50 protein-coding genes (1 of these 50 running past the window's edge) are annotated in these 57,671 nt (G+C 73.2%); 33 read left to right on the top strand and 17 right to left on the bottom strand.

The window, feature by feature from the left end; all coding sequences use genetic code 11:
- Window positions 1–270: hypothetical protein (locus ACFYON_RS24905; RefSeq protein WP_387321104.1), on the top strand; the 270-nt coding region annotated here is incomplete at its 5' end.
- Window positions 271–455: 185 nt separating this feature from the next.
- Here the strand turns inward: ACFYON_RS24905 and ACFYON_RS24910 are convergent.
- From ACFYON_RS24910 to ACFYON_RS24925, 4 genes are all read right to left on the bottom strand, one after another.
- The gene (locus ACFYON_RS24910; protein WP_354867045.1) at window positions 456–1,517 is read right to left on the bottom strand and encodes an ABC transporter permease; all 1,062 of its coding nucleotides are present in this window, start codon (window positions 1,515–1,517) and stop codon (window positions 456–458) included.
- The gene (locus ACFYON_RS24915; protein ID WP_354867043.1) at window positions 1,514–2,407 is read right to left on the bottom strand and encodes an ATP-binding cassette domain-containing protein; all 894 of its coding nucleotides are present in this window, start codon (window positions 2,405–2,407) and stop codon (window positions 1,514–1,516) included. Before ACFYON_RS24915 ends, ACFYON_RS24910 begins: the two co-directional genes overlap by 4 nt.
- An 82-nt stretch (window positions 2,408–2,489) precedes the next feature.
- Window positions 2,490–3,167, bottom strand: a complete 678-nt coding sequence (locus ACFYON_RS24920) for a response regulator transcription factor (RefSeq protein ID WP_357706857.1) — start codon at window positions 3,165–3,167, stop codon at window positions 2,490–2,492.
- Window positions 3,164–4,453 (bottom strand): sensor histidine kinase, encoded by a 1,290-nt coding sequence (locus ACFYON_RS24925; RefSeq protein WP_355097309.1) that lies wholly within the window; start codon window positions 4,451–4,453, stop codon window positions 3,164–3,166. Before ACFYON_RS24925 ends, ACFYON_RS24920 begins: the two co-directional genes overlap by 4 nt.
- An 87-nt stretch (window positions 4,454–4,540) precedes the next feature.
- Between ACFYON_RS24925 and ACFYON_RS24930 the strand changes: the two genes are divergently transcribed.
- Window positions 4,541–5,098: a GNAT family N-acetyltransferase gene (locus tag ACFYON_RS24930; protein WP_387189130.1), complete on the top strand. Its 558-nt coding sequence runs from the start codon at window positions 4,541–4,543 to the stop codon at window positions 5,096–5,098.
- 51 nt (window positions 5,099–5,149) lie between these two features.
- Here the strand turns inward: ACFYON_RS24930 and ACFYON_RS24935 are convergent, their stop codons facing one another.
- A complete protein-coding gene (locus ACFYON_RS24935; protein WP_357706854.1) occupies window positions 5,150–5,746 on the bottom strand; it encodes a hypothetical protein in 597 nt (198 codons plus the stop codon).
- Window positions 5,747–5,864: 118 nt separating this feature from the next.
- Between ACFYON_RS24935 and ACFYON_RS24940 the strand changes: the two genes are divergently transcribed.
- Complete coding sequence (locus tag ACFYON_RS24940; protein ID WP_355097421.1) at window positions 5,865–7,214, top strand: protein kinase; 1,350 nt, start codon at window positions 5,865–5,867, stop codon at window positions 7,212–7,214.
- Window positions 7,215–7,223: 9 nt separating this feature from the next.
- Here the strand turns inward: ACFYON_RS24940 and ACFYON_RS24945 are convergent, their stop codons facing one another.
- The 4 genes from ACFYON_RS24945 to ACFYON_RS24960 all read right to left on the bottom strand — a co-directional run bounded on the left by ACFYON_RS24945 (window position 7,224) and on the right by ACFYON_RS24960 (window position 9,742).
- The gene (locus ACFYON_RS24945; RefSeq protein WP_357706852.1) at window positions 7,224–7,787 is read right to left on the bottom strand and encodes a hypothetical protein; all 564 of its coding nucleotides are present in this window, start codon (window positions 7,785–7,787) and stop codon (window positions 7,224–7,226) included.
- Entirely contained in the window at window positions 7,780–8,319 is a 540-nt protein-coding gene (locus ACFYON_RS24950; protein ID WP_357706850.1) for an RNA polymerase sigma factor, read from the bottom strand. The genes ACFYON_RS24945 and ACFYON_RS24950 overlap by 8 nt, the downstream gene beginning before the upstream one ends.
- A 140-nt stretch (window positions 8,320–8,459) precedes the next feature.
- The gene (locus ACFYON_RS24955) at window positions 8,460–9,404 is read right to left on the bottom strand and encodes a permease prefix domain 1-containing protein (protein WP_355095327.1); all 945 of its coding nucleotides are present in this window, start codon (window positions 9,402–9,404) and stop codon (window positions 8,460–8,462) included.
- On the bottom strand, window positions 9,401–9,742 hold the full coding sequence (locus ACFYON_RS24960) for a PadR family transcriptional regulator (RefSeq protein ID WP_355095329.1): 342 nt from the start codon (window positions 9,740–9,742) through the stop codon (window positions 9,401–9,403). The genes ACFYON_RS24955 and ACFYON_RS24960 overlap by 4 nt, the downstream gene beginning before the upstream one ends.
- Window positions 9,743–9,926: 184 nt before the next feature.
- On the opposite strand from ACFYON_RS24960, the gene dnaE reads away from it, so the two are divergent.
- The gene (gene dnaE, locus ACFYON_RS24965) at window positions 9,927–13,460 is read left to right on the top strand and encodes a DNA polymerase III subunit alpha (protein ID WP_354867023.1); all 3,534 of its coding nucleotides are present in this window, start codon (window positions 9,927–9,929) and stop codon (window positions 13,458–13,460) included.
- Between the two features lie 46 nt (window positions 13,461–13,506).
- Here the strand turns inward: dnaE and ACFYON_RS24970 are convergent, their stop codons facing one another.
- Window positions 13,507–14,457, bottom strand: a complete 951-nt coding sequence (locus tag ACFYON_RS24970) for an N-acetylmuramoyl-L-alanine amidase (RefSeq protein ID WP_387187916.1) — start codon at window positions 14,455–14,457, stop codon at window positions 13,507–13,509.
- Between the two features lie 880 nt (window positions 14,458–15,337).
- Here ACFYON_RS24970 and ACFYON_RS24975 point away from each other — a divergent pair.
- Both ACFYON_RS24975 and ACFYON_RS24980 read left to right on the top strand, forming a co-directional pair.
- Window positions 15,338–16,216, top strand: a complete 879-nt coding sequence (locus ACFYON_RS24975) for a DUF2268 domain-containing putative Zn-dependent protease (RefSeq protein ID WP_354867019.1) — start codon at window positions 15,338–15,340, stop codon at window positions 16,214–16,216.
- Window positions 16,217–16,292: 76 nt separating this feature from the next.
- Window positions 16,293–17,330, top strand: coding sequence for an aminotransferase class V-fold PLP-dependent enzyme (locus tag ACFYON_RS24980; RefSeq protein ID WP_354867017.1), 1,038 nt, complete (start codon window positions 16,293–16,295; stop codon window positions 17,328–17,330).
- 4 nt (window positions 17,331–17,334) lie between these two features.
- On the opposite strand, the gene ACFYON_RS24985 is transcribed toward ACFYON_RS24980, so the two are convergent.
- Entirely contained in the window at window positions 17,335–18,507 is a 1,173-nt protein-coding gene (locus tag ACFYON_RS24985) for an acyl-CoA dehydrogenase family protein (RefSeq protein WP_354867015.1), read from the bottom strand.
- A gap of 87 nt (window positions 18,508–18,594) precedes the next feature.
- On the opposite strand from ACFYON_RS24985, the gene ACFYON_RS24990 reads away from it, so the two are divergent.
- The 6 genes from ACFYON_RS24990 (at window position 18,595) to ACFYON_RS25015 (ending at window position 24,832) form a co-directional block, all read left to right on the top strand.
- The gene (locus ACFYON_RS24990; RefSeq protein WP_354867014.1) at window positions 18,595–19,248 is read left to right on the top strand and encodes a TetR/AcrR family transcriptional regulator C-terminal domain-containing protein; all 654 of its coding nucleotides are present in this window, start codon (window positions 18,595–18,597) and stop codon (window positions 19,246–19,248) included.
- A gap of 46 nt (window positions 19,249–19,294) precedes the next feature.
- Window positions 19,295–20,737, top strand: a complete 1,443-nt coding sequence (locus ACFYON_RS24995; protein ID WP_354867012.1) for an aldehyde dehydrogenase family protein — start codon at window positions 19,295–19,297, stop codon at window positions 20,735–20,737.
- Complete coding sequence (locus ACFYON_RS25000; protein ID WP_354867010.1) at window positions 20,734–21,810, top strand: alcohol dehydrogenase catalytic domain-containing protein; 1,077 nt, start codon at window positions 20,734–20,736, stop codon at window positions 21,808–21,810. The genes ACFYON_RS24995 and ACFYON_RS25000 overlap by 4 nt, the downstream gene beginning before the upstream one ends.
- Window positions 21,811–21,891: 81 nt before the next feature.
- On the top strand, window positions 21,892–22,530 hold the full coding sequence (locus tag ACFYON_RS25005; protein WP_354867008.1) for a transcriptional regulator: 639 nt from the start codon (window positions 21,892–21,894) through the stop codon (window positions 22,528–22,530).
- Between the two features lie 119 nt (window positions 22,531–22,649).
- Window positions 22,650–24,215, top strand: a complete 1,566-nt coding sequence (locus tag ACFYON_RS25010) for an MFS transporter (protein ID WP_354867006.1) — start codon at window positions 22,650–22,652, stop codon at window positions 24,213–24,215.
- Between the two features lie 11 nt (window positions 24,216–24,226).
- On the top strand, window positions 24,227–24,832 hold the full coding sequence (locus tag ACFYON_RS25015) for a TetR/AcrR family transcriptional regulator (protein WP_354867004.1): 606 nt from the start codon (window positions 24,227–24,229) through the stop codon (window positions 24,830–24,832).
- Window positions 24,833–24,854: 22 nt separating this feature from the next.
- Here the strand turns inward: ACFYON_RS25015 and ACFYON_RS25020 are convergent, their stop codons facing one another.
- Both ACFYON_RS25020 and ACFYON_RS25025 read right to left on the bottom strand, forming a co-directional pair.
- Complete coding sequence (locus ACFYON_RS25020) at window positions 24,855–26,774, bottom strand: helix-turn-helix domain-containing protein (RefSeq protein WP_354867610.1); 1,920 nt, start codon at window positions 26,772–26,774, stop codon at window positions 24,855–24,857.
- Window positions 26,775–26,788: 14 nt separating this feature from the next.
- Window positions 26,789–27,571 (bottom strand): 3-hydroxybutyrate dehydrogenase, encoded by a 783-nt coding sequence (locus ACFYON_RS25025; RefSeq protein ID WP_354867002.1) that lies wholly within the window; start codon window positions 27,569–27,571, stop codon window positions 26,789–26,791.
- A gap of 334 nt (window positions 27,572–27,905) precedes the next feature.
- On the opposite strand from ACFYON_RS25025, the gene ruvC reads away from it, so the two are divergent.
- From ruvC to ACFYON_RS25065, 8 genes are all read left to right on the top strand, one after another.
- Entirely contained in the window at window positions 27,906–28,433 is a 528-nt protein-coding gene (gene ruvC, locus ACFYON_RS25030) for a crossover junction endodeoxyribonuclease RuvC (RefSeq protein WP_354867000.1), read from the top strand.
- Window positions 28,430–29,032, top strand: a complete 603-nt coding sequence (ruvA, locus tag ACFYON_RS25035; RefSeq protein ID WP_354866998.1) for a Holliday junction branch migration protein RuvA — start codon at window positions 28,430–28,432, stop codon at window positions 29,030–29,032. The genes ruvC and ruvA overlap by 4 nt, the downstream gene beginning before the upstream one ends.
- Window positions 29,033–29,063: 31 nt before the next feature.
- Window positions 29,064–30,128: a Holliday junction branch migration DNA helicase RuvB gene (gene ruvB / locus ACFYON_RS25040; RefSeq protein ID WP_354866996.1), complete on the top strand. Its 1,065-nt coding sequence runs from the start codon at window positions 29,064–29,066 to the stop codon at window positions 30,126–30,128.
- 139 nt (window positions 30,129–30,267) lie between these two features.
- The gene (gene yajC, locus ACFYON_RS25045) at window positions 30,268–30,612 is read left to right on the top strand and encodes a preprotein translocase subunit YajC (protein ID WP_354866994.1); all 345 of its coding nucleotides are present in this window, start codon (window positions 30,268–30,270) and stop codon (window positions 30,610–30,612) included.
- A gap of 224 nt (window positions 30,613–30,836) precedes the next feature.
- A complete protein-coding gene (secD, locus tag ACFYON_RS25050; protein WP_354866992.1) occupies window positions 30,837–32,726 on the top strand; it encodes a protein translocase subunit SecD in 1,890 nt (629 codons plus the stop codon).
- Window position 32,727: 1 nt separating this feature from the next.
- Window positions 32,728–33,915, top strand: a complete 1,188-nt coding sequence (gene secF, locus ACFYON_RS25055; protein ID WP_354866990.1) for a protein translocase subunit SecF — start codon at window positions 32,728–32,730, stop codon at window positions 33,913–33,915.
- Between the two features lie 96 nt (window positions 33,916–34,011).
- The gene (locus ACFYON_RS25060) at window positions 34,012–34,578 is read left to right on the top strand and encodes an adenine phosphoribosyltransferase (RefSeq protein ID WP_354866988.1); all 567 of its coding nucleotides are present in this window, start codon (window positions 34,012–34,014) and stop codon (window positions 34,576–34,578) included.
- A 250-nt stretch (window positions 34,579–34,828) separates the two neighbouring features.
- Complete coding sequence (locus tag ACFYON_RS25065; RefSeq protein ID WP_355096401.1) at window positions 34,829–37,276, top strand: bifunctional (p)ppGpp synthetase/guanosine-3',5'-bis(diphosphate) 3'-pyrophosphohydrolase; 2,448 nt, start codon at window positions 34,829–34,831, stop codon at window positions 37,274–37,276.
- 76 nt (window positions 37,277–37,352) lie between these two features.
- Here the strand turns inward: ACFYON_RS25065 and ACFYON_RS25070 are convergent, their stop codons facing one another.
- Complete coding sequence (locus ACFYON_RS25070) at window positions 37,353–38,198, bottom strand: peptidylprolyl isomerase (RefSeq protein ID WP_355096399.1); 846 nt, start codon at window positions 38,196–38,198, stop codon at window positions 37,353–37,355.
- Between the two features lie 87 nt (window positions 38,199–38,285).
- A complete protein-coding gene (locus ACFYON_RS25075) occupies window positions 38,286–39,155 on the bottom strand; it encodes a peptidylprolyl isomerase (RefSeq protein WP_387189131.1) in 870 nt (289 codons plus the stop codon).
- Window positions 39,156–39,391: 236 nt separating this feature from the next.
- On the opposite strand from ACFYON_RS25075, the gene ACFYON_RS25080 reads away from it, so the two are divergent.
- The 4 genes from ACFYON_RS25080 to ACFYON_RS25095 all read left to right on the top strand — a co-directional run bounded on the left by ACFYON_RS25080 (window position 39,392) and on the right by ACFYON_RS25095 (window position 44,794).
- Window positions 39,392–40,111 carry an MBL fold metallo-hydrolase gene (locus tag ACFYON_RS25080; protein ID WP_357386529.1) on the top strand — a complete coding sequence of 240 codons (720 nt, stop codon included), beginning with the start codon at window positions 39,392–39,394 and terminating at the stop codon, window positions 40,109–40,111.
- A 40-nt stretch (window positions 40,112–40,151) separates the two neighbouring features.
- On the top strand, window positions 40,152–41,492 hold the full coding sequence (gene hisS / locus ACFYON_RS25085; RefSeq protein ID WP_357477714.1) for a histidine--tRNA ligase: 1,341 nt from the start codon (window positions 40,152–40,154) through the stop codon (window positions 41,490–41,492).
- A 51-nt stretch (window positions 41,493–41,543) separates the two neighbouring features.
- On the top strand, window positions 41,544–42,476 hold the full coding sequence (locus tag ACFYON_RS25090) for an acyl-ACP desaturase (RefSeq protein WP_357477717.1): 933 nt from the start codon (window positions 41,544–41,546) through the stop codon (window positions 42,474–42,476).
- Window positions 42,477–43,747: 1,271 nt separating this feature from the next.
- Complete coding sequence (locus ACFYON_RS25095) at window positions 43,748–44,794, top strand: alpha-lytic protease prodomain-containing protein (RefSeq protein ID WP_357477720.1); 1,047 nt, start codon at window positions 43,748–43,750, stop codon at window positions 44,792–44,794.
- A 59-nt stretch (window positions 44,795–44,853) separates the two neighbouring features.
- Here the strand turns inward: ACFYON_RS25095 and ACFYON_RS25100 are convergent, their stop codons facing one another.
- Complete coding sequence (locus ACFYON_RS25100; RefSeq protein WP_387189132.1) at window positions 44,854–45,552, bottom strand: DUF998 domain-containing protein; 699 nt, start codon at window positions 45,550–45,552, stop codon at window positions 44,854–44,856.
- A 151-nt stretch (window positions 45,553–45,703) separates the two neighbouring features.
- On the opposite strand from ACFYON_RS25100, the gene aspS reads away from it, so the two are divergent.
- The 3 genes from aspS to ACFYON_RS25115 all read left to right on the top strand — a co-directional run bounded on the left by aspS (window position 45,704) and on the right by ACFYON_RS25115 (window position 49,731).
- Window positions 45,704–47,527, top strand: coding sequence for an aspartate--tRNA ligase (aspS, locus tag ACFYON_RS25105; protein ID WP_387189142.1), 1,824 nt, complete (start codon window positions 45,704–45,706; stop codon window positions 47,525–47,527).
- A 234-nt stretch (window positions 47,528–47,761) separates the two neighbouring features.
- On the top strand, window positions 47,762–48,376 hold the full coding sequence (locus ACFYON_RS25110) for a winged helix-turn-helix domain-containing protein (RefSeq protein WP_387189133.1): 615 nt from the start codon (window positions 47,762–47,764) through the stop codon (window positions 48,374–48,376).
- Entirely contained in the window at window positions 48,373–49,731 is a 1,359-nt protein-coding gene (locus ACFYON_RS25115) for an MFS transporter (RefSeq protein ID WP_387189134.1), read from the top strand. The genes ACFYON_RS25110 and ACFYON_RS25115 overlap by 4 nt, the downstream gene beginning before the upstream one ends.
- 153 nt (window positions 49,732–49,884) lie before the next feature.
- On the opposite strand, the gene ACFYON_RS25120 is transcribed toward ACFYON_RS25115, so the two are convergent.
- The gene (locus tag ACFYON_RS25120; RefSeq protein WP_357477732.1) at window positions 49,885–50,019 is read right to left on the bottom strand and encodes a hypothetical protein; all 135 of its coding nucleotides are present in this window, start codon (window positions 50,017–50,019) and stop codon (window positions 49,885–49,887) included.
- Window positions 50,020–50,246: 227 nt separating this feature from the next.
- On the opposite strand from ACFYON_RS25120, the gene ACFYON_RS25125 reads away from it, so the two are divergent.
- The 6 genes from ACFYON_RS25125 to alaS form a co-directional block, all read left to right on the top strand.
- On the top strand, window positions 50,247–50,459 hold the full coding sequence (locus ACFYON_RS25125) for a hypothetical protein (RefSeq protein ID WP_018785054.1): 213 nt from the start codon (window positions 50,247–50,249) through the stop codon (window positions 50,457–50,459).
- A 74-nt stretch (window positions 50,460–50,533) separates the two neighbouring features.
- Entirely contained in the window at window positions 50,534–52,024 is a 1,491-nt protein-coding gene (locus ACFYON_RS25130; protein WP_387189135.1) for a replication-associated recombination protein A, read from the top strand.
- 2,441 nt (window positions 52,025–54,465) lie between these two features.
- On the top strand, window positions 54,466–55,083 hold the full coding sequence (locus ACFYON_RS25135) for a hypothetical protein (RefSeq protein WP_355096002.1): 618 nt from the start codon (window positions 54,466–54,468) through the stop codon (window positions 55,081–55,083).
- Between the two features lie 146 nt (window positions 55,084–55,229).
- Complete coding sequence (locus ACFYON_RS25140) at window positions 55,230–55,691, top strand: DUF948 domain-containing protein (protein WP_354866965.1); 462 nt, start codon at window positions 55,230–55,232, stop codon at window positions 55,689–55,691.
- Between the two features lie 32 nt (window positions 55,692–55,723).
- Window positions 55,724–56,029, top strand: coding sequence for a DUF6167 family protein (locus ACFYON_RS25145; protein ID WP_354866963.1), 306 nt, complete (start codon window positions 55,724–55,726; stop codon window positions 56,027–56,029).
- Window positions 56,026–57,671, top strand: the 5' portion of a protein-coding gene (gene alaS, locus ACFYON_RS25150; RefSeq protein ID WP_355095998.1) for an alanine--tRNA ligase. 1,036 nt of this gene lie beyond the right edge of the window; 1,646 of the gene's 2,682 nt are visible here — the first part of the coding sequence; the start codon lies at window positions 56,026–56,028; its stop codon lies off the right edge, out of view. The genes ACFYON_RS25145 and alaS overlap by 4 nt, the downstream gene beginning before the upstream one ends.

Consider the following 57,671-nt stretch of genomic DNA (forward strand, 5'->3'; position numbering starts at 1 on the left):
CATCGGGGTACTTCTTCGGTGCTGCCACGGACGACTTCCTCCCCCACGGCCATCAGACCATGGTCAAGAAGCTCCATGAAAGCGGGGGTGGCTCACAGGTTAGATGATCGTTTCCTGATTGTCGCTGCTAAGGCATACACCAAGAAGCATGGTTCAGTTGAGGCGGCTCTTGAAGCTCTGGACGTACAGAAGCAGCGCAAGTATGAGCGTTACGAGTCCTACCTTGACGCCAGGGCTAAGTATCGGGAAGAGCGAGAAGCAGCAAAGTAACCGAACAACCTTGAGGCCCCTGCCGTTCTGGTAGGGGCCTCAGCTATTTCAGGAGAGAATGACTATGAGAGAGCTTAAGCCTCACGGCACGCGGTCTAGATATAGGAGCGGTCGGCTGACCCCGGCCCGACGCGCGAAGCGCCGGCCACCCACTCGGGTGGCCGGCGCTCGGCGTATCGCGCGGGTCAGGCGATCGGCTCGCGCTGCCGCCACGCGGCCCGCACCGAGGTCCGCCCGTTGGTGCGTAGCAGCGAGCCCTCGTAGACCCGGGCTCCGGCGAGCAGGAACCCGGCCGCCGCGAGCAGCAGCAGCGCCAGCGACACGAACGGCTCCCACGTCGCCGCGTCGCCGGTGAACAGCCGTACCGGCATCGCGGTCGGCGACGAGAACGGCAGGTACGACATGATCCGCATGGCCGTGGCGTTGTCGTGGAGGAACACCACCGCGAAGAACGGTGCCATCACCGCGAGCTGCACCGGGGTGGACGCCCCGGCGATGTCCTCCTGCCGGTTCACCAGCGCCCCGGCGGCCGCCCACATGGCCGCCAGCAGCAGGAAGCCGCACAGGAAGAACGGCACGAACCAGCCGACGGCCGGCGCGATCAGGCCCAGCAGGTCACCGCCGCCGGTCAGGCGCATCCCGATCAGCGCGGCGGCCGCGATCACTGTGATCTGCCCCAGCGCCAGCGCGCCGGCGGCGAGGATCTTGCCGGCCAGCAGCGCCCGGGCCGGCACGGCGGCCACCAGGATCTCCACGATCCGGGTCTGCTTCTCCTCGGTGACGCTCTGCGCGATCTGCAACCCGAACGTCTGGGACAGGAAGAAGAAGACGAACGCGAAGGCGAACGGCACCAGGTACGCGAGGAGCGGGTCCACCGCGTCCGGGTCCAGCAGCCGTACCTGCGGGGCCGCGCTGAGCGCGGAGACCACGTCGTCCGGGGCCCGCTCGTCGGCGACCACGACCGGACCGGTGACCACCGCGGCGTCCGCGTCGCCGTCGCGTACCGCCTGCTCGGCGGCGCCGTCGTCGGCGACCACGAGGACGTCCAGCCCGGCGGCGCGCAGCGGCTCGGCGCCGGCGGCGGTCACCGCCACGGTGGACGGACCGCTGTTCAGCATCGCCGGCACCACGGTGGCGACGACGGCGAGCAGCAGGAAGATCAGCGTGCTGTAGAGGAACGTCTTGTCGCGGATCTTGACCTTGATCTCGCGGGCCGCGATCAGCCGGGTGGCCTGGATCGTGTTCACTGGTTGACCTCTCGGAAGATCTCGGCGAGGGACGGGGTGACCGGGCCGAACGCGCGCACCGGGCCGCGGGCCAGCGCGGCGCGCAGCACCGCCTGGTCGTCGGCGGGCGGGTCCACCTCGACCACCGCGCGGGCGCCGTCGAGGTCGACCAGCCGCACACCGGGCTGGTCCCGCAGCCAGCCGGCGTCGCCGTCGACCACGAGCGAGAACCGGGGCAGGGTGTACGCGGCGCGCAACTCCTCGCGCGGGCCCGCGGCCCGGATGGTGCCGCCCGCGATGAGCACCAGGTCGTCGCAGAGCCGTTCCACCACGTCGAGCTGGTGGCTGGAGAAGAGCACCGGCGCTCCGGCGGCGGCGCGTTCCCGCAGCACCGCCACCACCATGTCGACGGCGAGGGGGTCGAGCCCGGAGAACGGCTCGTCCAGGATCAGCACCTCCGGGTCGTGCACCAGCGCGGCGGCGATCTGCGCGCGCTGCTGGTTGCCCAGCGACAGCGTCTCCAGCAGGTCGCCGGCCCGCTCACCGAGACCGACCCGCTCCAGCAGCGCGTCGGTGCGGCGGCGGGCCCCGGCGGCGTCCAGCCCGTGCAGGCGGCCGAGGTGGATGACCTGCTCGCGGGGCGTCATCTTGGGATAGAGGCCGCGTTCCTCGGGCATGTAGCCGAACCGGGCCCGGGCCTCGCGGGTGAGCGGCTGCCCCCGCCACGTCACCTGCCCGGCGTCCGGGGCGAGCACGCCGAGGACGATCCGCATGGTGGTGGTCTTGCCGGCGCCGTTGCCGCCGACGAATCCGGTCATGCGCCCGGCGGTCACGTCGAAGGAGACGTCCTTGAGCACCTGACGGCCGCCGAAGCTGCGGTCGACGCCGTCGAGGCGGAGCACGCTGGTCATGATCCCGACGCTACGGCCGGCCGTCCCTCCCGTCGTCCCACCGTAGGGCGATCACGAGGTCCGTCGCGCGGGGGACGGGGCATCATCCCCCGGGGCGCACCACGCCGTGCTCGTACGCGAACACCACCGCCTGCACCCGGTCGCGCAGCCCGAGCTTGGCCAGCACGCGGCTGACGTGCGTCTTCACCGTCGCCTCCCCGACGCGCAGGACGTCCGCGATCTCGGCGTTGCTGGCCCCGCGCGCGACCAGCTCCAGCACCTCCCGCTCGCGCGGGGTCAGGTCCGCCGTCGCCGCGTCGTGCCGGGGATCCGGCGGCGCCGCGCCGGGCCGGGCGAACGTGGAGATCACCCGCCGGGTGAGCGCCGGCGCGATGAGCCCTTCGCCGCGCGCCACCACCCGCACCGCCTCGACCAGGTCCTCCGGCGTGCCGTTCTTCAGCAGGAAGCCGCTCGCCCCGGCCCGCAACGCGGCGAACAGGTAGTCGTCCCTGTCGAACGTGGTGAGGATCAGCACCGCCGGGCCGCCCGGCGTCGCGTCGGCGGTGATCCGGCGGGTGGCCTCCAGCCCGTCGAGAACGGGCATCTCCACGTCCATCAGCACCACGTCCGGCCGCAGCGCGGACGCCATCGACACCCCGCGCTGCCCGTCGGCGGCCTCACCGACCACCTCGATGTCGTCCTCCACCTCGAGGATCACCCGGAAGCCGGTCCGGACCAGGTGCTGGTCGTCGACGAGCAGCACCCGTACCGGCGCGCTCACGCCGCCCGCCCGGCGGCCTCGACCGGCAGCGGCATGCGGGCCCGGACCCGGAACCCGCCGCCGGGGCGTGGCCCGGTCTCCACCTCACCGCCGTGGGCGGCGACCCGCTCCCGCATGCCGATCAGGCCGAGCCCGGTCCCGGCAGCCGGCGCGCCGCCGTGTCCGTCGTCGCTCACGTCGATCTCCAGTTCCCTCGCCAGATAGCGGACGCGCACGTCGAGCGTGGTCGCGTGGGCGTGCTTGACCACGTTCGTCACCGCCTCCTGCACGGTCCGGTACGCTGCCTGCGACACCGAGCGCGGCAACGGCACCGGTTCCCCGTACACCCCGAGTTCGGCCCGCAGCCCGGCCTCCCGGGCCCGGTCCACCAGCGCGCGGACCTCGTCGAGGCCGGCGGTGTCCTCCAGCGCGGTGGCCGCGCCGGCCGCGGCGTCCGGGTCGCGCAGCACGCCGAGCATCCGGCGCAGCTCGTCGACCGAGGTGCGGGCCGTCTCCTCGATGGCGGCCAGCGCGGTACGCGCCTTGTCCCGGTCGCGGTCGAACACACGCCGGCACGCGGCCGCCTGCACGCCCATCACCGACACGTGGTGGGCGACCACGTCGTGCAGCTCCCGGGCGATGCGGACCCGCTCGCCCATCACCGCGCGCTCGCGCGCCTCCGCCTGCGACCGGCGCAACTGCTCGGCCTGCTCCCGCAGTTCGTGCCGGCGGTGGGCGGCCACCCAGGCGGTCTGTCCGGAGTAGTAGGCGAACCCGAAGAACAGCAGGTTGTAGAACACCCCGTTCACCACCGCCGCGAGCACCGGCGGCACCGGGCCGGCGGCGTCGGCGAAGGAAGCCGCCGAGATCTGGTCCGCCCGCAGCGCGAGGGACAGCGCGAGCCAGCCGAACATCGCCACGATGATGGCGGCGCGCAGCCGCCCGGCCAGCCGCCGGTCGGCGCCCCACGCGCCGAGCGTGTAAAGGGCGGCGAACAACGCGCCCGACGGGAGCTGGGCGAGCGGTACCGCCCGTGCCTGCCCCGCGATGAACGCGATCGAGACGAGCACCGCGACGGTGGCGGGCCACCGCCGCCGTACGGCGAGCGGGGCGGTCACCGCCACTGTCCACCCGACCTGCTCGCCGAGGCTCGGCGGCGGCCCGAGCAGGAAGGCCCCGGTGCTGTGCGCCAGCGTCAGCTCGAACAGGGCCAGCACGGTGACCGCGAGTCCGACCCAGAGGTCGGCGCGCAGCTGCGCGGCGGTGGGAACCGGCCGGCGCCAGGCGGTGGTGGGTGCGGTGCTCACCGTACGACCATGCCACCGACACGGCCGGCGCGGTGCGCGGGGCGTAATCGGGTGGGCCGGACGACAGCCGCGACGTAGCCTGCCGGGGTGTTCGTGCCCGATCTGCCGATACGCACCGAGCGCCTGCTGCTGCGCGCCTTCACCGCCGACGACCTGGCGGTGGTCCGGGACTACCGGGGCCGCCCGGAGGTGACCCGCTACCTCTACCACCAGCCGTACGACGACGACGCCGCCCGCGCCGCCATCGAGCGGCTGGTCCGGCGGACCGCGCTGCGCGCCCCCGGTGACGTGCTCAACCTCGCCCTGACGGTGGCGGACACCGGCGAGTTCGCCGGGGACGTGCTGCTGAGCTGGGCCAGCGGCGAGCACCGGCAGGGCGAGATCGGGTACGTGGCGCATCCCGCGCACACCGGCCGGGGGTACGTCACCGAGGCGGCGCGGGAGCTGCTGCGGATCGGCTTCGACGGGCTGGGCCTGCACCGGATCGTCGGCCGGCTGGACGCCCGCAACACCGCCTCGGCCCGGGTGCTGGAGCGGCTGGGCATGCGCCGGGAGGCGCACCTGCGGGAGAACGAGTTCGTCAAGGGGGAGTGGACCGACGAGGTGGTCTACGCGTTGCTGGCCCGGGAGTGGCGGGCGGCCTGAGCGCGGGCCCGGCGCGACGGCCGCGCCCGCGCTCAGGCGGTTCCCGGTGGCTCAGCAGCAGCAGCCCTGCCGGAACCCCCGCTCGACGTACGACGCCAGACCGGCCTCGTAGTAGCCGACCCCGGGCCGGATCGGGTGGTCGCTGAACAGTTCGACCCGCGACCCGAACCGGACCAGGTACGCCTCGGCGTCATCCGCGTCGTTGCGGATCATGCTGCCGCGCGGCCCGTAGATGCGCTCCAGTTCGGCGAAGGACATCCCGACCGAACCGCCGGCCGGGGAGCGCGGCGGCGCGGTGGCCGTACCCACCGACACGAGCCGGGCGTCCCGGAAGGTCAGCAGGATCGCCCCGGCCCAGGAGCCGGTGACACCGGCGTGCACCACTCCGGGGCAGCCGGGCGCCGTCCAGTCGATCAGCCCGGCAGCGACGAGCCGGTCCAGCCGGGCGCCGATCCGGAACGGGCCGGCGCCCCGGACGCTGAGCACCGCGTTCTCCGCGACAGCCGACCGGACGCGCACCGGCGTGCCGTCACCGCCGCCGGCGGCCGCCGTGCGCACCGGTGGGCCGGCGGCCACCGGTGCGGCGCCCGGCACGGCGCCGGCGAGCGCCAGCAGACAGGCGAGGACGGTGGACGGGATACGGTTCATGGTCGATCTCCTTCCGTCGGGTTCTCCTGTCCTGTTGGTCTCCGACCGCGGCGGTTCGGTTCGGCGGATCGTCTACCGTCGAAGTGGTGGCCCCGGTGGCGGTCCCGGAGGTGGTGCGATGATCACGCCGGCGTGGATCGGGGCGTACCGGGTGGAGCGCCTGCTCGGCACGGGCTCCTTCGCCACGGTCTGGCTCGCGTACGACCCGGCCCTCGCCGGCCGGGTCGCGGTCAAGGTGCTGGCCGAGAACTGGAGCCACGACCTGCGGGTGCGGGAACGGTTCCTCGACGAGGCCCGGCTGCTGCGGCGGCTGGACCACGACCGCCTGGTCCGGGTGCACGCCGTGGGGGAGTTGCCCGACGGCCGTCCGTACGCCGTGCTGGCCTGGGCGGACGGCGGCAGCCTACGGGACCGGCTGGCGCGCGGCCCACTGCCGGTGGCGGAGGCCCTGGCGGTGCTCGACGGGATCGCGGCCGGGGTGGCGGTGCTGCACCGGCACCGGGTGGTGCACCGGGACCTGACACCGAGCAATGTCCTGTTCCACTCCGGTCCGGACGGTGAGCGGGTGCTCATCGCCGACCTGGGGCTGGCCAAGGCGCTCGCCGTCGCCTCCGGGCTGACCGCCCGGGCCGGCACGCCCGGCTACATGGCGCCGGAGCAGGACGACCCGCTGGCGGTGGTCGACACCCGCGCCGACGTCTTCGGACTGGGCCGCCTGGGACTGCGGCTGCTCGGCCGGGCGGGCCCACCGGGCGGGCCGGCCGGTTCACGCCTGCGTCCCGGGGTGCCGGCGGCTGTGGACGGTGTGCTGCGGACCGCCACCGCCGTACGCCCGGCCGACCGCCACCCGGACGCGGACGCGTTCCGGCGGGCGTTGCGGCGCGCGGTGGCGGGCGGGCCGGCTCTGTCCCCGGCCCGGCGGGCGCCGCGCCCACTGCCGGCCGTCGCCGCGGTCGCGGTGACGATCGCCGTCGCCGCCACGAGCGCGGGGGACGCGATCCACCCCGTCCCGGCCGGTGCGGTGGGCCGCAGTGGACCGCTGACCGTGATCCTGCCGGCGGGCTGGCGGGCCGAGGGCGCCGGCTGGGCCGGACAGTACGGCGACGACGGCCGTCTCGAACCGGCGCTGGTGATCTCCCCGGATCCGGGAAACTGGGTGGCCGACCCCACGCTGCCCGGCGCGTTCGTCGGCCTCTCCACCGGTGCGGCGCGCCGGACCGGTCCGGCGGCCTTCCTCGCCGGACGGCCGCACTCCGACTGCGTCGCATCACCGCCGCGGCGTTCCCGGCAGGGCGGCGTCGAGTGGACCGTGGTCACGTACACCTGCCCCACCGCCCGCCCGGTGATCGTCGAGGCGGCCGGCCCGGCCACCGGCCGGTCCGGTCTGCTCTACGTCCAGCTCGTCCCGCCGCCGGACGCGGGCGCGGACTTCGTCGACGGGGTGCTCGCCGGGGTGCGGGCCGGGTAGGCGGCGCGGTCAGACCACCACCATGGTGATCGGGTACGCGCGCCCGTCCTGCGGGATGGTGACGACCACGGTGCCGACGCGTACGAACCGGATGTCCACCACCCCGGCCTCGTAGCTCTGCGAGACCAGGTCCTCCCGGTCCACTGTCACCTCACCCGGGCCGATGCCCTGGATCCGCAGGATTCCACCGGCGGCGAAGCAGAGTGACCTCACCAGCGCCAGTTCGGTCTCGGCAAGGATCAGGTCGTGGCGGACCGGCCCGAAGCACGCGGCCGGGGCGGTGGTGCGTACCGGTCGGGCGGGCCGGGTGCTCCGGGGCGCGGCCGGTGGTCGTGGCCGCGTACGTGGGACCGCCGGTCTGCTCGACGGGGCCGGCACCGGCGTGCTCGCCTGCGGCGCCGGGGTGGGCCGGGGTGGGATCGCGGCGGTGGGCGGCGCGGTGGCGACGGCGCTGGTCACCGCCGGCCGTGCCGGAAGTGGCGAGACCGGGCGGTCGGCGCAGGCGGGCGTCCCGGCGAGGGCGGCGAGCGCGACGAGCGCGACGCCGCCCCGGCGGCGGGCCGGCTCACGCATCGGACAGCCGCAGCCGCAGTTGCCGCCGGGCCTCGTGGATGCGGGACTTGACGGTGCCCTCCGGCACGCCGAGCAGGCCGGCGATCTCCCGGTAGCTCAGCCCGAGCACGTCGCGCAGAGTCACCGCCTCGGCGAGGTCCGGGGGGATCGCGTCGAGCGCGTCCAGCAGGTCGAGCCGGGTGCCGGCGACCACGCTGGTCCGGCGGGGGTCGGGCGGGTCCGGCAGCGGAACCCCGCCGGCCTCCCGCTGCCACCGTCGCCGCAACGTGCGGTAGGTGGAGCGGGCCCGGTTGGCGGTGATCCGGTACAGCCAGGTGTCGAACGACGACCGCCCCTCGAACCCGGCGATCCCCTGGGCGAGCGCGAGCAGGGCGTCCTGGCAGGCCTCCTCGGCGTCCTGCCGGTGGGGCAGCAGGCGAGCGCACTGGCGCAGCACGTCCGGCCGGACGGCGGCCAGCAGCGCGTCGAGTGCCTGCCGGTCGCCGCGTGCGGCCGAGCGGGCCAGCTCGTCCGTGCCGTCGGGGAGGGGCATCAGGGTGTCCAGTGCTCGCCGGTGGTGCGGGAGATCAGGCTATGCCCGGGGTGGCCGCGCCGCCGCCGCTGAGTCGGGCAGCCGACGGCCGGCCGTCCCGGCGCCGACGGTGCCGGGACGGCCGGAGGATCGGCCCGACTTCAGCGGGTGGCGCGGCCGGCCTTGACCGCGCTTTCGATCACGTCCCAGATCGCGACCAGCACGACCACCGCGCTCGCCACCCGGGCGAACTCGACGGTCCCGCCGTCCCGCAGCCAGGCGAACCGCTCGACCAGCTCCGGGTTGAGCAGCCGGTCGGTGGCGAGCAGCCAGAGCACCGGGGCGGCGAAGGCCACGTTGAGCACCGCGTTGACCGCCACCAGCGGCCAGGTCCACCGCCCGGACCGGTACTTGGCGATCTCCAGGCCGACGGTGGCCAGCAGCACCACGATCAGGACCGGCAGCCAGAAGCTCCAGAGCGCCGGGTCGAGCGCCGGCAGCCGGGTGCCGTTGTCGGTGGTCCAGCGCTGGAAGTGCTGGCCGACCAGGAGGCCGATGGTGGCGAGCAGGAACACCACGGAGGCGATGCTGTCGGAGTGGCTGATCTGCCGTTCCCGGGTCTCCTCGGGGAGCTGGTCGACGGTCCACTCGGGCAGCCCGAGCGGGGTCCGGGTGCGTTCCAGCACGGCGAACACCAGCGTGACCCAGAACGCGATCTGCACCGCGGTCTGCACCGCGGCGACGACGGCCGCCCCGATCGCCGCGCCCGGCTCGCCGTCGAGCAGCGCCTTGGCCAAGCCGGTGAGCACGCCGACGATCGCCGGGATCCAGGTGAGCAGCAGCCGCAGCAGCCGCCACCAGGCCAGGTAGTAGCGCGGGCCGATGAGTTGCAGGGTGCGGTCGCTGTAGCGGGCCGCGAGCTTCTCGGGGTGGCCCAGCTCGGTGAGCACCTCGCGCTCGGCCGAGGCGTGGTCCTGCCCGCCCGAGGTCCGGTCGTCGATCATGTCGGCGATGGAGCCGCGCAGCTCCTCGGCGATCTCCAGGCGGCGTTGCGCGGGCACGGCCCGCATGGTGGCGGCGACGTAACGGTCGGTCAGGGAACTCATCGTTCCGCTCCTTCGATCAGTACGGTGACGGACGCCCGCGTCGCGGTCATGTCGTCGAGCAGCCGGTTCAGCACGGCGTCGCCGTCGGCGCTGGTCCGGTAGAACTTGCGCGGCCGACTCTCCTCGGTGTTCCACTCGCTGGTCAGCAGGCCCTGGTCCTCCAACCGGCGCAGCAGCGGGTAGAGCGTGTTGGCGTCGACCGCGAAGCCGTGCGCGGCCAGTCGTTGCAGCAGGGCGTAGCCGTAGTCGGGGCGGCGCAGGGCGACCAGGGCGGCCACCACGACAGTGCCGCGCCGTAGCTCCTGAAGGTGGGTCCGGAGGACCTCTTCGCTGACCATGTCCGACACCATAGTGTGTGCCACACACTATTGCAATGGAGAAGGACATCGCGTGTCGCACACCGGCCGGTCGGAGAGACCCGGACCACCCTCGGCGCGGACGGTGGAGCCCGCACGATCACCTCGGTAGGGTGGGTCGGTCGACTCCGACGCAGCTTGATCCACAACCCGGGGGGCGCCACGCATGGGCGATTCGTTCGCGCATCTGCACGTACACACCGAGTACTCGATGCTCGACGGGGCGGCCCGGCTCAAGGACCTCTTCGCCGAGGCGGCGCGGCTCGGCATGCCGGCGGTGGCGATCACCGACCACGGCAACATGCACGGCGCGAACGACTTCTACAAGCAGGCCATGGACGCCGGGGTCAAACCCATCCTCGGCGTCGAGGCGTACGTCGCGCCGGAGTCGCGCTTCCACAAGGCCCGGGTCAAGTGGGGCCGCCCCGAGCAGAAGAGCGACGACGTCTCCGGCAACGGCGCGATCACCCACATGACCATGTGGGCGAAGAACCGCGACGGCCTGCAGAACCTGTTCAAGCTCAACTCGCGCGCCTCCATGGAGGGCCACTACGTGAAGTGGCCCCGGATGGACATGGAGCTGATCGCCGAGCACGCCGAGGGCATCATGGCCACCACCGGCTGCCCGTCCGGCGCGGTGCAGACCCGGCTGCGGCTCGGCCAGTTCGACGAGGCGCTCAAGGTCGCCGCCGCATACCAGGACATCTTCGGCAAGGACAACTACTTCCTGGAGATCATGGACCACGGCCTCGACATCGAGCGCCGGGTCCGCGAGGGGCTCACCGAGATCGCCCGCAAGCTCGACATCCCGCCGGTGGTCACCAACGACTCGCACTACACCCACGAGGCGCAGGCCGAGGCGCACGACGTGCTGCTCTGCGTACAGACCGGCAGCAACGTGGCCGACCCGAACCGGTTCCGCTTCGAGGGCGGCGGCTACTTCGTCAAGTCCGCCGACCAGATGCGCGCCGTCGACTCCTCCGAGCTGTGGCAGCAGGGCTGCCGCAACACGCTGCTGGTGGCCGAGAAGGTCGATCCGGCGGGCATGTTCACGTTCCACAACCTGATGCCGCGGTTCCCCATCCCCGAGGGCGAGACCGAGGAGTCCTGGTTCCGCAAGGAGACGTTCGCCGGCCTGGCGCGCCGCTTCCCGAACGGCATCCCGGAGGGCCACGTCGTCCAGGCCGAGTACGAGCTGGGCGTCATCATCCAGATGGGCTTCCCGTCGTACTTCCTCGTGGTCGCCGACTTCATCCAGTGGGCCAAGAGCCAGGGCATCGCGGTCGGACCGGGGCGTGGCTCGGCGGCCGGCTCGCTCGTGGCGTACGCGCTGGGCATCACCGACCTCGACCCGATCCCGCACGGCCTGATCTTCGAGCGGTTCCTCAATCCCGAGCGCGTCTCCATGCCGGATGTCGACATCGACTTCGACGAGCGCCGGCGCGGCGAGGTCATCAAGTACGTGACCGACAAGTGGGGCGAGGACAAGGTCGCGCAGATCGCCACGTTCGGCACGATCAAGGCGAAGGCCGCGATCAAGGACTCGGCCCGGGTGCTCGGCTTCCCGTACGCGGTCGGCGACCGGATCACCAAGGCCATGCCCCCGGCGGTGATGGGCAAGGACATCCCGCTGTCCGGCATCTTCGATCCGAAGCACCCCCGCTACGCCGAGGCGGGCGAGATCCGCGGCCTCTACGAGTCCGACCCGGACGTCAAGAAGGTCATCGAGACGGCCAAGGGCATCGAGGGCCTGATCCGCCAGACCGGTGTGCACGCGGCCGGCGTCATCATGTCCGCCGAGCCGATCATCGAGCACATCCCGCTGATGCGGCGCGACTCCGACGGCGTCATCATCACGCAGTTCGACTACCCGACCTGCGAGTCGCTCGGGCTGCTGAAGATGGACTTCCTCGGCCTGCGCAACCTGACGATCATCGACGACGCGGTGAAGAACATCCAGCTCAACCACGGCCGGGAGCTGGACCTGCTCGGTCTGCCGCTGGATGACAAGGCGGCGTACGAGTTGCTGGCCCGCGGTGACACGCTCGGCGTGTTCCAGCTCGACGGCGGGCCCATGCGCTCGCTGCTGCGGCTGATGAAGCCGGACAACTTCGAGGACATCTCCGCCGTCCTGGCGCTCTACCGGCCCGGCCCGATGGGCGTGGACTCGCACACCAACTACGCGCTGCGCAAGAACGGGCTCCAGGAGATCACCCCGATCCACCCGGAGCTGGAGGAGCCGCTGCGCGAGATCCTCGCGCCCACGCACGGCCTGATCGTCTACCAGGAGCAGGTGCAGCGCGCCGCGCAGATCCTCGCCGGCTACACGCTCGGCCAGGCCGACCTGCTGCGCCGGGCGATGGGTAAGAAGAAGAAGGAGATCCTGGACAAGGAGTTCATCCCGTTCCGGGACGGCTGCCGCGAGCGCGGCTACTCCGACGAGGCCGTCCAGGCCGTGTGGGACGTGCTGGTCCCGTTCGCCGGCTACGCGTTCAACAAGGCGCACTCCGCCGCGTACGGCCTGGTCTCCTACTGGACCGCCTACCTCAAGGCGCACTACCCGGCCGAGTACATGGCCGCCCTGCTCACCTCCGTCGGTGACGACAAGGACAAGATGGCGCTCTACCTCTCCGAGTGCCGCCGGATGCGCATCCAGGTGCTGCCGCCGGACGTGAACACCTCCGCCGGGCCGTTCACCCCGGTCGGCAAGGAGATCCGCTTCGGTCTCGGCGCGGTGCGCAACGTCGGCGCGAACGTGGTCGCCTCGATCATGCGGTGCCGCGAGGAGAAGGGCGACTACGCCGACTTCTACGACTTCCTGTCCAAGGTCGACGCCGTGGTCTGCAACAAGAAGACCATCGAATCGCTGATCAAGGCCGGGGCGTTCGACTCCCTCAAGCACCCGCGTAAGGGCCTGCTCGCGGTGCACGCCGACGCCATCGACGCGTACGCCGACGTCAAGCGCAAGGAGGCGGTCGGCCAGTACGACCTGTTCGGCGCCGGCTTCGGCGAGGCGGAGACCGGCGGCACCACCACGGTCATGCCGATCATCGGCGAGGGGGAGTGGGACAAGCGCGACAAGCTCGCGTTCGAGCGCGAGATGCTCGGCCTGTACGTCTCCGACCACCCGCTGTTCGGCCTGGAACACGTGCTCGGCGCGGCCGCCGACACCACCATCGCCGCGCTGTCCGAGGAGGGCACGGTGCCCGACGGCGCGGTGGTCACCCTGGCGGGCATCCTGTCCGGTGTGCAGCGCCGGGTCACCAAGCAGGGCCGGGCCTGGGCGTCGGCCACCCTGGAGGACCTGGCCGGCGGCGTGGAGACGTTGTTCTTCCCGAACACGTACGAGGTGATCGGGCAGTACATCGCCGAGGACGCCATCGTGGTGGTCAAGGGCCGGGTGGACCGGCGCGACGACACCCCGCGGATCATGGCGATGGACATGTCCATGCCGGACGTCACCAGCAACCCGGCGAACAAGCCGGTCACGCTGACCATCCCGGTGCACCGCTGCACGCCGCCGCTCGTGGAACGGCTCAAGGAGACGCTCGTGCTGCACCCCGGCGACACCGAGGTGCACGTCAAGCTGCTCAACGGCGGCAAGGTCACCACGCTGCGCCTCGGCCCGTTCCGGGTCGCGCCCACCACCGCGCTGATGGGTGACCTGAAGAGCGTGCTCGGCCCGGCCAACGTGAGCTGACCGGGCCGAGCGCCCCCGGCACGACGCCGGGCCGGGGGGCGTACCGCTAGACGCGGGTGATGCGGATGGCGTCGGCGATCACGTACCCGGTGCTGCCGGACCACCGGCTGACACCCACCTTGTTGGCGTCCCCGGCGGCCAGCGTGAAGGTGCCCAGCGAACGCCACGAACCGCCGTTCGCCGTCTGGTTCACCGCGACCGTCTGGTTGCCACTGGTGGTCGCCACGATGTACGGCGTGGAGGTGTTGTAGCCCGCGACGGCCGGGTACCAGACCTCCACCCGGTAGGTGGCCGTCGCCGGGATGTTCACCTTGTACCAGGCGGTGTCGCTGGCCGCGACCGGGTTGGCGTACCGGTAGTCGGCGCCGTAGCGCTGCGCCGAGTACGTCGAGGTGCTCCAGTTGGCGCTCGCGGTGAAGCGGCCGGCGGTGGTGTTGTCCACGATCGTCGACCAGGCGGTCGGCGGGGGCGTGGTGTCGCCGGTGACGAGCTGCATGTAGTAGGTCCAGTTCCAGTTCGGACCCGGGTCGGTGTGCGTGGCGCCCGGCACCTGGTTGTGCCCGATGATGTTGGTGCGGGTCTTCGGGATGCCGTACTTGTCGCACAGGAACCGGGTCAGCGCCGCCGACGACCGGTACATCGCGTCGGTGTACCAGGAGGCGTTGTCGACGTACCCCTCGTGCTCGATGCCGATCGACTGGGTGTTGTAGGTCCAGTTGCCCGCGTGCCAGGCGATGTCCTTGTCCCGCACCATCTGGGTCACCGCGCCGTCGGAGGAGCGGAGCAGGTAGTGCGCGCTGGCGCTGGCGGCGGCGTTCTGGAACCAGCTGATCGATCCGGAGTAGCTGCCCTGCATGGTGTGGATGACGATGTAGTTGATCGGGTACGCCGACTCGCGGCTGGAGGCCGTGTAGTTGGCCGAGTTGGCCGGCACCCAGGCCGCCGGGCCGTAGTCGGTGCTCAGGGTGCCGAAGTCGCCGGTGCCCAGCGGCGCCACGTCGGTGTACCGGCCCCGCTGGGGTGCGACCGGGCGGCCGTCCACACTGACCTCGCCGGTGGCGGTGGTCGCGATGAAGCCCCTGGCGAGCAGGTCGTACACGGCGTCGGCGTACAGCCGGGCGGTGGCCGGGTCTGTCGCTCCCCCGTACCGGGCGATCGGGCCGTACCACTGGTTGACGTCGTCTCGCTGCGCCGCGGTGAGGCCGGCCTCGTCGGCGTACGACCGCAGGACCGCCGCCGCGCCGGCCACGTTCGCGGCGTCCCGGGTACGCAGTTCGGCGCGGTCCAGCCGGGTCCGGCGCGCGGCCTCGTCGAGGGTCCGCACCTTCGGGTTGCTGGTCAGGTGCATCACGCCGTATCCGCCGGAGGCGCTGGGCGCGCCGCGGTGGCCGTCCAGGCGGGTTTCGGCGTACCCGAGCGCGGCGAGCAGGTCGCGCGGCACGTCGGAGCCGGCTGCGGCCCGGTCGAAGGCGGCGGCGAGCGGCTGCGCGCCGTGCTGCGGCGCTGCCTGGGCCGGCTGGCCGGTTAGGGCGATCGTGAAGATCATGGCGCCGCCGAGCAGGGTGCTCACCCGACGCGAGGGTCTCCGAATTGTCACGTCACTCCTCGTCGACTACATGGGGCGACTGTGATCACGTCGCCGGTTCGCCGCACCTTATAGCGTGACGCTCGTCGATGTCGATACCTTGCATTAGCTGAATCTTTGATGAAGAGTTCCTTCATGCGGGAGTCGCCTCCGGCGGTCGCGGGCCGCTGCGTCCCGACCCGTTCCGGGCCGCGGCGATCACCGACCCGCCTCCTCGGCCCGGCCGGCGTGAGCCGACCCCGTACCGTCGCGGTCTTGCCCCGGCGTGCCAGGGGCGGGCAGCATCGTGCGGATGCCGCCCACCGACCTGCTGCGCGTCCGTGAACTGGTGCCCGACTTCCTGGCCTGCGCCGAGCGGCGCCCGTCGCCGGAACTGTGGAGCTCCCGATACCTGGCCGGACACCCGGACGTGGTCCGGGCGCTGCGCCGCGACGGCGGCTGGTCCGACGCCGCCGGCGTGGCCGCCGCCCTGGACGGGCTCCGCGACCGAGCCGCCGGCCTCGCGGCACGCGCCGAGACGGTACGCGCCTCGCTGCCCGACGGCGTCGCGGCGGTGGCCGGCGCGCTGGGCTGGTCCGGCGACGGCGGGCCGGTCGAGTGCGTGGTGCTGGTCGGGCTGAACCGGGCGAACGGCTGGGCCGGCGAGCTGAACGGCAGGTACGCGCTGTTCCTCGCCGTGGAACAGCTCGGGCCACCGGAAGACCTCGACCTGCTGGTCCGGCACGAGGCCGCGCACGTGGTGCACGACCGCAGCGCCGCGATCCGCGACTGGCCGGAGTACGGGGTGGCGAACTCGCTGTTCACCGAGGGACTGGCCACCCAGGTCACCGCGGAACTCGACGCCGGCCGGCCGGACGAGGCGTACCTGTGGTTCGGCCGGCCCGGGTACCGGCCCTGGCTCGACGAGTGCCGCCGCCGGTGGCCGGAGATTCTGCGCCGGGTCCGCGCCGACCTCGACGCCACCGACGTCGAGCACCACGCCCCGTACTTCCTGATGCGGGACTCGCCACTGGCCGGCGACCTGCCCAAGCGCTGCGGCTACCTGGTCGGCCTGACCGCGGTACGACACCTGCGCCGACACCACACGCTGCGCGACCTGGCCACCTGGCCCCTGCCGAGGGTCCGAACCGAGATCGCCGCGGCCCTGACCGACCTCCCCCCACCAGCCTGACCCCCCCCCGGGGCGGGGGCCACGGGGGAGGGATTGGCGGTGCCGGGGGCGGGGTGGGGGTGGTTAGCGTCGGGGCATGGAGCTGGAACAGGCACGGAAGTTGTGGCAGCCGGAGCCCGGCTGGTTGAACACCGCCACCTACGGGCTGCCGCCCGAGCCGGTGTGGGACGCCATGGAGCGGGTGCTCGCCGACTGGCGGACCGGGCGGGTGTCGTTCGAGGCGTGGGACGAGTCGGTCGGGCGGTCCCGGGCCGCGTTCGCCCGTCTGACCGGTGTGGACGTCGCCGACGTGAGCATCGGCTCCGCCGTGTCGCAGATGGTCGCGCCGATCGCGGCGAGCCTGCCGGCCGGCGCCTCGGTGGTGGTGCCCGAGAACGAGTTCACCTCGATCCTGTTCCCCTGGCTGGTCCAGCAGGAGCGGGGCGTGCGCGTCCGCACCGTGCCGCTGGCCGGACTTGTCGACGCGATCGACGCGGGCACCGACCTGGTGGCGTTCAGCGTGGTGCAGTCCGCCGACGGCGTCGTGGCCCCGTACGACGAGATCGTCGCGGCGGCCCGGGCGCACGGCGCGTTCGTGGTGGTCGACGCCACCCAGGCGTGCGGATGGCTGCCGTTCGCGGCGGACCGCGCGGACGCGGTGGTGGTGGGGGCATACAAGTGGTTGATGTCGCCGCGCGGCTCGGCTTTCGCCTATCTGGCCCCGGCGTTGCGCGAGCGGATCCGCCCGGACGCGGCCGGGTGGTACGCCGGGAAGGACCCGCACGCCTCCTACTACGGGACGCCGCTGCGGCTGGCCGACGACGCCCGGCGCTTCGACATCTCCCCGTCCTGGCTGTGCTACGTCGGGGCCGCGCCGGCGCTGGAACTGCTCGCCGACCTCGATCCGGAGGAGGTGCGCGCGTACGACGTGGCGCTGGCCAACCGGTTCCTCGCCGGGCTGGGCCGCCCGCCGGGCGACAGCGCGATCGTCAGCGTGGACGTGCCGGACGCACAGGAGCGGCTGGCCCGCGCCGGGGTGCGCGCGGCGGTACGGGCCGGCCGGGTCCGCGCCTCGTTCCACCTCTACACGACCGAGGCGGACGTGGACCGGGCGATCGAGGCGCTGACCGGCTGACGGCTCAGGCCAGGTGGCCGCCGATCTTCGTGTATCCGCGCAGCAGGTCCCGGGAGATGATCAGCCGCTGCATCTCGTCGGTGCCCTCGAAGATCCGGTACAGCCGGACCTGCCGGTACCAGCGCTCGATCGGCAGCTCCCGGGTGTAGCCCATGCCGCCGTGGATCTGCAGCACCCGGTCCACCACCCGGTTGACCATGCCGGCGCCGTAGAGCTTGCCCATCGAGGAGGCGTGCCGGGGGTCGAGGCCCTGGTCGACCGTCCAGGCCGAGCGCAGGATCAGCCAGCGGGCCGCCTCCAGCTCGGTCTCCGAGTCGGCGATCATCCACTGGATGGCCTGGTTGGTGGCGATCGGCACGCCGAACGTCTCCCGCGTGTTGGCGTGGTCGATGGCCATCTGCAGGGCCCGCTCGGCGATGCCGATCGCGTGCGACGGGATGGTGTAGCGGCCCTTGCCGATCCACTCCATGCCGAGCGTGAAGCCCTGCCCGATCTCGCCGAGGATGTTGCGGTGCGGCACCCGTACGCCGTCGAAGATCAGCGAGGCCGGGCCACCCTCGCCCATGGTCTGGATGAACTCCGAGCGCCAGCCCATCGTGCGGTCCACCAGGAACGCTGTCGCGCCGCCGCGGCGGGCGCCCTTCTCCGGGTCGGTCACCGCGACCACGATGGCGAAGTCGGCGTCGTTGCCGTTGGTGATGAACGTCTTCTCGCCGTCGAGGACCCAGTCGTCACCGTCACGGCGGGCACGCAGCTTGATGTTCGCCGCGTCGGAGCCCGCGCCGGGCTCGGTGATGGCGAAGCAGGAGATCCGTTCCCCCTCGATGGTGGGGATCAGGAACTCCCGCTTCTGCTCCTCGGTGGCGTGGAACAGGATGTTGTCGGCCTCGCCGCCGAAGCGGAACGGCACGAAGCTGCGGCCCAGCTCGGTCCAGATCAGGGACTGCATGACCGCAGGCAGGGCCATCCCGCCGTACTCCTCCGGCGTGGCCAGCCCCCAGAAGCCGAACTTCTTCGCCTTGAGCTGGAGTTCGCGCAGCTCGGAGCGGTCCAGGCCGGGCTGGTGGGCGCGCTCGCGGCGCAGCACCTCCGCCTCCAGCGGCATCACCTCACGGGTGACGAACGTGCGAACGGTGTCCCGGATCGCGCGTTCCTCGTCGGACAGTGCGAAGTCCACGGTGCCCCCTCAGGTCGACTGGCTCTAAACTATCGCTGGAAGTTTTCCCGCGTCCAGACCCGATGTCGAAGGGTGGATGATGACCAGGTGCCCAGACCCCGGCAGGCCCTGCTCACCCGCGATCGGATCGTCGAGACCGCGCTGGCGCTGATCGACGCCGACGGGCTGGACGCGCTCTCGACCCGTCGGCTCGCCGCCGCGCTCGGCGTGCGCGGCCCCTCGCTCTACAACCACTTCGCCACCAAGGAGGAGATCCTCGACGCGGTGGCCGACGGCGTCGCGGCGACAGTCGACACCGGCGTCTTCGACGAGCACGACTGGCTCGACGCGCTCGGCCGGTGGGCGCACTCGTACCGGGCCGCGCTGGCCGCGCACCCGAACATCGTGCCGTACCTGGCGCAGGGGCCGGGCCGCCGTCCGGCCGCGCTCGCCATGGCCGACGCGGTCTACGGCGCGCTGGTCCGGGCCGGCTGGCCGCCCGCACGCGCCACCCACATCGGCGCCGCGATGCGCTACTTCGTGGCCGGGTCCGCGCTCGGCTCGTTCGCCCGCGGCTTCGTCGAGGACCCCTCGCTCTACGCCGCGCACCCGCACCTCAACCAGGCTCACCGGCTCGCCGGCCACCAGCGCAGCGTCGACGAGGGCGCGTTCGCGCTCGGCCTGGACGCGCTACTGCACGGGCTCGCCGCCGAGTACGCGGCCACCGTCGCCCCGCTGGAACGGGTCGGCGGTCCGGAGTAGCGTCGAAACTCCCACCGCTAGTTTCCGCCGCCCCCCGAAGGACGCCATGGATCTCGCCGCCGCCCCGCCCGCACTGCTGACGCGCCGCCACCTGCACATCGCCGGTGACTGGGTCGACCCGACCTCGGGCGACACCATCCCGGTGGAGAACCCGGCCACCGCGAGCACAGTCGGCGAGGTGCCCGCCGGCGCACCGGCCGACGTGGACCGCGCCGTCGCCGCCGCCCGCGCCGCGTTCCCCGGCTGGGCCGCCACCGCGCCCGCGCAGCGGGCCGCGCACCTCGACCGGCTGCACACCACGCTCGCCGCCCGCGCCGACGAGATCGCCCGCACGGTGGCGACCGAGCTGGGCACCCCGCTCAAGCTCGCCACCCGCGTCCAGGCGGGCCTGCCGCTGACGGTGCTGCGGAGCATGGTCGACCTGGCCGCCCGCCCGGCCGCCGAACACTCGGTCGGCAACTCGCTCGTGGTCCGGGAGCCGGTCGGCGTGGTCGGCGCGATCACCCCGTGGAACTACCCGCTGCACCAGGTGGTCGCGAAGGTCGCGCCCGCGCTCGCCGCCGGGTGCACAGTGGTGCTCAAGCCCAGCGAGCTGACGCCGCTCACCGCGTACCTGCTCTTCGACGCGATCACCGACGCCGGCCTGCCGCCGGGCGTGGTGAACCTGGTGCCGGGCACCGGCCCGGTCGTCGGCGAGGCGCTCGCCGCGCACCCCGACGTCGACCTCGTCTCGTTCACCGGCTCCACCGCCACCGGCCGGCGCATCGCCCACCTGGCAGCCGAGCGGCTCGCCCGGGTGTCGCTGGAACTCGGCGGCAAGTCGGCGAACGTCATCCTCGCCGACGCCGACCTGCCCACCGCGGTCAAGGTCGGCGTCGGCAACGCGCTGCTGAACTCCGGGCAGACCTGCACCGCGTGGACCCGGATGCTCGTGCACCGCGACCGCTACGCCGAGGCGCTGGACCTGGTCGCGGCGGCGGTGGCCGGCTACCGGCTCGGCGACCCCTTCGACCCGGCGACCCGGCTCGGCCCGCTGGCCTCCGCCGCGCAGGCCCAGCGGGTACGCGACCACGTGGACCGGGCGCTCGCCGACGGCGCCCGGCTCGTCGCCGGTGGCCCGGACGCGCCGCTGCCGCCGCAGGGGCACTTCGTCGCGCCCACCGTCTTCGCCGACGTGCACCCGGACAGCGCGCTGGCCCAGGAGGAGGTCTTCGGGCCGGTGCTCGCGGTGATCCCGTTCGCCGACACCGACGAGGCGGTCGCCATCGCCAACAACTCCCGGTACGGGCTGGCCGGCGCGGTCTGGTCCGCCGACTCCGACGCGGCGCTGGCGGTGGCCCGGCGGATGCGTACCGGCCAGGTGGACGTCAACGGCGGCGCGTTCAACCCGCTCGCCCCGTTCGGCGGCTACAAGCAGTCCGGCCTCGGCCGGGAACTCGGCGCGTACGGCGTGGAGGAGTTCACCGAGCTGAAGGCGATCCAGCGGTGAAGGCGCTCGTGGTACGCGGCCGGGGCGCCACCCCGGCGGTCGAGGAGGTACGCCTGCCCGCGCCCGGCCCCGGCGAGCTGCGGGTACGCATCCGCGCCGCCGGCATCTGCCACTCCGACCTGGCCATGGTGGACGGCACGCTGGCGCCCGCGTACCCGCTGGTGCTGGGGCACGAGGCGACGGGCGTGGTGGCCGAGGCCGGGCCGGGCACGACACTGGCGGTCGGCACGCCGGTGGTGCTCAACTGGGCGCCCGCCTGCCGGGAGTGCTGGCACTGCCGGCACGGCGAACCGTGGCTCTGCGCGGCCAACCCCAACCCGTCCACGCCCCGCGGCGAGACGGCCGCCGGTGAGCCCCTTCAGGTCACGCTCGGGCTCGGCGCGCTCGCCGAGGAGGTGGTGGTGCCGCAGCGCGCCGCCGTACCGGTGCCGGCCGGGCTGCCGCCGGAGCAGGCCGCGGTGCTGGGCTGCGCGGTGCTCACCGGCGTCGGCGCGGTCCGCAACACCGCACGGGTCGCGGCCGGCGAGTCGGTGGCGGTGATCGGGCTCGGCGGGGTGGGGCTGGCCGTGCTGACCGCCGCGCGGCGGGCCGGCGCGGCGCCGATCCTCGCCGTGGACGTCGTCGAGGCCAAGCGGGAGCTGGCGCTCGCCGCCGGGGCCACCGACTTCCTGCGCTCGGACGACCGGCTGGGCAAGGAGATCCGGGCCCGCACCGACGGGCGCGGCGTGGACCACGCGTTCGAGTGCGTCGGCCGGTCCGCCACCATCCGCGCCGCCTGGCGGGCGACGCGGCGCGGGGGAGCGGTCACAGTGGTCGGCATGGGCGGCAAGGACGACCTGCTCAGCCTCTCCGCGCTGGACATCTTCCACTCCGCGCGCACGCTGCGCTCCTCGGTGTACGGCTCGACCGACCCGGACCGGGAGGTGCCGGAGCTGGCCGCCGCGCTCGCCGCCGGTGACCTGGACCTGGCGCCGCTGGTGAGCGGCACGGTGCCGCTGTCCGAGGCGCCCGCGGCGCTGGACCGGCTGGCCCGCGGCGAGGGCGCCCGCTGGGTGGTCACCTTCCCGGACTGACCCGGCTCCGGCCGGATTCGCGGCCCGCGCATCCGGATCGGGCGGTGCGAGCGAACCCCTGGGCAGGAGAGCGACCCGGGGGTGCGTCCGTTGCTGACCGAGAACATGCCGGCCGGGGCCGCCGAGACGGCCCGCAAACGGCTGACCGCCGCCGCCGAGGACCTGGACGACAACCGGGTCGCCGGGCTGGTGCTCGACCTGGCCGCGCAGGCCGGGGTGGTGCCGGCCTGGGAGCAGGTCTGCGTGCCGCTGCTGGGCACGCTGCGCGGCGACAGCGCCGCCGAGATCGCCGTCGAGCACGCGCTGTCCGAGGGGGTACGCGTCGGTCTGGACGTGTTCGGCAGTGACCCGTCCCGGCCGCTGCCCGCCCCGGGCGTGTTGATGGCCGGCGCCGAGCACGAGACGCACTGCCTCGGACTGCACGCGCTCGCCGCGTCGCTGCGCGAGCGTGGCCGGGGCGCGTTGCACCTCGGTTCGGCGCTGCCCTGGTCCGCGTTGGCCGGCGCCGTGGCCCGGGTCCGCCCGCGGGCGGTGGTGGTCTGGTCGCAGACGCCGCTGACCGGCCGCGCGTACCGCCTCGTCCGCCTGCGCCGGGACCTGCCCGGGGTGCGCGTGCTCGCCGCAGGTCCGGGGTGGATAGAGCCGTTCCCGCCCTCCTCGGGCGTCCCGCGGCGCCTCACCACGCTCGGCGAGGCGACGTCGGCCTGCCTGACCGCGTGACCCGCGTCACATCCAATACGAACCGGTTCCGTATCGAAATCCGCTCACCTACGCTCGGCGTCATTACGAGTCTGACCCGTATCGTATTCCGGCGCGGGAAAACCGGGGGGAGAACGGCAGTGGAACCGCACGAGAACACCGGACACCCGAGGAGGTGGGCGATCCTCGGGGTGCTGGTGATCAGCCTCCTCGTGGTCGTCCTCGACAGCACCATCCTCAACGTCGCGCTGCGCACCCTGGCCGACCCGGTGCGCGGCCTCGGCGCCACGCAGGGCGAGCTGGAGTGGGCGATCAACTCCTACACGCTGGTCTTCGCCGGCCTGCTGTTCACCTTCGGCGTGCTCGGTGACCGGTTCGGCCGCCGCCGCTTCCTGATCATCGGGCTGGTGCTGTTCGGCCTGTCCTCGCTGCTGTCCGCGTACGCGCAGGACCCGGGGCAGCTCATCGCGGCCCGCGCGCTGATGGGCGTCGGCGGCGCCGCCATCATGCCGGTGACCCTCTCGATCATCTCCAACGTCTTCGACCCGCGCGAGCGCGCCAAGGCGATCGGCGTCTGGGCCGGCGCCGTCGGCCTCGCCGTGGCGATCGGCCCGGTGCTCGGCGGCGCGCTGCTGGAGCACTTCTGGTGGGGCTCGGTCTTTCTGATCAACGTGCCGGTGGTGGCGCTCGGCGTGGTCCTCGTCGCGGCCCTGGTCCCCGAGTCCCGCGACCCGAAGCCCGGCCGGGTCGACCTGCTCGGCGTGCTGCTGTCGGTGGTCGGCCTGGTCGCCCTCACCTATGGCATCATCGACGGCGGCGAGCACGGCTTCGGCCGCCCGCAGGTGTGGATCGCGGTGCTCGGCGGCCTCGCGGTGCTCGGCTGGTTCGTCGCCCACGAGCTGCGCAGCGACCACCCGTCGCTGGACGTACGGCTGTTCCGGGTGCCCCGGTTCGCGGCCCCGGTGGCCCTGGTCGGACTGGTCTTCTTCGCCGCCATGGGCGTGCTCTTCTTCGGCGCGTTCTACCTCCAGCTCGTGCGCGGCTACAGCCCGCTGGAGAGCGGCCTGCTGTTCCTGCCGTTCGCCGCGGCCCAGCTCGTCTTCGCGCCGCGTAGCGCGGCGATGGTCCGCCGCTACGGCGGCCGGGCCGTCGCGTCGGCCGGGCTGCTGCTGACCACCGTGGCGCTGGGCGCATTCGTCTTCATCGACGCGGACACCCCGATCTGGATCTTCTCGGCGCTGGGCTTCCTCCAGGGCGCCGGGATGGCCAACATCATGCCGCCGGCCACCGAGTCGATCATGTCGTCGCTGCCCCGGGAGAAGGCCGGTGTCGGTTCCGCGGTGAGCAACACCGTGCGCCAGGTGGCCGGCGCGCTCGGCGTGGCGGTGCTCGGCTCGGTGCTCTCCGCCGTCTACCGCGACCAGATCAGCCCGGTGGTGGCCACGCTGCCCGCCCCCGTGCGCGACGCGGCCCGCGAGTCGGTGTCCGGGGCGTACGCGGTCGCCGGCCGGCTTGGCCCCGACGCGCCGCGACTGATCGACGCGGCCAACGACTCGTTCGTCTCGGCCATGCACTGGGCCGCCGGCGCCTCTGCGGTGGTGGCCGCGCTCGGCATCGTGATCGTGCTGCGCTGGATGCCGGGCCGGCCGGTCACCACCCCCGGCGCGACGCCCGTCACCGACCGGGAGTTGGCCGGTACCGCGTAGGTTCGTGGACAATGTCTGACATGACTTCCACGGCGGATGCTCCGCGGTCGCCCGGGCGACCGCGGAGCATCCGCGCGGACGAGGCGATCGTGGAAGCGGCCCTCGACCTGCTGGCCGAGGGCAGCACCATCGAGTCGCTGTCCATCGAGGCGATCGCGAACCGCGCCGGAGTCGGCAAGGCCACCATCTACCGCCGCTGGCCGGGCAAGGACGCGCTGCTGCTGGACGCGTTGCGCACGCTCAAGGGGCCCGCGCCCCGCACCGCCGGGCGTTCCGTCCGCGACGACCTGTTGCTGCTCGTCGGCGCGGTCGGCCAGCACGCCGACCCCCGCGTCCGCAAGATCATGCCCTGTCTGGTGCCGGAGGTGAACCGCAGCTCGGCCCACCGGCAGGCGTACGAGGCGATCATCGAGCCCCGGCGCGAGGCATTGCGCGAGGTGCTGCGCCGCGCCGTCGACCGGGGTGAGCTGCGCGCCGACCTGGACATCGAGGTGGCCATGGCGTTGCTCACCGCGCCGATGCTCATGCAGCGGATGCTGCACTGGCACGCCGAGGACGAGCGGCTGCTGCCCGAACGGATCGTGGACGCGGTCCTGGACGGCCTGCGCTCCCGCTGACCCCGCGGCCGCGCCCGCCCGCTCAGCGGCCGGGCGTGCGCAGCCGGTGCAGGCGCAGCGCGAGCTGCACCTCCAGCGCCCGCTCCGGGCGCTGCCAGTCCGCGCCGAGCAGATACCCGACCCGTTCCAGCCGCTGGGTGACCGTGTTCACGTGCACGTGCAGCTGTTCGGCCGCCCGGGCCAGGCTGCCGCCCACCCCGAAGTACGCCTCCAGCGTCTTCACCAGCGCGGTGCCCCGCCGGGCGTCGTAGTCCAGCACCGGCCCCACGGTCGTGGCGAGGAACCGGGCCACGTCCCGGTCCCCGGCGTCGCCGACCGCGCCCAGCAGCAGCCCGACGAAGCCCAGCTCGGCGGTGCTCGCCCCCTGCCCGGCCCGGCCCAGCGCACCCAGCGCGGACAGGCAGCGCTCCGCCTCGGCGAACGTGACGGCCAGCGACGCCGGGCCGGTCGACGGGCCGCTCGCCCCGGCGGTCACCGGGCGGCCGGTCACCCGGGACAGGTCCCGGGCCACCGCGCGGGCCGCGCCGCCGGCGTCGTGGCCGGGCAGCATCAGCACCACCCGCCCGTCCCGCGCGGCGGCCAGGCCACCCCGGGTCGAGGCGTACGTGGTGGCCCAGGACAGCACCCGCTGCCGGGCCGAGCCGGTCTCGGCGAACGCGTCGTCGCCGACCGCCACCAGCACGTGCGGGGCGTCCAGGTCGACCCCGATCCGGCGGGCCCGGGCGCGCAACGCGTCGGCGTCGCGCAGCGGCCGGGCGATCAGGTCGTCCAGCAGCTCACCGCGAACCCGCCCCTCCGCCTCGGCCACGGTCCGGCGGAACAGCAGCAGCAACGCTGTCACCAGCGCGGCCCGCTCCAGGATCCGCTGGTCGGCGTCGACCAACTCGTCGTCCGGGCGCAGCACCAGCGCGCCCAGGTTCTCCGTGCCGGCCACCACCGCGGCGTACCAGAGCGGGCCCCGGCGCACACTGCGCCCCTCGGTACGGGACGCGGCGACCGCCTCCACGATGTCCGCCCGGTCCGGCTCCTCGATCTCGCCGACCCGGGCCAGCCGCCGGCCCTCGGCGTCCAGCGCCAGCAGCGCGCCGCCGAGCACCTCGGTGACCGCCGCCGCGACGTCCTCCATCCCGCCGCCGCGTACCACGAGCGCGGTCATCCGGTCGTGCGCCGCGGCGGCGCGCTCCACCGAGCTGCTGTGCGCCCGGATGGTGCTGTTCGCCGCGGACAGCTCTGCCAGCGCCGCGCGGGTCTCGGCGAGCAGCCGCGCCGTGTCGATCGCCACCGCCGCGTGCGCCGCCAGCGACACCAGCAGCGACACCTCCTCGCGGGCGAACGGCCGGGCCGAGCGGTTCGCCGCGTACAGCACGCCGATCACGCTGGACCCGAGCCGCAGCGGCACGCCGAGGATGGCCACCAGACCCTCCTCACCCACCCCGCCGTCGATCTCCCCGGTGTGCCGGAACCGCTCGTCCTCCTGGTAGTTCGAGGTCACGTACGGGGTGCCGGTCTGCGCGACCAGCCCGCCCAGGCCGTCGCCCAGCTCCAGCCGCAGCCGCTGGAACCGGGCCGAGATCGAGCCGTCGGTGACCCGCATGTACGTGTCGCCGCGCTCGTCGTCGTTGAGCGTCATGTACGCCACGTCGGTGCCGAGCAGGATCCGCGCCCGGTGCACGATCGCGCGCAGCACGTCGTCCAGGTCGCGCAGGCCGGCCAGGTCGCTCGCGGTGTCGTACAGGCCGGACAGCTCGGTCTCCCGGCGGCGGCGCCGGGCCAGCAGGGCCCGTACCCGCAGCGCCACCACCTTCGCCTGCTCCAGCTCGGCCAGCCGATCGGCGGGCAGGCCGGCGGCGCGCGCGGCCACCAGCGGGCCCTCGAACTCGACGGCCGCGGCCTCGCGCGCGAGCAGCTCCAGGAACTCGACCGGCGACGACATGACCGACATTGTGCGCGGGGCCACTAGTTCGCCGTCCAGCCCCCGTCGAGGGCGATCGAGGCGCCGGTGAGGAACGCGGCGGGCGGGGAGCACAGGTACGCCACCAGCTCGGCCACCTCCGCCGGCTCGATCAGCCGCTTGATCGCCGCCCGGGCCAGCATGATCTTCTCGACCACCTCGTCCTCGCCGATGCCGTGGGTGGCGGCCTGGTCGGCGATCTGGCTCTCCACCAGCGCGGTGCGCACGTACGCCGGGTTGATGCAGTTGGCGGTGACGCCGTGCGCGGCGCCCTCCAGCGCGACCACCTTGGACAGGCCCTCCAGCGCGTGCTTGGCCGAGACGTACGCGGCCTTGAACGGCGAGGCGCGCAGCCCGTGCACCGAGGAGATGTTGACGATCCGGCCCCAGCCGTTCGCGTACATCCGCGGCAGCGCGCGGCGGATCAGCAGGAACGGCGCCTCCACCATCACCCGCTGGATGTACTCGAAGCGCTCGACCGGGAAGTCCTGCACCGGCGCGACGTGCTGCAGCCCGGCGTTGTTGACCACGATGTCGGCGTCGACGTCGAGCCGGTCCACCGCCACCGGGTCGGCCAGGTCGATCCCCACGGCCCGGCCGCCGGCCTCGGCGGCCACCGCCTCGGCCGTCGCCACGTCGCGGTCCAGCACCACCACCGTCGCGCCGGCCGCCGCCAGGCGCAGGGCACAGGCCCGGCCGATGCCGCCGCCACCACCTGTGACCAGCGCGGTGCGACCGGTCAGGTCGACGTGTACGACGTGGGGGACCGCCACTGGTTCTGCCGTCATGGCGCATGAACGTACGAGCCGGGTGACCGCTGGCACATGGGGCGGCGACACATACTCCGCCGCCCGCGTGTGTGGTGCGGCGGCTCTTCCCGTAGCCGATGGAGACGCAACCGCTGTCCGGCCCACCGAACACGATCATGTTGACCGTGACCGTCCGGTTGCAGTAGTTGTTGGCCGCGTAGATGTGCACGCCCGCCGGTCGTATGCCACATGACAGGCATTCCGGTCTGACTCACTGCGGCGTGGGCGTAGCAAGTGCGTGTCTGCTGGCCGTTCGCGGTCCGACCAGTAAGGTGTCGAACACACGTACTGCTGACGGCTGGGAGGAGGAGGCGTGCGCGTGCTGGGCGTCGACCCGGGGCTGACCCGGTGCGGGGTCGGCGTGGTCGAGGGCGTGCCGGGCCGTCCTTGCACGCTCGTGGCCTACTACGTGGTCTACACCGACCCGGAGGACGATCTCGCGCTGCGCCTGCTGCACCTGGACCGCTCGCTCACCGAGCTGGTCGCCGAGCACCGGCCGGACGCGGTAGCTGTGGAGCGTGTGTTCAGCCAGCACAACGTCCGCACCGTGATGGGCACCGCGCAGGCCAGCGGCGTGGCCGTGCTCGCCGGGGCCCGGGCCGGGCTGCCGGTGACGACGTACACGCCGAGCGAGGTCAAGGCCGCGGTGACCGGCTCGGGGCAGGCGGACAAGAAACAGATGACCGCCATGGTGACCCGGCTGCTGCGGCTGCCCGAGCCGCCGAAGCCGGCCGACGCCGCCGACGCGCTGGCGCTGGCCATCTGTCACGTGTGGCGCGGGGGCACCCGGTCCAAGCTGGCCGCCGCCGCGCAGCAGGCTCGACGAGGAGGGACGCGATGATCGCGAGCGTACGCGGCACGGTGACCGCCACCGGCCCGGATCACGCGGTGGTGGAGGTGGGCGGCATCGGCCTGGCCGTGCAGTGCGCCCCGGGCACGCTCGCCGAACTGCGCGTGGGCCAGCCCGCCCGGCTGGCCACCAGCCTGGTGGTCCGGGAGGACTCGCTCACCCTCTACGGCTTCGCCGACGACGACGCCAAGCAGTTGTTCGAGCTGCTCCAGACCGCCAGCGGGGTCGGTCCCCGGCTGGCCCAGGCGGTGCTCGCCGTGCACACGCCGGACGCGGTCCGCAAGGCCATCGCCAACGCCGACACCGCGGCGCTGACCCGGGTGCCGGGCATCGGCAAGAAGGGCGCCGAGCGGCTGGTGCTGGAGCTGCGCGACCGGGTCGGCCCGGTGCCGGTGGGCGCCGACGGCGCGGCCGGGGTGACCGCGGGCGCCTGGCCGGAGCAGGTGCGCCAGGCGCTGGTCGGGCTCGGCTGGAGCGCAGCCCAGGCCGAGCAGGCGGTGGCCGCGGTGGCGGAGACCGTCGACGGCGAGACGCCGCCGGTCCCGGTGCTGCTCAAGCAGGCCATCCGCCTCCTGGGCCGGACCCGATGACGGCCACGCGGCGGCGAACGAGGGTCGGCGGATGAGCAACGACAACCTGGTCTCGGCGTACGTCGACGACACCGAGCGGGACGCGGAGGCGAGCGTCCGCCCGAAGCGGCTCGACGAGTTCATCGCCCAGCACCGGGTCCGCGACCAGCTCGACCTGCTGTTGCAGGGCGCGATGCGGCGCGGCTCCCCGCCCGACCACATCCTGCTGTCCGGGCCGCCCGGCCTCGGCAAGACCACCCTGGCCAACATCGTCGCCGCCGAGCTGGGCGCCGGGATCCGGGTGACCAGCGGCCCGGCCATCGAGCGCTCCGGTGACCTGGCCGCGATCCTGACCAGCCTCGCCGAGGGCGACGTGCTGTTCATCGACGAGATTCACCGGATCGCCAAGCCGGCCGAGGAGCTGCTCTACAGCGCCATGGAGGACTTCCGGGTCGACGTGGTGGTGGGCAAGGGGCCGGGCGCGACCGCCATCCCACTGGACGTGGAGCCGTTCACGCTGGTCGGCGCCACCACCCGCTCCGGCCTGCTGACCGGCCCGATGCGCGACCGGTTCGGCTTCGTCGCGCACCTGGACTTCTACGCGCCGGCCGACCTGGAGGCGCTGCTGCACCGGTCGGCCCGGATCCTCGGTGTGCCGATCCGGGCCGAGGGGGCGGCGGAGATCGCCGGGCGGTCCCGGGGCACCCCGCGCATCGCCAACCGGCTGCTGCGCCGGGTCCGCGACTACGCCGAGGTGCGCGCCGACGGTGTGGTCACCTTGGAGACGGCCCAGGCCGCGCTGACCGTCTACGACGTGGACGCGCTCGGCCTGGACCGGCTCGACCGGGCGGTGCTGAGCGCGCTTGTCGACTCGTTCCGGGGCGGCCCGGTGGGCCTGTCCACGCTCGCCGTGGCGGTGGGCGAGCAGCCGGACACGGTCGAGGAGGTCTGCGAGCCGTTCCTGGTCCGGGCCGGGCTGCTGGCCCGTACCCCGCGCGGCCGGGTGGCGACCGAGGCCGCCTGGCGCCATCTGGGCCGTACGCCCCCGAATGGTACATTTGGGATGGATGCCCCTCCGGGGCCCGATCTGTTCTCGGCGCAGACCGACCAGCCGTGATCCGTTCGTGATCTGTGCCGCATTCGGTCTTCTCAGGAGCAGGGACTAGACTTCGCCGCGTTTGTACAGGACGTGAGAATTCGCTTCCGCTGCGGTGCCCTACGGCGCCGGGGCGGACGCCAACCGGAAGGTCTACACCGTGCTTTACGCAGCAGCGAGTGGCGGAGGGGCCGGCGGTCTGACGCCGATCCTCATGATCGCTCTGCTCTTCGTCGTCATGTACTTCATGATGATCCGTCCGCAGCAGAAGCGCCGCCGCGAGGCCGAGCAGATGCAGTCCGCCCTCGCCCCGGGCGACGAGGTGGTCACCATCGGCGGCCTGCACGGCACGGTCACCGCGGTCGAGGACGAGACGGTCCTGCTTGAGGTCGCGCCCGGCGTGCAGACCCGGTACGCCCGCCCCGCCGTCGCGCGGGTGATCAAGCGCGCCGAGGCTCCGGCGGAGGAGACGATCAGCGAGGACGCCGAGCCGGTCAAGGAGTGACCACCCGCCCCGGACGGGGCAGCGGATTCATCCGTACAAGTGGATAGTTGGGGTCGGCGCGCGACGCCGGCATCCGGCCGGGCCGTGCGGCGCCCCCACGCCGCGCACCAGCCGGCGTGCCGTGCTCCGGTGCCGACCCGCCGGAGCAGTCGGGCGGACACCCCCGGCCCGACAGTTGTCGCCGCCGCGGAAGCGGTGCGACCGTACAGGGAGACAGGACAGCCGTGGCACCACCTCAGGGACAGATGCGGCCCGGACGGCAGCTCGCCGTACTCGGCCTCATCTTCGTCGTCCTCTATCTTTTGGTGTTCTTCTCGGGCGGCGCCAGCGGTGGCTGGAAGGATCGGCTGGAGCCCCGGCTCGGCCTGGACCTCGTCGGCGGCACCCGGCTGACGCTCGAGGCCACGAACACCGTGGACGGCAAGCCTCCGACCGCCGACAACCTCGAGGAGGCCCGGCAGATCATCGAGAGCCGGGTCAACGCCTACGGCGTGGCCGAGGCCGAGGTGGTCACCGAGGGCAACCGCAACATCGTCATCTCCCTGCCCGGCCAGAACCGGGACCTGACCGACGTCGGTGAGGCCGCCGAGCTGCGCTTCCGCAAGGTGCTCAAGGCCACCGACGGCAGCGGCGCCGCGGCCGCTCCCGCGCCGGCGCCCAGCGCCACCCCGTCCGGGTCCGCCAGCCCGGCGCCCTCGGGCAGCGCGTCGCCCAAGGCGAGCGCCAGCCCCAAGGTGAGCGGGTCGCCGAGCGGCGGTGGCCAGGGCGGCATGGCTCCGGCGTCCCCCTCGGCCTCGCCGAGCGCCGCCGCGCCCAGCCCGAGCGCCAGTGGCGAGCCGGTGCCGCAGAGCATCGAGCAGCAGCGCAAGGCCGTCGAGCAGAAGGTCGGCGCGCCTGCCTGGGCCGCCGCCGCCGGCCTCCAGGCCCCGGCGGACCTGACCACCGACCCGTCGCTGGCCGACAAGCTCAAGCCGTTCGGCACGCTCTCCCCGCAGGAGGTCGCGGTCCTGCCGGTGGATATGCAGTTCAACGTCCCGACCGTCACCTGCGCCCAGCTCGACGCGCGGCCCGCGGCCTCGATCAAGGACCCGAAGCAGAAGGCGGTGGCCTGCGAATCCGGCGCGAAGTACCTGCTGGACGTGGCCAAGGTGGAGGGCACCGACGTCAAGAACGCCTCGGCCCAGCTCGACCAGACCAGCTCGTGGGTGGTCAGCCTGAACTTCAAGAGCGACGGCCAGGAGAAGTGGACCGCGCTGACCCGCGAGGCGTTCAACAACGAGGGCCAGGCCTGCGACCAGACCGCGCTCGGCCAGGACGGCAAGTGCCGCGTCGCCGTGGTGCTGGACAACGAGATCGTCTCGTCCCCGGAGATCCAGGGCGTGTTGACCGGTGACTCGCAGATCACCGGCAGCTTCGACAACAAGAGCGCCAATGCGCTCGCCAGCCAGCTGCGCTACGGCGCGCTGCCGGTCACGTTCGAGCCGCAGGAGCAGCAGAACGTCACCGCGACGCTCGGCGACAGCCACCTGAAGGCGGGTCTGCTGGCGGCCGGCATCGGCATGCTGCTGGTCATCATCTACTCGTTCTTCTACTACCGGCTGCTCGGCTCGGTCATCTTCCTGAGCCTGGTGCTCTCCGCGCTGCTGGTGTTCGGCGCGCTCGTGGTGCTCGGCCGGTCGATCGGCTTCACGCTCACGCTCGCCGGCATCGCCGGCATGATCGTGTCGCTGGGCGTCGCGGCGGACTCGTTCGTCATCTACTTCGAACGATTGAAGGACGAGATCCGGGAGGGCCGCAGTCCACGCAGCGCGGTGCCGCGCGCCTGGATCCGGGCCCGCCGGACGATCATCTCGGCGAACGCCATCACGCTGATGTCGGCGGTGGTGCTCTACATCGTGTCGGTCGGCGCGGTGAAGGGCTTCGCCTTCGCGCTCGGCCTGGCGACAGTGCTGGACCTGGTCGTCGTGTTCCTCTTCCGCCACCCGATCATGACGATGTTCGCCCGCACCAAGGCGTTCCTGTCGCCGCGGGTCAGCGGTCTGGGCCGGGCGCTCCCGGCCGCCCGGCCGGCCGAGCCGGGCACCGCCCGCAACCCGCGTGTGAAGGAGGCCTGAGATGGCTAAGAGCGGTCTGGCCGCCCGCCTCTACCGGGGCGAGGCGGATCTCAACATCGTCGGGCGCCGCAACGTGTGGTTCGGCGTGGCGGGCCTGCTCGTGCTCGTCGCCGTGCTCAGCTTCACGATCAGCGGGTTCAAGCTCGGCATCGAGTTCGCCGGCGGCAACTCGTTCCAGGTGCCGGCCAGCGTCGGCACGCTGGACCGGGCCGAGCAGGTGGTCGACGAGGTGCTGGCCGACGAGGCGCCCGGCGTCGAGGTGGTGAGCGCGCAGAAGGTCGGCGGCACCAGCGGCGAGTTCTACGAGATGCGCACCGGGCAGCTCTCCGCCGAGCAGGCCAACCAGGCCAAGGCCGCGATGGCGCAGGAGTTCGGCATCCAGACCGACCAGATCAGCGGCAGCCAGGTCTCCGAGGCGTGGGGCAGCCAGGTCACCTCGCGCGCCTTCCTCGGCCTGCTGATCTTCATCGCGGTCGTGTCGATCTACCTGGTGCTGCGCTTCGAGTGGCGGATGGCGGCCGCCGCCATCGTCTCGCTGCTGACCAACCTGGTCCTCACCGCGGGCATCTACTCGCTCATCGGCTTCGAGGTCACCCCGTCGACGATCATCGGCTTCCTCACGATCCTGGGCTTCGCGCTCTACGACGTGGTGGTGGTCTTCGACAAGGTGCAGGAGAACACGCGCGGCATCACCGCGAACAACAACCTCACCTACGGCGAGGCGTCCAACCTGGCGCTCAACCAGAGCCTCATGCGCTCGCTGAACACCTCGGTGGTGGCGCTGCTGCCGGTCGGCGGCCTGCTCTTCATCGGCGCCGGCCTGCTCGGGGCGGGCACGCTGAAGGACCTCGGCCTGGTGCTGTTCGTCGGTATGGCGGTGGCGTTCCTGACCTCGATCCTGCTGGCCACGCCGCTGCTGGTGCTGCTGAAGAACATGGACCCCCGGATCAGCGCGCACAACAAGCGGGTGCAGGCCCGCCGGGCCGCGCTCGCCCGCGGCGAGATCACGCCGAAGGGTCGGCCGGCCGCCGCGCCGGCCGCCGACGCGCCGATCGACCCGGAGGCGGCCGCACTGGCCGGCGCCGCGCCCAAGGTGGGCACCCGACCGGCCGGCAAGCGCCCCAGCGGCGCCCGCGGCGGTCGTCCCGCCGGTGGTGGTGGCAACCGGCCCGGCGGCAAGCGCCGCTGACCGTAGGACCGGACGGAATTGGCCCGACGGCGTCCGCATGCTGATGTCACGGCATGACGGACGCCGTCGTCGTTTCGAGAGGACATGGGACACACCGTGACGGAGACCCACACCGCAGGGATACGCGGAGACATCGGCCCGGACGTCGCCCAGCTCGTCGCCAGTCGGCTGCTGGACGTGCCGGACTTCCCCAAGCCGGGTGTCGTGTTCAAGGACCTGATGCCGCTGTTCGCCGACGGCGAGGCGTTCCGGGCGGTGATCGACAGCATCATCGCCTACCACGGACCGGACTCGTTCGACATCGTCGCCGGCATCGAGGCACGCGGGTTCGTGCTGGCCGCGGCGGTCGCGTACGCCACCGGGGTCGGCGTGGTGCCGGTGCGCAAGGCCGGCAAGCTGCCCCGGGCCACCCATTCGGCCTCCTACGCACTCGAGTACGGCGAGGCGACGCTGGAGGTGCACCAGGACGCCTTCACCGCCGGCCACCGGGTGCTGGTGCTCGACGACGTGCTCGCCACCGGCGGCACCGCCGAGGCGACGCTCGACCTCGTGGAACGCGCCGGCGGGACGGTGTCCGGGTTCACCGTGCTGCTGGAGCTGGGCTTCCTGGCGGGCCGTCAGCGGCTGGCATCGCGCCCGGTCCATGCCCTGTTGACCGTTTGACCAGGCAGGCCCGTCGGGGCGGTCGGCGCCGGCCGTCCGGGGGAGCGGTGGCGTACTCTGCGTGCGGGTAGCATTGCCCTTTGCCCGTCCCGGTCGAGCTGGCCGGGACGGCGAAGGCGTCGGGGCCCGGCCTCGGCGACCGCGTGGAACAACACCGGCCCTCGGGCCGGTTGAACCAGACGTCGGCCGGACGGCCGGCGCATCCCGGCGAGCGGTGAGGAGGCCGGTGTCCCACGATGTCGTCCCTCCGGTGGAGGGCACGGTGCACCCGACAGGTGACGCGGACGGCTCGGTGACCGAGCGCAGCGGCAACCCGCCGGCGCGGGCGACCGGCGCCACCGGCAGCGCGCCCGACGCGACCGCCGACGGCGGGGCGGTCGTGGTGCCGTTCCCGACCGAGGGCTCCACCGAGTCCACGGCCGGCAGCGGTTTCGCCCTCTCCAACGCGCCCACCGGCCGGCGGGTGCGCGCCCGGCTGGCCCGGTTCAACGCGCCCTGGCAGACCTCGCAGGTCAGCGAGGTGCTGGAGCCGCTGATCGCGACGCACCGCGAGAACCACCCCAAGGCCGACGCGCGGCTGCTCCAGCGCGCCTTCGACACGGCCGCGCGGTGGCACTCGGGGCAGTACCGCAAGTCCGGTGACCCCTACATCACGCACCCGCTGGCGGTGGCGACCATCCTGGCGAACCTGGGCATGGACACCACCACGCTGGTCGCGGCGCTGCTGCACGACACCATCGAGGACACGGAATACACGCTCGACGCGATGCGCGCCGACTTCGGTGGCGAGGTCACGCTGCTCGTCGACGGCGTCACCAAGCTCGACAAGGTCAAGCTCGGCGACGCGGCCAAGGCCGAGACGATCCGCAAGATGGTCGTGGCGATGGCGAAGGACCCGCGGGTCCTGGTGATCAAGCTGGCCGACCGGCTGCACAACATGCGGACGCTCACGTTCCTGCCGCGCCCGAAGCAGGAGCAGAAGGCCAAGGAGACGCTGGAGATCCTGGCTCCGCTGGCGCACCGCCTCGGTATGAACACGATCAAGTGGGAGCTGGAGGATCTCGCCTTCGGCACGCTGTTCCCGAAGCGGTTCGAGGAGATCAACCGGCTGATCGGGGAGCACCAGCCGCAGCGGGAGGCGTTGCTGCGCCAGGTGACCCAGAAGGTGTCCACCGACCTGAAGGCCGCCAAGATCAAGGCGGAGACGACCGGCCGGCCGAAGCACCTGTACTCGATCTACCAGAAGATGATCGTGCGGGGGCGCGACTTCAACGACATCTACGACCTGGTGGGTGTGCGGATCCTGGTCGACACGGTGCGCGACTGCTACGCAGCGCTGGGGGTCATCCACGCCAACTGGCAGCCGGTGCCGGGCCGGTTCAAGGACTACATCGCCATGCCCAAGTTCAACATGTACCAGTCGTTGCACACGACTGTCATCGGGCCCACCGGCAAGCCGGTGGAGATGCAGATCCGCACGTACGCGATGCACCGCACGGCCGAGTTCGGCATCGCCGCGCACTGGAAGTACAAGGAGCACAAGGGCACCCCGGTGGTGGGCCCGCCGGCGCACATCGACGAGATGACCTGGCTGCGGCAGCTGCTGGACTGGCAGCGCGAGGCGGCGGACCCGAGCGAGTTCCTGGACGCGCTGCGGTTCGACCTGTCCAGCCAGGAGGTGTACGTCTTCACCCCCAAGGGCGACGTCATCCCGCTGCCGACCGGGTCGACGCCGGTGGACTTCGCGTACGCGGTGCACACCGAGGTCGGGCACAAGTGCATCGGTGCGCGGGTCAACGGCAAGCTGGTGCCGCTGGAGTCGACGCTGTCGAACGGCGACGTGATCGAGATCTTCACGTCGAAGTCCGACACGGCCGGCCCCACGCAGGACTGGCTGGGCTTCGTCAAGAGCCCTCGCGCACGCACCAAGATCCGCCAGTACTTCAACAAGGAGCGGCGCGAGGAGGCGATCGAGGCCGGCAAGGACGCGATCGTCAAGGCGATGCGCAAGCAGGGCATGCCGTTGCAGCGGATGCTCACCTCGGACGCGCTGATGGCGATCGCCCGGGACCTGCACCTCGCCGACGTGGCGTCGTTGTACGCCGCGGTCGGCGACAGCCAGGTCTCCGCGCAGTCGGTGGTGCAGAAGCTGATGGCCTCCTACGGCGGCGAGGAGGGCGCGGCGGAGGACATCGCCGAGACCGCCGTCGCCACCCGGCCGCCGCGCAGCCGGCAGAGCAGCGCCGACCCGGGCGTGGTGGTCCGCGGCGTCAGCGACGTCTGGATCAAGCTGGCCCGCTGCTGCACGCCGGTGCCGCCGGACTCGGTCTTCGGGTTCGTCACCCGCTCCGGCGGGGTGAGCGTGCACCGGGACGACTGCGCCAACGCCGAGGACCTGCGTGCCCAGCCGGAGCGGGTGGTCGAGGTGAGCTGGAAGCTCACGTCGGCCTCGACGTTCCTGGTCGCCATCCAGGTCGAGGCGCTGGACCGGCACAAGCTGCTCGCCGACGTGACCCGGGTGCTGTCCGAGGAGCGGGTGAACATCCTGTCGGCGACAGTCACCACCACCCGGGACCGGGTGGCGGTGAGCCGCTTCAGCTTCGAGATGGCCGACCCGAAGCACCTGGGGCACCTGCTGGCCGCCGTCCGCAAGGTCGACGGCGTGTTCGACGCGTACCGGGTCACCTCGGGGGCCTGAGCCACCCACGACGCACGCGAAAGCGCCCGCCGGCTGGATCCGCAGCCGGCGGGCGCTTCGTCGTCGTGGGGTGCGGTCAGCCGCCCTGGATCGGGCTCATGGTCACCTTGGTCATGGTGATCTCCTTCTTCGGGTGGCCGCCGCCGGCCTGCTTGGCGAACGCGCCGTCGTCACCGGCCGCGGCGACCTGCTTCACCACGTCCATGCCGACGGTGATGGTGCCCAGCACCGTGTAGTTCGGGTCGAGCGGCGAGTCGCCGTACACGATGAAGAACTGGCTGCCGGTGCTGCCCGGCTGGTTGGACTTCGCCATCGCGATGACGCCCTCCGGGTACGGCGGGCGCTTGTCGGTGGGCAGGTTCTCCTCGGCCAGGTTGTACGACGGCCCGCCGATGCCGTCGGTGTCCCGCCAGCCCTTCCCGGTGGCGCTCGGGTCGCCGCACTGGAGCACCTTGATGCCCTCGGTAACCAGCCGGTGGCACTTGGTGTTGTTGTAGAAGCCCTTCTCCGTCAGATGCGTGAAGCTACCGGCGGTGCAGGGCACCTTGGCGCGGTCGATCTTGGCGGTGATCTGGCCCAGGTTGGTGTCGATGGTCAGCGTCTGGGTGCCCTTGCCCGCCTGCTGGGCCGGCGGCAGGCCGACGTCCTTGATCTGCGGCGGCCGGCCCTCCTTGGGCACCTCCGTGTACGCGCACTGCACGGAGCCCGCGCCGGTGGCGCCGCCCGCCTGCTGCTCGTCGTCGTCACCGCCGAGCGAGGTGGCCAGCCAGACCGTGCCGGCCACGACGAGCACAAGCACCGCGGCGGCTCCGACGATCGCCTGGGTCTGCCGGCGCTTACGGGCCCGGCCGGCCCGCTCCGCCATCTCCCGTTCGAGCTTGGCTCGCGCCGCCGCGCGCTGGCGGTCTCTGGTGGACGTCACGGTCACTCCTCACCTGCTGCGTATGGGTCGGCGCGCGCGCCGGATCATGTCTGACACCGCCGGCGGCCGCCGGATCGGCTTGTCGGGTCAGCCCGCGCTGGCGCTGGGCGACGGCGCGGGGCTGCCGGCCGGTGCCGCGCCGGGCTCGCCGACGGTCACGCTCTGGACCAGCACCTGCGTCTTCGGCTTGACCTTGGCGCCATTGCCATTGTCCACCGTCGGCAGGGCGCCGATCTTCTCCACCACGTCGAGGCCGCCGGTGACCTTGCCGACCACGGAGTAGGCCGGCTTGGCCGGGCTGGCGTCCTTGAAGAAGATCAGGAACTGGCTGCCGTTGCTGCCCGGCGGGTTGCCGACCATGGCGACCGTGCCCTTCGGGTACGCCGGGGGCTGCCCGGGCGCCGGGGAGGCCGACGGGTCGGGCTCCGGCGCGGTCGGGACGTTCTCGTCGTAGAACGAGTAGGTCGGGCCGCCGAGCCCGGTGCCCGTGGGGTCGCCGCAGCGCAGCGCGCCCTCGGCGGTGATCTCGTGGCAGGTGGTGTTGTCGAAGAACGACCGGCCGGCCAGGTAGCTCAGGCTCGCCGCGCCGCACGGCGCGTCGGTCTGGTCCAGCTCCACCGTGATCGGCCCACCCTGGTTGGTGGTGATCGTCATCGGGCGGGTGCCCGAGGTGGGCAGGCCAGTGGTGGGCGGCTGGCCGACGTCCTTGAGGTTGGTGTTGACGGCGCCGTCCTCGGCGGTCCAGAGGCAGACGTCCTCGGCGGCCTTCTTCTCCGGCTCGGAGTCGAACGCGCCGAGCGCCCAGGCGGAGCCGGCCACGATCAGCACGAGCACCACCGCGGCACCGACGCCGGCCCGGATCTGCCGGCGGCGCTTCGCGGCCGCCGCCCGCCGGGCGAGCTGCCGATCGAGTTTGGCGCGCGCCAGTTTGCGCTGCCGGTCCCTGCTGGAAGCCACGTGTGCTCCCCTTCCTCTGCCTGATCGCCGCCGGCGCCGGGCGCCGTCCGCCGTTCCGATCGGGGTGCGCCACGCCACACGCCCGCCAGAGTGTACGGGTAGCGACTGTGAATGTGGTGTACGAGGTCCCGCCGTCTCAGCCCGGCCGGGGCAGGCGGGGCCGGTGGCGGGCGCAACCCGCTCGCCGCTGCGACTAGGCTGCAGGGGGACGACGACCGGACGGAAAGGGGAGCGACGTGCTCGTGGCCGGCTTTCCCGCGGACGCCTTCGGCACCAACTGCTATGTGGTGGCGACCGGGCCGGGGGAGCAGTGCGTGGTGGTCGACCCCGGCATCGGGGTGCTCGACCAGCTCGACGCCGTGCTCGCCGAGCACCGCCTGCACCCGGCCGCCGTGCTGCTCACCCACGGCCACCTGGACCACACGTTCTCCGTCGCCCCGGTCTGTGGCGCGCGGGGCATCCCCGCCTACGTCCACCCGGACGACCGGGAACTGCTGGCCGACCCGAGCAAGGCGCTGTCGATGGACCTGACCCAGTTGTTCGGCGGCCGGCTGCCGTACGCCGAACCGGACGACGTGGCCGAGCTGACCGACGGCGCGACGCTGTCGCTCGCCGGGTTGGAGATCACCGTCGACCACGCTCCCGGCCATACCGGCGGGTCGGTGCTGTTCCGGTTGCCCGGCGCCGGCTCGCCCTGGGAGGCGGAGCAGATCTGCCTCTCCGGTGACGTGCTGTTCGCCGGCTCGATCGGCCGCACCGACCTGCCGGGCGGCAGCATGCCCCGGATGCTGTCCAGCCTGCGGGACAAGGTGCTCCCGCTGGCCGACGACACGGTCGTCCTGCCCGGCCACGGCCCCGCGACCACGATCGGCCGCGAGCGCGCGACAAACCCGTTCCTCGTCGAGGTGGCGGGCACCGGCGGCGCGCGCCCGGCCGCGCCCACCCGAGGCCTCTAGACCCTCGCCCGCGCCCGCGCGGGTTCTCAAGGAGTTCGTGATGAGCAAGCCCACGCCCATTTCCGGCTTCCCGGAGTGGACCACCGCCCAGCGGATGATCGAGCAGTTCGTTCTCGATCGCATCCGCGCCACGTTCGAGCTGTACGGCTTCGCGCCACTGGAGACCCGCTCGGTCGAGCCGCTGGATCAGTTGCTGCGGAAGGGGGATACCGCAAAGGAGGTCTACCTGCTGCGCCGGTTGCAGGCCGACGCCGACGGCCCGGCCGGTGACGACGCGCTCGGCCTGCACTTCGACCTGACCGTGCCGTTCGCGCGGTACGTGCTGGAGAACGCCGGCAAGCTGCAGTTCCCGTTCCGCCGCTACCAGATCCAGAAGGTCTGGCGGGGCGAGCGCCCGCAGGAGGGCCGGTACCGCGAGTTTCTCCAGGCCGACATCGACATCGTCGACCGGGACACGCTGCCGGCGCACTACGAGGCCGAGATGCCGCTGGTCATCGGCGACGCGCTGCGGTCGCTGCCGATCCCGCCGGTGCGCATCCAGGTCAACAACCGCAAGATCTGCGAGGGGTTCTACCGGGGCATCGGGCTGACGGACGCGGAGTCGGCGCTGCGTGCCGTGGACAAGCTCGACAAGATCGGTCCGACCGGGGTGACGGAGCTGCTGGCGAGCACCGCCGGGGCGAGCGAGGCACAGGCCAAGGCCGTGCTGTCGCTGGCCGAGATCTCCGCGCCGGACGCCTCCTTCGCCGACGCGGTGCGCGGCCTCGGGGTGAGCGACCCGCTGCTGGACGAGGGCGTCGCTGAGCTGACCGCGGTGGTGGAGACCGCGGCCGCGCACGCGCCCGGCCTCTGCGTGGCCGACCTGCGCATCGCGCGGGGCCTGGACTACTACACGGGTACGGTCTACGAGACGCAGATGCTCGGCTACGAGCGGTTCGGCTCGATCTGCTCCGGCGGCCGGTACGACAACCTGGCCAGCTCGGGCAACGTCCGGTTCCCCGGGGTGGGCATCTCGATCGGGGTGACCCGGCTGCTGGGCCTGCTGTTCGGCGCCGAGGCGCTGTCGGTGTCCCGTCCGGTGCCGACCTGCGTGCTGGTGGCGGTCACCGCCGAGGAGGGCCGGGCGGCCAGTGACGCGGTCGCGGCGGCGCTGCGCTCGCGCGGTGTGCCCACCGAGGTGTCCCCGTCGGCGGCCAAGTTCGGCAAGCAGATCCGGTACGCCGAGCGGCGCGGCATCCCGTACGTCTGGTTCCCCGGCGCGGACGGTGACGAGGTCAAGGACATCCGTTCCGGCGAGCAGGTGCCGGCCTCGGCGGGGGAGTGGACGCCGCCCCGGGCGGACCTGAAGCCGCTGGTCGGCCCGGCCGGCACTGGCGTCTGAAGACGTTTCGACCTACGGTGGCGTAAGTTACGCCACCGTAGGGAGAACGTCGTGACCGTGCTCAGCCAGACCGCTCTGCTCACCGAACTCGAGCCGGTGGTCGAGAAGAACCTCGACCGCCACCTGTCGCTGGCCAAGGAGTGGTTCCCGCACGAGTACGTGCCGTGGAGCGAGGGCCGCACCTTCGACGGCCCGCTGGGTGGCGAGGCGTGGTCGCCGGAGGACTCGACGCTGCCCGAGGTGGCGCGGACCGCGCTGATCGTCAACCTGCTCACCGAGGACAACCTGCCCTCGTACCACCACGAGATCGCCACGCTGTTCGGGCGCGACGGCGCGTGGGGCACCTGGGTGCACCGGTGGACCGCCGAGGAGGGCCGGCACGGCACCGCGATCCGTGACTACCTCACGGTGACCCGGGCGGTGGACCCGGTGGCGCTGGAGCGGGCCCGCATGGTGCACATGTCGGCGGGCTACCAGAACGCGCACGACCAGGAGATGCTGCACTCGCTGGCGTACGTGTCGTTCCAGGAGCTGGCGACGCGCATCTCGCACCGCAACACCGGCCGGGCCACCGGCGACCCGACGTGCGAGGCGCTGCTGGCCCGGGTGGCCGCGGACGAGAACCTGCACATGGTCTTCTACCGCAACCTGCTCGGCGCCGCGTTCGAGCTGGCCCCGTCGCAGGCCATGCGCGCGGTCGCCGACGTGCTGGCCGACTTCCAGATGCCGGGCGTGGGCATCGACGGCTTCGCCCGCAAGTCGGTGGCGATCGCGCTGGCCGGCATCTACGACCTGCGCCAGCACCGCGACGACGTGGTGATGCCCGTGTTGCGGCAGTGGAACCTGTTCGAGGTGACCGGCCTGAACGCCGACGGCGAGGCCGCCCGGGACGAGATCGCCGCCCACCTGGACACCCTGGAGACCCAGGCGTCCCGCTTCGAGGAGAGGCGCGCGGCCAGGGCCACTCGCCTGCTTGTGCGCTAGCCCCACCCCGCTCCTCCCCGCCCGAAGCGAGCTACCGAGAATCCTCGGGATGGCGTGGCGGAGCATGCCCGCCCCTGGTGCCTCGGTGGTCAATGCACACGCGTTTCGACGTGCTCAATACGGCTCGTCGGATCGAAGCCGCAGCTAGGCACACATTTTCTGCAGCCGATAAACGCAGGTCGTAAATCGGTTGACATCGCGGGCAGGGTGATGATGGCCGATCAGAGATGGTCATGCATCTATCTATCTGATAACGTTCTGCTCAACGCACGAGGTCGTCAAAATGACGACCTCGTGTGCCGGAACCTGCCGACGAGAAAGGTGCTCCCTATGCGACGAGGGGTAAAGCGAGCGATCACTGCGGTGGCAGCCACGGGGCTTGCTCTGGCGGCTATTCCCGGCACGCCCGCCTTCGCCATCTCGAAGGTGTCATGCACTAGTTCTACCGTGGACATCATTACGGCTCTGAACTATCACCACTGCTACAGTGGCGCGGGTAAGGTATACACGACCATCAACAGTGTGGTTCGTATCAAGGCCGGGAGCAACACGGCTTTCGTAACGCTCTCGAACGGCGACGTAATCTTCTACAACCCCGGTGAGTCCACGAGTTTCGCAGCCCCCGGCAGGACTATTACGGCGGTCCAGATCGTCTAGTCGCGATGCGCTGACTCGCCGTGGTGCGTTGTTTTTCAGTGCGCCCAGACCGGAGCTTGGCGGGCACCCTGAATGAAGGCTGGTAATGCCAGCAGCAAGCCCTGAGCGCCCTAGTGGGCGTTCAGGGCTTGCTTCATTGCCTTGGCGGAAAATTGTTCCGTATCGGATGCGCACCCTGGTCGTGCTCTGCCCGATCTTCGACGGCGTGCGCCGTTGAAGGCGTACGGGCCTTCCGCGCTCGGCGTTGACCAGTGCTCGGCTGGGGTGGGCGCCACCTGGCCGACCCGGAGGGCTCGCTGCTGGGCGTGCGCACCGCGGCTGCGGCGGCGAGGTCCGGTCGGCTCGCGCTGCGCCGAGGGGTGCGAGGTTGCCGAGCCGCGCGGAGTGCCGGGGTCCACCCCCGCGACCCTGAACCGGCTCTGACAGATGGTGTCGATGTTGTTGCTTCGGCGTTACATCGCGCGCGGGTGCGAATCCGGGCAAAGGTATGTCTTGTTTATGATCTTAAATGTGTGAATACTTTGGGCATCCGGGAGGTTTCCCCAGGTCACCCGGGTTGTCCTCGGGCGCGCCCCCATGACAGCGCCCGTTCACCCCCATTCGGAGGTTGTTACATGCGACCCACGAGGTCCACGCTCCGCCGCGCCGCCGCAGTCGCCGTCGCCGGCACCCTGGTCACCGGCTCGCTGCTCGGCGCACCCGCGCAGGCCGCCCCCACGGCCCTCTCGCCGGACGCCGCCGCCACCCTCGTCGAGAAGCTCGGTGCCCGCGCGGCCGGCACGTACGCCGACGCCAGCGGCAAGATGATCGTCACGGTGACCGACACCGCGACCGCCCGCCAGGTGCGCGACGCCGGCGCCATCCCGAAGATCGTGGCGCGCGGCGCGGACAAGCTCAACGCCGCCACCAGCGAGCTGGAGCGCTCCGCCAAGATCCCCGGCACCGCCTGGTGGACCGACCCGGCCACGAACCAGGTCGTCGTCTCCGTCGACAGCACCGTCACCGGCGCCAAGCTGGAGCGGGTCAAGGCCGCCGCCGCCCGTCACAACGGCGCGATCCGCATCGAGGCCGAGGCCGGCACGCTCAGCACCCGGATCTCCGGCGGCCAGGCGATCTACGCCAGCGGCGGCCGGTGCTCGCTCGGCTTCAACGTGCGCAGCGGTTCGACGTACTACTTCCTCACCGCCGGGCACTGCACCAACATCGGCTCGACCTGGTACTCCAACTCCAGCCGCACCACCGTGCTCGGCACCCGGACCGGCACCAGCTTCCCGGGCAACGACTACGGCATCGTCCGGCACAGCAACTCGGCCAACGCGGCCGGCAACGTCTCGCTCTACAACGGCAGCTTCCAGGACATCACCTCGGCCGGCAACGCGTACGTCGGCCAGTCCGTCCGCCGTTCCGGCAGCACCACCGGCCTGCGCAGCGGCAGCGTCAGCGCGCTCAACGCGACCGTGAACTACGCCGAGGGCAGCGTCTCCGGCCTCATCCGCACCAACGTCTGCGCCGAGCCGGGCGACAGCGGCGGCTCGCTGTTCGCCGGCACCGTCGCGCTGGGCCTCACCTCCGGCGGCAGCGGCAACTGCTCCTCCGGCGGCACGACCTACTTCCAGCCGGTCACCGAGGCGCTCAGCCGCTACGGCGTGAGCGTCTTCTGATCCACGCACTCCCACGAACGGGCCGTCGGGTGACCGGCGGCCCGTTCCGCGTACCCGTCTCAGGTGCCCGCGCCGAGGCGGCCCGGACCGAGCGGCGGGCCGTCCGGCCGGGGCGGCTCCGACGGCCGGGCCGTCCAGTGCCGGTGGGCCCGCCGCGCGGACAGCACCGCCGCCAGCGGCCAGAGCGTCACCGCGAGCGCGGCCACCCGCCCGGCCAGCCCGGTCCGGGAGCCGCCCGTCACCTCCGCCGCCGACCAGCCGAACAACGCCAGCAGCACCGCCGTCACGGCCAGCGCCACCGGCCGGCGGAACGCCCACGGCGGCCGGCCCGCCGGGGAGGCGGCCACCTCGCGCGGCACCCTGCGGGGCAGGCGCAGCGCCGTGCCGGCCGGCCAGAGCGCCAGCGCGAGCACCGCCACAGTGGCCACCACCCCGTGCGCCGGGGAGCCGCCCACCTGCGGCCGGGGGAACGCGATGAGCGCCACCGTGGCCACCCCGCCGACCGCGAGCAGGAAGCGGCTGGGCAGCCCGGCGGCGTGCAGCGCGGCGGCGGTGGCGCAGTAGCAGCAGCCGAGCAGCACCAGCGCGCCGCCCATCAGCCACGGATCGGTCGCGCCCTCGCCGGCCAGCTCGCTGATCGTGTCCCGCACCGGGTCGTACCCCGGCCCCTGGCGGGCACCCGCCACCGTCCAGCCCGCCACCAGCAGCGCGGGCGCGGCGGCCGCGGTGGCCACGGCCCAGCTCGGTACGGCACGCACCCGGCCACGGTAAACCGCCGGACCCGGCCCGCACCGCGCTTTCGCCACGCACCCGGGGCGGCCCGGCTCGACGGGTGCCGGGGAGCGGGCCCGCCCGTCCTGACAGAATGCGGGGGAGCAGTGAGTGGACCAGATTGAGGAGACGCCAGCCGTGATCCGTACCCACAATGCCGGAAGCCTGCGCGCCGCGGACGCCGGCTCGACGGTGACGCTCGCCGGGTGGGTGGCCCGCCGGCGCGACCACGGCGGTGTCATCTTCGTCGACCTGCGTGACGCCTCCGGCGTGGTGCAGGTGGTCTTCCGCGAGGAGGACGCGCACGCGCTGCGCAACGAGTTCTGCGTCAAGGTCACCGGCGAGGTGACCCGCCGTCCGGAGGGCAACGAGAATCCGGACCTGCCCACCGGCGAGGTCGAGGTGACCGCGTCCGCGCTGGAGGTGCTCTCCGAGGCCGCGCCGCTGCCGCTGCCGGTGGACGACCAGATCGAGGCCGGTGACGACATCCGGCTCAAGTACCGCTACCTGGACCTGCGGCGGGGCGGCCCGGCCAAGGCCATGCGGCTGCGCTCGCGGGCCAACCAGATCGCCCGGGGCGTGCTGCACGAGCGCGACTTCCTGGAGATCGAGACGCCGACGCTGACCCGCTCCACCCCGGAGGGCGCCCGCGACTTCCTGGTGCCGGTGCGGCTCCAGCCGGGCAGCTGGTACGCGTTGCCGCAGTCGCCGCAGCTGTTCAAGCAGCTGCTGATGGTCGGCGGCATGGAGCGGTACTACCAGATCGCCCGCTGCTACCGCGACGAGGACTTCCGCGCCGACCGGCAGCCGGAGTTCACCCAGCTCGACATCGAGATGTCGTTCGTCACCGAGGACGACGTGATCGACCTCGGCGAGGCGATCGTCTCGGCGCTGTGGAAGGACCTCGCCGGCTACGAGATCGCCCGGCCGATCCCGCGCATCACCTGGCACGACGCCATGTCCCGCTACGGCTCGGACAAGCCGGACCTGCGCTACGGCGTGGAGCTGACCGAGCTGACCGACTACCTGCGCGGCACCGAGTTCCGGGTGTTCGCCGGCGCGATCGACGCGGGCGGCTACGTGGGCGCGGTGGTCATGCCCGGCGGCGCGTCGCAGACCCGCAAGGAACTGGACGGCTGGCAGGACTGGGCCAAGGCGCGCGGCGCGCGCGGCCTGGCGTACGTGGTGCTGGACGCGGAGACCGGCGAGGCGCGCGGCCCGGTGGCGAAGAACCTGTCCGAGGCGCACCTGTCCGGCCTGGCCGACGCGGTCGGCGCGAAGCCCGGCGACGCGGTCTTCTTCGCCGCGAGCACGAACACCCGCGAGGCGCAGGAGCTGCTCGGCGCGGCCCGGATCGAGATCGCCAAGCGGGCGAACCTGATCGACGAGAGCGCCTGGGCGTTCTGCTGGGTGGTGGACGCGCCCATGTTCGAGCCGACCTCCGACCAGGAGAACGGCGGAGCGGGTGGCTGGACCGCCGTGCACCACCCGTTCACCTCGCCGAACGCCGAGTGGGTGGACCGGTTCGAGTCCGCGCCGGACCGGGCGCTGGCGTACGCGTACGACATCGTCTGCAACGGCAACGAGATCGGCGGCGGCTCGATCCGTATCCACCGCGGCGACGTGCAGCAGCGGGTGTTCGACCTGCTCGGCATCACCGCCGACGAGGCGCAGGACAAGTTCGGCTTCCTGCTGGAGGCGTTCAAGTACGGCGCCCCGCCGCACGGCGGCATCGCGTTCGGCTGGGACCGGGTCTGCATGCTGCTGGCCGGCGCGGACTCGATCCGCGAGGTGATCGCGTTCCCGAAGACCCGGGGCGGCTTCGACCCGCTGACCGGCGCGCCCACCCCGATCACCGGGCAGCAGCGCGCCGAGGCCGGCATCGACGCCAAGCCGAAGGCGCCGGCCGGCCCGCACGCCGGCACCGCCGGCCCGGCCGCACCGGTGGCCGACCCCACCTGATCCTCGCCTCGTCGAAAGGCCCGCGTCATGATGACGCGGGCCCTTTCGATCTTCAGGGGGAGTGATGAGACTGCTCGGTGGGTGCCAGCGGCCGGTGAGGTGGTGCTCGACTCCACCCGCGCCAACGGGCTGCTGCGGACCCGCCTGCGGGGGATCTTCGAGCTGTAGACTAGTTGCACAGATTCTTTGCAAGCATCTTGTGCACGTAAAGTGTGCACAGATATTGTGCATCTCATGGAGGAGAAGAAGGAGCGCACCGTACGCATCGACCACCGCCAGGTCCGTGCCCTGGCGCAGCCGCTGCGCATGCGGCTGGTCGGGGCGCTGCGCGTGGGCGGCCCGGCCACCGCCACCGCCCTCGCCGAGGCGCTCGGCACCAACAGCGGCGCGACCAGCTACCACCTGCGCCAACTCGCCGAGGTCGGCCTCGTGGTGGAGGACCCGAGCCTCGGCACCGGCCGCCAGCGCTACTGGCGGGCCGCGCACGACGTCACGAACTGGGAATCAAGCGACTTCGACGACGACCCCGACGCGCGGGCGGCCATCGAGTGGATCGAGGCGGACTACGTCCGCTTCTTCGCCCAGCACGCCGAACGCTGGTTCGCCCAGCGGCACCGGTGGTCGCCGGCCTGGCGCGACGGCTTCGGTATGGGTGACTTCTTCATGCGGATTCCCGCCGACCGCCTCAAGGCGATCCAGGACGAGGTCTTCGCGGTCTTCGAGCGGCACCGTGACGCCACCGACCCCGACGACCCCGCCGCCGAGACGGTGCAGTTCTACCTCGCCGCCCTGCCGATGGACGCGGCCTACCCACGGTCCACCCCGCCGCCCGCCGAGGAGAAGCCGTGACCACGCTGTCCGTACGCCAGATCCGGACCCGCTACCTCACGCTGTACGGCCTGCGCTGGCTACCAAGCGGCCTGCTCATGCCGGTGATGATCCTGCTGATGCAGGAGCGCGGGCTCACGCTGTCCCAGATCGGCCTCGTCGCCACCGCGCAGGGCCTCGTCGTGCTGGCGCTGGAACTGCCCACCGGCGGCTTCGCCGACGCGCTCGGGCGCAAACCGGTGCTGGTCGTCGCCTGGGTGCTCGGCCTGGGCTCGCTGGCGCTGATGGCGGTGGCCGACTCGTTCTGGATGTTCTTCCTGGTCTGGGCATTGCAGGGCGTCTACCGGGCGCTCGACAGCGGTCCGATGGAATCCTGGTACGTCGACGCCACGCTCGCCGTCGACCCGAAGGCCGAGTACGAGCGCGGCCTCGGCTGGGCCGGCACCGTGATCGGTGTCGCCATCGGCGCGGGCGCCCTGCTCAGCGGCGGCCTGGTCGCGCTCGGCCCGGTCGGCCCGGTCAGTGCCCTCGCGCTGCCGGTGATCGTCGCCGCCGTCCTCCAGGCCGTCTCCATCGTGGCGCTGCTGGCGCTGATGGCCGAGCGGCGGCCCGCGTCCGGCCCGGCCGCGCTGCGCGCCTCCGTGGTCGACGCGCCCCGGATGGTCGGGCAGGCAGTCGGGTTGCTGCGCCGCAACCGGGTGCTCGCGGCCCTGGTCGCCGTCGAACTGTTCTGGGGCTTCGGCATGGTCACGTTCGAGTCGCTGCTGCCGGTGCGCCTCGCCGAGGTGCTCGGCGACCCGGACCGCGCTGCGGCGCTGCTCGGCCCGGCCAGCACGGCGGCCTGGCTCGCCAACGCCGCCGGCGCCGCCCTCACCCCGTTCCTGCTGCGCCGTCTCGGCGCCGCCCCGGCCGCCGCGCTGATGCGGATCCTGCAGGGCGTGACGGTGGTCGGCATGGGCCTGCTGGCCGGCCCGGTCGGCATCCTCATCGCCTTCCTGGCCTGCTACACCGTGCACGGCGCGTCGAACCCGCTGCACATGGGACTGCTGCACCGGCAGGTCGACGGGCCGTACCGGACGAGTGTGCTGTCGCTCAACTCGATGGCCGCCCAGCCGGCCAGCGCGCTCGGCGCGGTCACGCTCACCGCGCTGGCCGACGCCACGAGCGTCGGCGTCGCCATGGTCGTCGGCGGTGTGGTGCTGGCAGTGGCCGCGCCGCTCTACCTGCCGGCCTGGCGCGCCGGTCGCCGTACCCCGCCGGGCACCACTGTGGAACCGGAGGTGACCAGTGGCGGCCCCGGCCACGCCGGCCTGGTCGCCGAGCCCGGCCCGTCCCACGACGCGACCGCCGCAGCGGCCCCCGCCGGCCGCGCCTGAGCCCGGCCCCCGCACCCGGCCCGGGCCCCCGTTGCGAGCCGCTCACATGCCGGTGGCCCTCCGCTGAGTGGAACGTCATGGGTGTCTCAGCCGTCGTTTGACACCCATGGCGTTCCACTCACGCGGAAGCGGGCCCGGGCGGGGCGCTGCGGGTCAGGCGAGCGTGACGGAGGTGCGGCGTCCGGCGGCGGTGAAGCCGAGCCGCCGGTACAGCCGGATCGCGCCCACGTTGTCCGGGTGGACGCCCAGCGCCACGACGTCGTACCTGCCGAACAGGGCACGCGTCATCCGGCGGTCAGCGCCGCGCCCAGCCCTCGGCCGCGATCCGCGCCGCAGGCGAGCAGCGCGGCCCGCCCGGTCAACACCTCGTCGACCGTGATCATTCCGTCAGCGTACGAGCATCAGGGCCGGTGCCGGAGGTCGAGCCACCGTCCGTTCCACGGTGGAGATTGACGAACAGACCGATTGGGTACATCCGTCGCCGACCTGCTGGGAACCCCCACCGGAGGAACGACATGCTCGCCATTCTCGCGGCCATCGTGTTCGGCTTCGCGCTGCTGCTCGACTTCATGAACACCGACCTCGGCGCGCCCGATCTGTTCAGCACCTCGACCCTCATGCTCATCGGCTTCCTGCTGCTCTCGCTCTACCTGGCCGGCGTCGGCTCCGGCCCGCGCGGCGGCGGTGGCGGCCGGTGGTACCGGGGCCGGCGGCCGGGTCGCGGCTGACCGGAAAAGACCACCCGGGTCGGGTCGGCGGCGCGATTCCGGCGTCGTCGGCCCGGCCCGGTACTGTTCTCGTGATGGAATCGGACGCCCTCTTCACCCTCGGCGAGCCGGCCGGCGCACCCGCGGGCGCGGGCGGCACCGACGGCTTCACCGACACCCGGGCGGATTCGCCCCTGCCTGTGCGGATGCGGCCGGCGGGCATCGACGAGCTGGTCGGGCAGGAACACCTGCTCGCGCCGGGGGCCCCGCTGCGTCAGCTGGTCGAGGGCGCGGCGCCGATGTCGGTGATCCTCTGGGGGCCGCCGGGCAGCGGCAAGACCACCATCGCCCACCTCGTGGCCCGGGCCACCGACCGGCGGTTCGTGGCGATGTCCGCGCTGACCGCAGGCGTGAAGGACGTCCGTGCCGTGATCGACACCGCCCGTCGCCAACGCCGGTCCGGCGGCCCGCCCACGGTGCTGTTCATCGACGAGGTGCACCGGTTCAGCAAGACCCAGCAGGACTCGCTTCTCGCCGCCGTCGAGGACCGTACCGTCACGCTGCTCGCGGCGACCACGGAGAACCCGTACTTCTCGGTCATCTCGCCGTTGCTGTCACGCTGCGTGCTGCTCACCCTCCAGGCGCTCGACGACGACGACGTACGCGGGCTGCTGCGCCGCGCGGTGGCCGACGAGCGCGGGCTCGGCGGCGCGCTGGTGCTGGCCGAGGAGGCGGAGGACCACCTGGTCCGGCTCGCCGGGGGCGACGTGCGCAAGGCGCTCACCGCGCTGGAGGCGGCGGCGGCCACCGCCACAGCGCTCGGCACCGGCCGGATCGACCTGGCCGTGGCCGAACAGGCGGTCGACGTGGCGGCCGTGCGCTACGACCGGGACGGCGACGCGCACTACGACGTGACGAGCGCGTTCATCAAGAGCCTGCGCGGCTCGGACGTGGACGCGGCACTGCACTGGCTGGCCCGGATGCTGGTGGCCGGGGAGGACGCCCGGTTCATCGCCCGCCGGCTGGTGATCTTCGCCAGTGAGGACGTCGGCATGGCCGATCCCACCGCCCTGACAGTGGCCACCGCCACCGCACACGCGGTCGAGTACGTGGGCCTGCCGGAGGCGCGGCTCAACCTGTCCCAGGCGGTCATCCACCTGGCCACCGCGCCGAAGTCCAACTCGGCCACCACCGCGATCGGCGCCGCCGTCGCCGACGTACGCGCGGGTCGCGGAGGCCCGGTGCCACGTGGGCTGCGCGACGCCCACTACTCCGGCGCGCGCGGCCTCGGCCACGGCGCCGGCTACCGCTACCCGCACGACGACCACCGGGGGGTGGTCACCCAGCAGTACGCTCCGGACGACCTCGTCGGAACCGACTACTACCAGCCCAGCGGGCACGGTGCGGAGCGGGCGGTGGCCACCCGGCTGCCGCTGCTGCGCCGGATCGTGCGCGGGCTGCCGGCTCCGGCGACCCGGGCGGAGGCCGGCGCCCCGGCCGCCGCAAACGGGGCCCGGGTGGGGGACGGCGAGCAGGCCAGCGGGGCGAGTGAGGGCGGCAGCGACGCCGCCGAGGGGGGTCAGTAGTGATGGCGCGTGGTCCGGAGCGGCCGGCGGACGGCCCCGACGAGCGGCGCGACCCGCGGGGCAAGGGCCGCCGGTGGGGACGTGGCCGACCCGAGCCCGAGTTGGACCCGACCGTCGTCGGCGAGGAACTCGGCTGGATCGACGACCTGCGCACCGCCAAGCAGCAGGGCGGTGAACTCGGGCCGGACGGCGATCTCGCCGCACCGCGCCCCGGCGCCGACCCGTCGCGGCCCGGCCCGGCCCGGCCGGCCGCCCCCGGCCCGGGCCCCGGCATGCCGCCGCCCGCCGGCCGCACGGCCCCGCGGCCCCCGGCTCCGGGCGCACCGCCGCTCTCGACCGGTCAGCCGGTGCCGCCTCCGTCGGCAGCCCCGCCCGGTGCGCCGCCGGCCGCCGCGCCCCAGGTTCCGGGCCGGCCCGTACCGCCCCCGGCCGTCGCACCGCAGACCCCGGGCCGTGCCCGGCCGAGCGGGCCCGTCCCGGGCGACCGAACCGACCCGACGATGCCCCCCGCGACCGGCCGTTCCGGCCCGGCGGCGCCCCTGGCCGCGGGCCGTCCCGGCGCCGCCGTGCCGCCGACCCCCGGACGGCCGGGCGTGGACTCGCCCGCGTCCCCGGGCCGGCCCGGCACGGGCCCGCCCCCGGCCGGGCGTCCGGTCGGGGACCCGTCGTCGGGGGTCCGCCCACCGGCGGTGGACGCGCCCTCCGGCGGTGGTCGGCGCGGTCCGGAGACGCCCGGCGATGGCCGGCCCGGTCCACGTCCCCCGGTCATGCGCCGCCCCGACGGGCCCGGTCCGGCCGCGCCGCCGGTGCGACCCGCCGGCCCCGAGACGGGCGCCCCGCGCCGGGCCGCCGACGGTCCCTGGCCCGGCGGCCCCCAAACCGCCACCCCGCGCCGCCCCGTCGACGGTCCCTGGCCCGGCGTGCCCGAGGCGCCCCGTCCGCCGGATGCGCCGTACCGCCGCCGCGCGGACGGACCGACCGGCCAGCAGCCGCCGGTCGCCGGCGACCGTGTCCCACCCGGCCCGCCGCCGTCCGGCCGGGTGCCCGCCGACCTGGGCCGGCCGCCCGCCGACGGCGACCCCCGCGTACCGCCGACCCCCCGCGGCCGGCACGGCGCCGCCGGGCCGGAGGGCCCGCACCCGGCCGGAGGCGATCCGACAATCCCGCCGGCCCCGGTCGGACGACGAGCCCGACCAGACGACACCGCCGGCATCCAGCCGGTCTCCGGTGGGGCCCGCCGGGCCCGTACCGACGATGTTCCGCCCGGCACCCGGCCGGTCTCCGGCGCGGGCCGCCGCGCCGCGCCGGACGGCGGCGTGCCCGGCGGTCCGGCCGGTCGAGCCGTTCCGGACGCCGCTCCGGTCTCCGGAGGCGGGCGACGCGCGCGGCGTGAGGAGCCCACCGCCGGTCACCACGTGCCCGGATCCGCGGCGGTACCCGCGCCGGGTGCCGGCCGGCGGGCCGCCCAGGACCAAGCCCCGGTCGTGCCGCGCAGCGGAAACGCGCCGGACCTGCCGGGCGCGCCGGTGTCCGGCGGCCCGACGACCGGCCCGACCCCGTCCGCCGTCCGTCGTGGCACGCCCGGCGGCCGGAGCGCCGCACCCGAGGTGCCCGGCGGCCGGGGTGCCGCGCCTGACGTGTCCCGTGGCCGGGATGCCGCACCTGACATGTCCCGTGGCCGGGATGCCGCGTCCGGCGTATCCAGTGGCCGGGGCGCCGCGCCGGAGGCGTCCGCTGGCCGGGCCGGTGTCGCCGTCCCGCCGGTGCGTCCCGAGCCGGGCTCCCGGCGACCCGGGCAGTCCGGTCCCGGTGCGCCGGAGCGTGCCGAACCGGCCGGCCCGCAGCTCCGCCCCGACCAGTCCGGCCCGGTCGTGCCGTCGGCCCGTCCCCAGCCGTCCGATCCGGCCCGGCCCGGCCCGGCCCGGGGTTCGGCCCGCCCCGGTGCCCCGCCCGTTTCCGGTGGTGGCCCGGCCGGCCTCGGTCCGCGCGGCGACAGCGAGCGCACGGGTGGGATCCCGGTCGGCGGTGGGCGTCCCGGTGGTGCTTCGGCCGGTGGCGCCGGGCGTGGGGTGGCCCGCCCCGACGACACCGTCCGGCCCGGTGCGGCGCCTCGTCCACCGGTGGCCCCCGGCGCGCGGGGACCAGGCGACGGCCCGGTGCCGCCCGGTGCGCCGGGGACCGCCCGCGCGGCGGCGGGCGTGGCCCGCCCGGTCGCGCCGGACGAGCGGCCCGCCGGACGGGCGACACCACCCGGACCGGAACCGGCCCGGCCCGGCCCGGGCACCGCGGCGGCCCGGGCGGCTGTGGCCGTACCCCCGGGCGAGCCGGCGGGGCTACGGCCCGGCGGGGGCGGCGCACCGCGTCCCGCTGGTCCCGGCGCGGACGACAGCGGCGCGGAGGCCGGCGGCCTGAGCGGCGCCCGGTCCGAGCTGCGCCGGCAGATGCGCGAGCGCACCCGGCTGCGGCTGGGCATCCTCGCCCTGGTCAGCCTCGTGCTGCTGGGGGCGGTGCCGCTCTACTTCGGCATTCGTACGCTCAGCCACGACCCGGTCTTCGACACCCTCGACGCGCTCGCCGTGCCCACCTGGGCGCAGGGCAACAAGGTGGACAACGTCAGTGGCAGCCGCTGGTGCCTGCAGGACTGCCGTCTGCGTGAACGTTCCGTCGAGTCGGAACAGGGCTGGAAGGAGACGGTAGCGGTCTACGAGCAGGCGCTGGCCGGCGACGGGTGGCAGCGCTGGAAGGTCGACCGTTGCCCGGACGAGAAGGTCCCGGGCAGCTATACCTGCTGGCGCCGGGACGAACTCACGCTCGACCTGTGGGTACGCGACCGCACCTGCACGCCCCCGCCGGTCGACGGGGCGCCCGTGCCGTCCACGCCGGCGGAGCCCGCAGCGGCGAACTGCACCGGCTCGTTGGTGTCGGTGAAGGTGCGCAACGCGATCGACGACGAGCGCACCGGGCCGACACCGACCACCGACCCGTCACTCACCGGCGAGGACCCGTTCCCGACCCTGACCGACGACCCGCTGGGCGAGGCGACCCCCTCACCGTCGTGAGCCGACTTTCATCACGGACGGTAGGGTCTGGGGCTGGCACGCCCGTCCGCGCCCGGTGACCGGGTCGGCGCGGCGCGAAGTGGGTAGGTACGGTCGCGCGTTCCGGGGCGTCGGGTTCCGGGACACTGCTTGAGGAGGACTTTCGCGTGAGTGGTGGAGAGATCGCTGCGCTGATCGCGGCCGGCGCGTTCCTGATGCTGGTGCTCGTGCTGGCGGTGCCGATCCTGCGGTTGCGGCACACCGTGGACGCGACGACCCGGATGATCACCGAGGTGAACGAGCGCACCGCGCCGCTGCTCGGCGACGTGAACACCACGGTGAAGAACGTCAACGTGGCGCTGGAGCAGGTGCAGACCTCGCTGGACGGGGTGAACCTGCAGCTCGCCAAGGTGGACACCATGACCAACCACGCGCAGAACGTCACCGCCAACGTGGCGAACCTGGCCACCGTGGTCTCTGCCGCCGCGGCGAACCCGCTGGTCAAGGTGGCCGCGTTCGGGTACGGCGTCCGCCGGGCCGCCTCCGCCCGCCGGCACGCCGAGACCGAGCGCGAGGTGCGCGACACGATCAAGCAGCAGCGTCGCGCCGCCAAGCGCGGCAACCGCTGACCCCGACCGGCGTACGCGGGAAGGATGAGAGCATGAGGCGGTTGTTCTGGCTGGGCATCGGGCTGGCCGTGGGCGTCCTGGTGGTGCGCAAGGCCACCCGGACGGCGCAGGCGTACACCCCGGCCGGTATCGCGAGCGGGCTGTCCGAGTCCGCCGGCGGTCTGGTCGAGTCGGTCCGGGCGTTCATGGACGACGTCCGGGTCGGCATGGCCGAGCGTGAGCAGGAGATCCACGAGGCCTTCGCCCGCGGCGAGGTGTACGACGACCAGTTCGCCGAGCTGCGGGAGGACCCGCGCATCGGTGATCGAGAGATTTTCCCGGAGGACCACCAGCGATGAAGACGGCGGAGATCAAGCGGCGGTTCCTCGCCCACTTCGAGGCGAACGGGCACGCCGTGGTGCCGTCCGCTCCGCTGCCCGCCATCAGCGACCCGAACCTGCTGTTCATCAACGCCGGCATGGTGCAGTTCGTGCCCTACTTCCTGGGCCAGCAGACCCCGCCGTACGCGCGGGCGACGAGCGTGCAGAAGTGCATCCGGACGCCGGACATCGACGAGGTCGGCAAGACCAGCCGGCACGGCACGTTCTTCCAGATGAACGGCAACTTCTCCTTCGGTGACTACTTCAAGGACGGGGCGATCCCGCTCGCCTGGGACCTGGCCACCAAGCCGGTCGAGGCGGGCGGCTTCGGGCTGGACCCGGAGCGGATCTGGGCGACCGTCTACCTGGACGACGACGAGGCGTACGACATCTGGCGGCGCACCGGCGTGCCGGACGAGCGGATCGTGCGCCGCGGCAAGGCCGACAACTTCTGGTCGATGGGCATCCCCGGCCCGTGCGGCCCCTGCTCCGAGCTGTACTACGACCGCGGCCCGGCCTACGGCCGCGAGGGTGGCCCGGAGGTCGACGAGGACCGCTACCTGGAGTTCTGGAACCTCGTCTTCATGCAGTTCGAGCGCGGCCCGGGCGCCGGCAAGGAGGACTTCCCGATCCTGGGTGACCTGCCGGCGAAGAACATCGACACCGGCATGGGCCTGGAGCGGATGGCCTCGCTTCTGCAGGGCGTGGACAACCTCTACGAGATCGACGAGGTCCGGCCGATCCTGGACCGGGCCGCCGAGCTGACCGGCAAGCGCTACGGCGCGCACTCCGGTCAGGCGGCCAACCAGTCGCACCCGGACGACGTCCGGCTGCGGGTGATCGCCGACCACGTGCGTACCTCGCTCATGCTCATCGGCGACGGGGTGACCCCGTCGAACGAGGGCCGGGGTTACGTGCTGCGGCGGATCATGCGCCGGGCGATCCGGGCGGTGCGGCTGCTCGGCTACCAGGACCGGGCGTTGCCCGAGCTGCTGCCGGTGGCCCGCGACTGCATGGCGCCGTCGTACCCGGAGCTGGCCGAGGACTTCGGCCGGATCTCCCAGTACGCGTACGCCGAGGAGGACGCGTTCCTGGCCACGCTGCGCGCCGGCACCACGATCCTGGACACCGCCATCGCCGAGACCAAGTCGGCCGGTAAGGCGGCGCTCTCCGGTGACAAGGCGTTCCAGCTGCACGACACGTACGGCTTCCCGATCGACCTGACCCTGGAGATCGCCGCCGAGCAGGGGTTGCAGGTCGACGCGGAGGGCTTCCGCCGGCTGATGGCCGACCAGCGCAGCCGGGCCAAGGCCGACGCGCAGGCGCGCAAGACGGGGCACACGGACGTGTCGGCGTACCGGTCGGTGCTCGACGGCGGCGGGCCGGTGGAGTTCACCGGCTACACCGAGCTGAGCCGCGAGTCCCGGGTGCGGGCGCTGCTGGCCGGCGGCGCGGCGGTCGCCGCGGCGGTCGAGGGCGACACGATCGAGCTGGTGCTGGACACCACCCCGTTCTACGCCGAGGGCGGCGGGCAGCAGCCCGACCAGGGGCTCATCACCGTCGGCGGCGGCCAGGTCGAGGTCTTCGACGTGCAGCAGCCGGTGCCCGGCCTGATCGTGCA

Source organism: Micromonospora sp. NPDC005686 (assembly GCF_042871665.1).
Lineage (GTDB): Bacteria > Actinomycetota > Actinomycetes > Mycobacteriales > Micromonosporaceae > Micromonospora.

What these genes read in the sequence shown, in the direction of transcription:
- ACFYON_RS24915 (WP_354867043.1), bottom strand. Translation starts at nt 2,407, where the DNA reads ATGACCAGCGTGCTCCGCCTCGACGGCGTCGACCGCAGCTTCGGCGGC.
- ACFYON_RS24935 (WP_357706854.1), bottom strand. Translation starts at nt 5,746, where the DNA reads ATGAACCGTATCCCGTCCACCGTCCTCGCCTGTCTGCTGGCGCTCGCC.
- ACFYON_RS24940 (WP_355097421.1), top strand. Translation starts at nt 5,865, where the DNA reads ATGATCACGCCGGCGTGGATCGGGGCGTACCGGGTGGAGCGCCTGCTC.
- ACFYON_RS24945 (WP_357706852.1), bottom strand. Translation starts at nt 7,787, where the DNA reads ATGCGTGAGCCGGCCCGCCGCCGGGGCGGCGTCGCGCTCGTCGCGCTC.
- ACFYON_RS24950 (WP_357706850.1), bottom strand. Translation starts at nt 8,319, where the DNA reads ATGCCCCTCCCCGACGGCACGGACGAGCTGGCCCGCTCGGCCGCACGC.
- ACFYON_RS24955 (WP_355095327.1), bottom strand. Translation starts at nt 9,404, where the DNA reads ATGAGTTCCCTGACCGACCGTTACGTCGCCGCCACCATGCGGGCCGTG.
- ACFYON_RS24960 (WP_355095329.1), bottom strand. Translation starts at nt 9,742, where the DNA reads ATGGTCAGCGAAGAGGTCCTCCGGACCCACCTTCAGGAGCTACGGCGC.
- dnaE (WP_354867023.1), top strand. Translation starts at nt 9,927, where the DNA reads ATGGGCGATTCGTTCGCGCATCTGCACGTACACACCGAGTACTCGATG.
- ACFYON_RS24975 (WP_354867019.1), top strand. Translation starts at nt 15,338, where the DNA reads ATGCCGCCCACCGACCTGCTGCGCGTCCGTGAACTGGTGCCCGACTTC.
- ACFYON_RS24980 (WP_354867017.1), top strand. Translation starts at nt 16,293, where the DNA reads ATGGAGCTGGAACAGGCACGGAAGTTGTGGCAGCCGGAGCCCGGCTGG.
- ACFYON_RS24995 (WP_354867012.1), top strand. Translation starts at nt 19,295, where the DNA reads ATGGATCTCGCCGCCGCCCCGCCCGCACTGCTGACGCGCCGCCACCTG.
- ACFYON_RS25015 (WP_354867004.1), top strand. Translation starts at nt 24,227, where the DNA reads ATGTCTGACATGACTTCCACGGCGGATGCTCCGCGGTCGCCCGGGCGA.
- ACFYON_RS25020 (WP_354867610.1), bottom strand. Translation starts at nt 26,774, where the DNA reads ATGTCGGTCATGTCGTCGCCGGTCGAGTTCCTGGAGCTGCTCGCGCGC.
- ACFYON_RS25025 (WP_354867002.1), bottom strand. Translation starts at nt 27,571, where the DNA reads ATGACGGCAGAACCAGTGGCGGTCCCCCACGTCGTACACGTCGACCTG.
- ruvA (WP_354866998.1), top strand. Translation starts at nt 28,430, where the DNA reads ATGATCGCGAGCGTACGCGGCACGGTGACCGCCACCGGCCCGGATCAC.
- ruvB (WP_354866996.1), top strand. Translation starts at nt 29,064, where the DNA reads ATGAGCAACGACAACCTGGTCTCGGCGTACGTCGACGACACCGAGCGG.
- secF (WP_354866990.1), top strand. Translation starts at nt 32,728, where the DNA reads ATGGCTAAGAGCGGTCTGGCCGCCCGCCTCTACCGGGGCGAGGCGGAT.
- hisS (WP_357477714.1), top strand. Translation starts at nt 40,152, where the DNA reads ATGAGCAAGCCCACGCCCATTTCCGGCTTCCCGGAGTGGACCACCGCC.
- ACFYON_RS25095 (WP_357477720.1), top strand. Translation starts at nt 43,748, where the DNA reads ATGCGACCCACGAGGTCCACGCTCCGCCGCGCCGCCGCAGTCGCCGTC.
- ACFYON_RS25110 (WP_387189133.1), top strand. Translation starts at nt 47,762, where the DNA reads ATGGAGGAGAAGAAGGAGCGCACCGTACGCATCGACCACCGCCAGGTC.
- ACFYON_RS25120 (WP_357477732.1), bottom strand. Translation starts at nt 50,019, where the DNA reads ATGACGCGTGCCCTGTTCGGCAGGTACGACGTCGTGGCGCTGGGCGTC.
- ACFYON_RS25125 (WP_018785054.1), top strand. Translation starts at nt 50,247, where the DNA reads ATGCTCGCCATTCTCGCGGCCATCGTGTTCGGCTTCGCGCTGCTGCTC.
- ACFYON_RS25130 (WP_387189135.1), top strand. Translation starts at nt 50,534, where the DNA reads ATGGAATCGGACGCCCTCTTCACCCTCGGCGAGCCGGCCGGCGCACCC.
- ACFYON_RS25135 (WP_355096002.1), top strand. Translation starts at nt 54,466, where the DNA reads ATGCGCGAGCGCACCCGGCTGCGGCTGGGCATCCTCGCCCTGGTCAGC.
- ACFYON_RS25145 (WP_354866963.1), top strand. Translation starts at nt 55,724, where the DNA reads ATGAGGCGGTTGTTCTGGCTGGGCATCGGGCTGGCCGTGGGCGTCCTG.